This window comes from Cellulomonas sp. HD19AZ1 (assembly GCF_004535805.1).
Classification (GTDB): Bacteria; Actinomycetota; Actinomycetes; order Actinomycetales; family Cellulomonadaceae; genus Cellulomonas; species Cellulomonas iranensis.
The window spans coordinates 55630-113300 of the sequence record NZ_SPHX01000008.1 but is presented as its reverse complement, the minus strand read 5'-3'; the positions used below and the strand labels follow the sequence as shown (position 1 = coordinate 113300).

General features: G+C 77.5%; 49 protein-coding genes and 1 pseudogene (2 of these 50 only partly in view). 21 read left to right on the top strand and 29 right to left on the bottom strand.

What is annotated here, in order from left to right; translation table 11 throughout:
- Positions 1–849: the 3' portion of a PPK2 family polyphosphate kinase gene (locus tag E4A51_RS17415; protein WP_134852505.1), read on the top strand. Its footprint begins 204 nt before the window's first position; the window shows 849 of its 1053 coding nt (coding positions 205–1053); its start codon lies off the left edge, out of view; the stop codon is at positions 847–849.
- Between the two features lie 91 nt (positions 850–940).
- Here the strand turns inward: E4A51_RS17415 and E4A51_RS17410 are convergent, their stop codons facing one another.
- Positions 941–2515: a hypothetical protein gene (locus E4A51_RS17410; RefSeq protein ID WP_134852504.1), complete on the bottom strand. Its 1575-nt coding sequence runs from the start codon at positions 2513–2515 to the stop codon at positions 941–943.
- A gap of 85 nt (positions 2516–2600) precedes the next feature.
- Positions 2601–3965: a hypothetical protein gene (locus E4A51_RS17405; protein WP_134852503.1), complete on the bottom strand. Its 1365-nt coding sequence runs from the start codon at positions 3963–3965 to the stop codon at positions 2601–2603.
- 298 nt (positions 3966–4263) lie between these two features.
- Between E4A51_RS17405 and E4A51_RS17400 the strand changes: the two genes are divergently transcribed.
- Positions 4264–5154, top strand: a complete 891-nt coding sequence (locus tag E4A51_RS17400) for an alpha/beta fold hydrolase (RefSeq protein ID WP_134852502.1) — start codon at positions 4264–4266, stop codon at positions 5152–5154.
- A 94-nt stretch (positions 5155–5248) separates the two neighbouring features.
- On the opposite strand, the gene E4A51_RS17395 is transcribed toward E4A51_RS17400, so the two are convergent.
- The 9 genes from E4A51_RS17395 to E4A51_RS17355 all read right to left on the bottom strand — a co-directional run bounded on the left by E4A51_RS17395 (position 5249) and on the right by E4A51_RS17355 (position 15816).
- Positions 5249–5980 (bottom strand): ABC transporter permease, encoded by a 732-nt coding sequence (locus E4A51_RS17395; protein ID WP_134852501.1) that lies wholly within the window; start codon positions 5978–5980, stop codon positions 5249–5251.
- Complete coding sequence (locus E4A51_RS17390) at positions 5977–6720, bottom strand: ABC transporter ATP-binding protein (RefSeq protein WP_134852500.1); 744 nt, start codon at positions 6718–6720, stop codon at positions 5977–5979. The genes E4A51_RS17395 and E4A51_RS17390 overlap by 4 nt, the downstream gene beginning before the upstream one ends.
- A 449-nt stretch (positions 6721–7169) precedes the next feature.
- A complete protein-coding gene (locus E4A51_RS17385) occupies positions 7170–7763 on the bottom strand; it encodes a TetR family transcriptional regulator (protein WP_134852499.1) in 594 nt (197 codons plus the stop codon).
- A gap of 134 nt (positions 7764–7897) precedes the next feature.
- Entirely contained in the window at positions 7898–9406 is a 1509-nt protein-coding gene (araA, locus tag E4A51_RS17380) for an L-arabinose isomerase (protein ID WP_070320309.1), read from the bottom strand.
- Positions 9407–9431: 25 nt separating this feature from the next.
- Entirely contained in the window at positions 9432–10142 is a 711-nt protein-coding gene (locus E4A51_RS17375; RefSeq protein WP_134852498.1) for an L-ribulose-5-phosphate 4-epimerase, read from the bottom strand.
- Positions 10143–10244: 102 nt separating this feature from the next.
- Positions 10245–11840: a xylulokinase gene (locus tag E4A51_RS17370; RefSeq protein ID WP_134852497.1), complete on the bottom strand. Its 1596-nt coding sequence runs from the start codon at positions 11838–11840 to the stop codon at positions 10245–10247.
- 114 nt (positions 11841–11954) lie between these two features.
- Entirely contained in the window at positions 11955–13109 is a 1155-nt protein-coding gene (locus tag E4A51_RS17365; RefSeq protein ID WP_370297512.1) for a LacI family DNA-binding transcriptional regulator, read from the bottom strand.
- Between the two features lie 2 nt (positions 13110–13111).
- The gene (gene proC, locus E4A51_RS17360; RefSeq protein WP_134852496.1) at positions 13112–13945 is read right to left on the bottom strand and encodes a pyrroline-5-carboxylate reductase; all 834 of its coding nucleotides are present in this window, start codon (positions 13943–13945) and stop codon (positions 13112–13114) included.
- Positions 13946–14259: 314 nt separating this feature from the next.
- Positions 14260–15816 carry a methyltransferase gene (locus E4A51_RS17355; protein ID WP_134852495.1) on the bottom strand — a complete coding sequence of 519 codons (1557 nt, stop codon included), beginning with the start codon at positions 15814–15816 and terminating at the stop codon, positions 14260–14262.
- A gap of 345 nt (positions 15817–16161) precedes the next feature.
- Here E4A51_RS17355 and E4A51_RS17350 point away from each other — a divergent pair, with 345 nt between their 5' ends.
- Positions 16162–16437, top strand: coding sequence for a hypothetical protein (locus E4A51_RS17350; RefSeq protein ID WP_070320939.1), 276 nt, complete (start codon positions 16162–16164; stop codon positions 16435–16437).
- A 238-nt stretch (positions 16438–16675) separates the two neighbouring features.
- Here E4A51_RS17350 and E4A51_RS17345 read toward each other — a convergent pair whose 3' ends face one another.
- Positions 16676–17437 (bottom strand): endonuclease/exonuclease/phosphatase family protein, encoded by a 762-nt coding sequence (locus E4A51_RS17345; protein ID WP_134852494.1) that lies wholly within the window; start codon positions 17435–17437, stop codon positions 16676–16678.
- Positions 17438–17559: 122 nt separating this feature from the next.
- Between E4A51_RS17345 and E4A51_RS17340 the strand changes: the two genes are divergently transcribed.
- A complete protein-coding gene (locus tag E4A51_RS17340; protein ID WP_134852493.1) occupies positions 17560–18255 on the top strand; it encodes a lipocalin family protein in 696 nt (231 codons plus the stop codon).
- A gap of 79 nt (positions 18256–18334) precedes the next feature.
- Here the strand turns inward: E4A51_RS17340 and E4A51_RS17335 are convergent, their stop codons facing one another.
- Together E4A51_RS17335 and E4A51_RS17330 are read right to left on the bottom strand one after the other, a co-directional pair.
- A complete protein-coding gene (locus E4A51_RS17335; RefSeq protein ID WP_134852492.1) occupies positions 18335–20626 on the bottom strand; it encodes a sodium-translocating pyrophosphatase in 2292 nt (763 codons plus the stop codon).
- Between the two features lie 167 nt (positions 20627–20793).
- Positions 20794–21129, bottom strand: a complete 336-nt coding sequence (locus E4A51_RS17330) for an STAS domain-containing protein (protein ID WP_070320827.1) — start codon at positions 21127–21129, stop codon at positions 20794–20796.
- Positions 21130–21450: 321 nt separating this feature from the next.
- Here E4A51_RS17330 and E4A51_RS17325 point away from each other — a divergent pair, with 321 nt between their 5' ends.
- From E4A51_RS17325 to E4A51_RS17310, 4 genes are all read left to right on the top strand, one after another.
- Entirely contained in the window at positions 21451–22023 is a 573-nt protein-coding gene (locus tag E4A51_RS17325; protein ID WP_070320826.1) for a SigE family RNA polymerase sigma factor, read from the top strand.
- Entirely contained in the window at positions 22020–23093 is a 1074-nt protein-coding gene (locus E4A51_RS17320) for a hypothetical protein (protein ID WP_070320825.1), read from the top strand. Before E4A51_RS17325 ends, E4A51_RS17320 begins: the two co-directional genes overlap by 4 nt.
- A gap of 103 nt (positions 23094–23196) precedes the next feature.
- A complete protein-coding gene (locus E4A51_RS17315; RefSeq protein WP_134852491.1) occupies positions 23197–23781 on the top strand; it encodes a sigma-70 family RNA polymerase sigma factor in 585 nt (194 codons plus the stop codon).
- On the top strand, positions 23778–24983 hold the full coding sequence (locus E4A51_RS17310) for a hypothetical protein (protein WP_070320824.1): 1206 nt from the start codon (positions 23778–23780) through the stop codon (positions 24981–24983). Before E4A51_RS17315 ends, E4A51_RS17310 begins: the two co-directional genes overlap by 4 nt.
- Positions 24984–25008: 25 nt before the next feature.
- Here E4A51_RS17310 and E4A51_RS17305 read toward each other — a convergent pair whose 3' ends face one another.
- The 3 genes from E4A51_RS17305 to E4A51_RS17295 form a co-directional block, all read right to left on the bottom strand.
- Positions 25009–25701 (bottom strand): anaerobic ribonucleoside-triphosphate reductase activating protein, encoded by a 693-nt coding sequence (locus E4A51_RS17305; RefSeq protein ID WP_134852490.1) that lies wholly within the window; start codon positions 25699–25701, stop codon positions 25009–25011.
- Between the two features lie 229 nt (positions 25702–25930).
- Positions 25931–27673, bottom strand: coding sequence for an urea amidolyase family protein (locus E4A51_RS17300; RefSeq protein ID WP_134852489.1), 1743 nt, complete (start codon positions 27671–27673; stop codon positions 25931–25933).
- Positions 27670–28542 carry a LamB/YcsF family protein gene (locus tag E4A51_RS17295; protein WP_134852488.1) on the bottom strand — a complete coding sequence of 291 codons (873 nt, stop codon included), beginning with the start codon at positions 28540–28542 and terminating at the stop codon, positions 27670–27672. Before E4A51_RS17295 ends, E4A51_RS17300 begins: the two co-directional genes overlap by 4 nt.
- Before the next feature lie 90 nt (positions 28543–28632).
- On the opposite strand from E4A51_RS17295, the gene E4A51_RS17290 reads away from it, so the two are divergent.
- Both E4A51_RS17290 and E4A51_RS18830 read left to right on the top strand, forming a co-directional pair.
- Positions 28633–31248 (top strand): DEAD/DEAH box helicase, encoded by a 2616-nt coding sequence (locus E4A51_RS17290; RefSeq protein WP_134852487.1) that lies wholly within the window; start codon positions 28633–28635, stop codon positions 31246–31248.
- Positions 31249–31409: 161 nt separating this feature from the next.
- Complete coding sequence (locus E4A51_RS18830) at positions 31410–32237, top strand: hypothetical protein (RefSeq protein WP_167748953.1); 828 nt, start codon at positions 31410–31412, stop codon at positions 32235–32237.
- Between the two features lie 174 nt (positions 32238–32411).
- Here E4A51_RS18830 and E4A51_RS18890 read toward each other — a convergent pair.
- The 9 genes and pseudogenes from E4A51_RS18890 to E4A51_RS17245 form a co-directional block, all read right to left on the bottom strand.
- Positions 32412–32765, bottom strand: a pseudogene (locus E4A51_RS18890) (Rv3654c family TadE-like protein); the annotation flags it as partial.
- Positions 32762–33157, bottom strand: coding sequence for a TadE family type IV pilus minor pilin (locus E4A51_RS17280; protein ID WP_240696537.1), 396 nt, complete (start codon positions 33155–33157; stop codon positions 32762–32764). The gene E4A51_RS17280 and the pseudogene E4A51_RS18890, both read right to left, overlap by 4 nt.
- On the bottom strand, positions 33154–33333 hold the full coding sequence (locus E4A51_RS18820; protein ID WP_226238931.1) for a DUF4244 domain-containing protein: 180 nt from the start codon (positions 33331–33333) through the stop codon (positions 33154–33156). The genes E4A51_RS17280 and E4A51_RS18820 overlap by 4 nt, the downstream gene beginning before the upstream one ends.
- A gap of 390 nt (positions 33334–33723) precedes the next feature.
- Positions 33724–34407 carry a type II secretion system F family protein gene (locus E4A51_RS17270; protein ID WP_134852486.1) on the bottom strand — a complete coding sequence of 228 codons (684 nt, stop codon included), beginning with the start codon at positions 34405–34407 and terminating at the stop codon, positions 33724–33726.
- The gene (locus E4A51_RS17265; RefSeq protein WP_070321014.1) at positions 34404–35150 is read right to left on the bottom strand and encodes a type II secretion system F family protein; all 747 of its coding nucleotides are present in this window, start codon (positions 35148–35150) and stop codon (positions 34404–34406) included. Before E4A51_RS17265 ends, E4A51_RS17270 begins: the two co-directional genes overlap by 4 nt.
- Positions 35147–36322 (bottom strand): TadA family conjugal transfer-associated ATPase, encoded by a 1176-nt coding sequence (locus E4A51_RS17260; RefSeq protein ID WP_134852549.1) that lies wholly within the window; start codon positions 36320–36322, stop codon positions 35147–35149. Before E4A51_RS17260 ends, E4A51_RS17265 begins: the two co-directional genes overlap by 4 nt.
- A gap of 146 nt (positions 36323–36468) precedes the next feature.
- Positions 36469–37188, bottom strand: coding sequence for a septum site-determining protein Ssd (ssd, locus tag E4A51_RS17255; RefSeq protein ID WP_134852484.1), 720 nt, complete (start codon positions 37186–37188; stop codon positions 36469–36471).
- Between the two features lie 273 nt (positions 37189–37461).
- On the bottom strand, positions 37462–37689 hold the full coding sequence (locus E4A51_RS17250) for a hypothetical protein (RefSeq protein ID WP_134852483.1): 228 nt from the start codon (positions 37687–37689) through the stop codon (positions 37462–37464).
- A gap of 103 nt (positions 37690–37792) precedes the next feature.
- A complete protein-coding gene (locus E4A51_RS17245; RefSeq protein WP_134852482.1) occupies positions 37793–38917 on the bottom strand; it encodes a glycosyltransferase family 2 protein in 1125 nt (374 codons plus the stop codon).
- A 231-nt stretch (positions 38918–39148) separates the two neighbouring features.
- Between E4A51_RS17245 and E4A51_RS17240 the strand changes: the two genes are divergently transcribed.
- Together E4A51_RS17240 and E4A51_RS17235 are read left to right on the top strand one after the other, a co-directional pair.
- Entirely contained in the window at positions 39149–41767 is a 2619-nt protein-coding gene (locus tag E4A51_RS17240; protein ID WP_134852481.1) for a helix-turn-helix transcriptional regulator, read from the top strand.
- Positions 41768–41878: 111 nt separating this feature from the next.
- Entirely contained in the window at positions 41879–42745 is an 867-nt protein-coding gene (locus E4A51_RS17235; protein ID WP_134852480.1) for an HAD family phosphatase, read from the top strand.
- Between the two features lie 286 nt (positions 42746–43031).
- Here the strand turns inward: E4A51_RS17235 and E4A51_RS17230 are convergent, their stop codons facing one another.
- Positions 43032–43895: a Fic family protein gene (locus tag E4A51_RS17230; protein ID WP_134852479.1), complete on the bottom strand. Its 864-nt coding sequence runs from the start codon at positions 43893–43895 to the stop codon at positions 43032–43034.
- Entirely contained in the window at positions 43892–44371 is a 480-nt protein-coding gene (locus E4A51_RS17225; protein ID WP_070320650.1) for an NUDIX domain-containing protein, read from the bottom strand. Before E4A51_RS17225 ends, E4A51_RS17230 begins: the two co-directional genes overlap by 4 nt.
- Before the next feature lie 107 nt (positions 44372–44478).
- On the opposite strand from E4A51_RS17225, the gene E4A51_RS17220 reads away from it, so the two are divergent.
- From E4A51_RS17220 to E4A51_RS17190, 7 genes are all read left to right on the top strand, one after another.
- A complete protein-coding gene (locus tag E4A51_RS17220; RefSeq protein ID WP_134852478.1) occupies positions 44479–45933 on the top strand; it encodes an NAD-dependent malic enzyme in 1455 nt (484 codons plus the stop codon).
- A gap of 74 nt (positions 45934–46007) precedes the next feature.
- Positions 46008–46859: a formate/nitrite transporter family protein gene (locus E4A51_RS17215; protein ID WP_082740283.1), complete on the top strand. Its 852-nt coding sequence runs from the start codon at positions 46008–46010 to the stop codon at positions 46857–46859.
- A 214-nt stretch (positions 46860–47073) separates the two neighbouring features.
- Positions 47074–47940 (top strand): hypothetical protein, encoded by an 867-nt coding sequence (locus tag E4A51_RS17210; RefSeq protein ID WP_134852477.1) that lies wholly within the window; start codon positions 47074–47076, stop codon positions 47938–47940.
- 203 nt (positions 47941–48143) lie between these two features.
- Positions 48144–50108 carry an acetate--CoA ligase gene (gene acs / locus E4A51_RS17205; protein ID WP_134852548.1) on the top strand — a complete coding sequence of 655 codons (1965 nt, stop codon included), beginning with the start codon at positions 48144–48146 and terminating at the stop codon, positions 50106–50108.
- 199 nt (positions 50109–50307) lie between these two features.
- On the top strand, positions 50308–51474 hold the full coding sequence (locus E4A51_RS17200) for an esterase family protein (protein ID WP_134852476.1): 1167 nt from the start codon (positions 50308–50310) through the stop codon (positions 51472–51474).
- Positions 51475–51660: 186 nt separating this feature from the next.
- A complete protein-coding gene (locus E4A51_RS17195; protein WP_134852475.1) occupies positions 51661–53058 on the top strand; it encodes a cellulase family glycosylhydrolase in 1398 nt (465 codons plus the stop codon).
- A gap of 199 nt (positions 53059–53257) precedes the next feature.
- On the top strand, positions 53258–54244 hold the full coding sequence (locus E4A51_RS17190) for a hypothetical protein (protein WP_070320645.1): 987 nt from the start codon (positions 53258–53260) through the stop codon (positions 54242–54244).
- Positions 54245–54581: 337 nt separating this feature from the next.
- Here E4A51_RS17190 and E4A51_RS18815 read toward each other — a convergent pair whose 3' ends face one another.
- On the bottom strand, positions 54582–56144 hold the full coding sequence (locus E4A51_RS18815) for an NAD(P)-binding domain-containing protein (RefSeq protein WP_240696536.1): 1563 nt from the start codon (positions 56142–56144) through the stop codon (positions 54582–54584).
- A gap of 126 nt (positions 56145–56270) precedes the next feature.
- On the opposite strand from E4A51_RS18815, the gene mshD reads away from it, so the two are divergent.
- Together mshD and E4A51_RS17170 are read left to right on the top strand one after the other, a co-directional pair.
- Entirely contained in the window at positions 56271–57323 is a 1053-nt protein-coding gene (gene mshD, locus E4A51_RS17175; RefSeq protein ID WP_134852474.1) for a mycothiol synthase, read from the top strand.
- A gap of 46 nt (positions 57324–57369) precedes the next feature.
- Positions 57370–57671, top strand: the start of a protein-coding gene (locus tag E4A51_RS17170) for an RNA degradosome polyphosphate kinase (protein WP_046529093.1). The gene runs 1933 nt beyond the window's last position; only the first 302 of its 2235 coding nucleotides appear in the window; it begins with the start codon at positions 57370–57372; its stop codon lies off the right edge, out of view.

Sequence of the window (57671 nt, the reverse complement as noted above, 5' to 3'; positions counted from 1 at the left end):
CTGACCACGCGCCGCGACGCCGCGGTCGAGCTGCTGCGCGTCCGGCCCGGGACGCGCGTGGCCGACGTCGACGCACGGGCCACGCCCGGGTTCGACGGCTCGCGCAGCGCCGGCGAGCGCGCGCTCGCGGCGATCGGGCGGGACCTGTCCGACCTGCAGGAACGCCTGTACGCGCACGGACGCACCGGCGGCGACCGGTCCGTGCTGCTGGTCCTGCAGGGCCTCGACACCGCCGGCAAGGGCGGCATCGTGCGGCACGTGCTCGGCCTCGTCGACCCGCAGGGCGTCGCGCTGCGGTCCTTCGGCGTGCCGACGCCCGAGGAGCGCCGCCACCACTACCTGTGGCGCGTGCGACGCGCGCTGCCGCCCCCGGGCCGCATCGGCGTCTTCGACCGCTCGCACTACGAGGACGTGCTGGTCGCGCGCGTCGACGAGCTCGTGCCGCCCGACGTGTGGCGGGCCCGCTACGACGAGATCAACCGGTTCGAGGAACGCGTCGCCGCGGCGGGCACCACGATCGTCAAGGTCCTGCTGTGGGTGTCGCCCGACGAGCAGTACGCGCGCCTGCACGAGCGGCTGGAGCGCCCCGAGAAGCACTGGAAGTACGACCCGTCGGACGTCGACGCGCGCCTGCGCCGGCCCGCGTACGAGGCGGCGTACCAGGACGTGCTCGACCGCACGAGCACGGACGTCGCGCCCTGGTACGTCGTGCCCGCCGACCGCAAGTGGTACGCCCGCCTGGCCGTGAGCGCCCTGCTGCACCGCGCCCTGTCCGACCTCGACCTGGGCTGGCCGGCGGCCACCTACGACGTCGCGGCCGAGCGCGCGCGGCTCGAGGCCACGCGCTGACGCGCGGTCGTGCGTCGCCGCCCGGCGGACGGCGACGCACGACCCGGGCACCGGCCGGCGGGGTGGTCGCCCGCCCCGCCGACCGGCCCGCTCACGACGCGTCGGTCGCCCCCCGCTGGTGCGGCACCGCGAGGACGGTGCTGCACCGCACGGCGCGAACCACGTGGTGCGCGCGCGCCCGGGCGGCGTGGCGCCGCAGCGCGACGCCCGCCGTCAGCAGGAGCAGCGCGAGCGGGGCGAGCCACAGCTCGGCCCCCGTGCGCGCGAGCGACGCGCGCTCCGCCGGCGCGGCGACGGCCGGGAACGCCCGGGCGGTCGACGCGGCCGGGAGCGTGAGGGTCCGGCCGACGAGGGTCGTCGTGCCGGTGCCGTCAGCCGCCGGGCCGCCGGGTCCCTGCGGGCCCTGAGGACCGGTCGGACCAGTCGGACCGGTCGGGTCCGTGGGGCCGCTCGGACCGGTCGGGTCCGTCGGGTCCGTCGGGTCCGTCGGGTCCGTGGGGTCCACCGCACCCGGCACGGCCCGGGTCACGGTCGCGTCCCCGAGGACGCCGAGCGCGACGCCCGAGACGTCGACGGGCACGGTCACGGGCAGCGTGACGAGACCGCCGCCCGATCCCGGCGCCGGGGCCCCGGGCTCCACGGAGCCGGCACCGGGCGTGACCACCTGGGTCACGGTGCCGTCACCCAGCACGCCCAGCGCGACGCCGTCGACGGTGACGGGGGCCACGACGGGCGCGGCCACAGCGGCGTCGTCGTCGGACGCGACGCCCGGCGCGGGCGAGCCCGGCGCCGACGAGCCCGGCGCGCCGGCACCGGTGACCTCGGCGTCGCCGAGCGCACCGACGGCCACGCCGTCGACCCGCACGGGCGCCGTCACCGGCACGCTCACGAGCGCACCGTCCGAGCCCTCACCCGAGGCCCCACCCGGGACGGGCCCCGGTGCGGGCGACGGTGCGGGCGCAGGGCCCGTCACGACCGCGTCGCCGAGGACGCCGACCGCGAGGCCGGAGACGTCCACGGGCACGGTGACCGGGGCCGACACGAGCCCGCCGTCCGGCTCCGCCGACGCACCGGGCCCCTGCGCGGCAGGGCCGGCGGGCGCGGTGCCCGCCCCGGTGCTCGTGGCGTCACCACCGACCGCGACCGCGACGCCGGAGACGTCGACGGGCACGGTCACGGGCGCCTGCACCGCCGCGTCGTCGCCCGACCCGGCAGCGGGTGCGGGCTGCGGCTCGGCAGGGGCCGGCGCAGGGGCCGGCTGCGGCGCGGTCCCGGTGACGGTCCCGTCACCGAGCACGCCCACCGCGACGGACGACACGTCGACGGGCACCGTGACCGGCACCTCGACGACGGCGGGCGCGGCGGGGGCGGGCTCCTGCGGGGCCGGCGCCTGCGGTGCGGGCGCCGGAGCCGCCGGCGCGGGGGCGGGCTGCGTGACGTCGGCGTCGCCGAGGGCGCCGACGGCGACCCCCGTGACGTCGACGGGGACGGACACGGGGACGTCGAGCAGCGCGCCCTCCCCGGTCACGGACTCGGCGCCCAGCGTGATGCCGACGTCGAGGACGGCGCCGTCCGAGGGGGCGGCGTGGGCCGCGACGGCCCCGGCGGCCACGAGGCCGCCTGCGAGGAGCGCCGTGTGCAGCGCTCGACGGACGTAGGTGTGCATGGTCGTGCTCCTTGCCTGAGAACCGGAGCGCCCGCTCGGGGCGCGGATGGGCGTGTGCCGCACGCTCGGGTGCGGCGCGGTCCGGTCAGGCCGGGCTGTGCGGGACCTCGGGCGAGAGCCCCGCGGGGCACGCGTCGTGCTGGGCCACGAGGGTGGCGATCAGGTGGAGGGTCGCCGCGCCCACGACGCCCGCGAGGGTCGCGTCGGTCGTGGAGCGGGAGGTCGGGGCGGCGGCACCGGACGCACCGACCGGCGCGGCGGGCGGGACCGCCGGGGCGTCGGACGTGCCGGGCGTCGGCGTCGCGGGAGCCGAGGTCCTCGCCGCGTCGGCCCCCACCCCCGACGCGGCGAGGACGGGCGGCACGGCGCCGGAGGCGGACCGGGCGGCGGGGCCGGTGACGCGAGCACCGGGCGTGCGCGCCGTCGCGGCGTCGTCGCCGGCAGCGGCGCCGGTGACCACCGCGCCGGGCGCGGGCGACGCGGCGCGCGGTCCGACCGAGGGCGGCGCGTCCGGGTCGGACGGTCGCACCGCGGGCGGGTCGACCGCGGGCGGCGACCACGGCGGCAGCGGGACCACCGGTCCGAGCACGGGCGCGAGCGGCTCGAGCACGGGTGCGAGCGGCGTCAGGACCGGAGCCAGCGGCGTCAGCACCGGAGACAGGACAGGCGCGAGCGGGCGCGTCACGGGGACGAGCAGGTCCCCCACGGGCGCCAGCAGGTCGCCCACCGGAGAGAGCGGTGCACCGAAGGGCGCGAGGGCGTCACCGACCGGGGCGAGCGCGTCCGCGAGCGGGGTGAGCGCGTCCGCCACCGGGGCGAGCGCGTCGCCCACGGGGCCGGTCACGGCAGCCGCGGGCGCGAGCGCGTCCGACACGGGCGCGAGCGCGTCCGACACGGGCGCGAGCCCCTCGGTCACGGGTGCGAGCCCCTCGGTCACGGGCGCGGCCAGGTCGCCGACGGCCGACGTCACGCCCGCCAGGGCGTCGGCGACCGGCTCGGCCACGGGCGCCGCGGCGTCGGGTGCGGTGCTCACCGGAGCGTCCGGGAGCGGGCCGGTCGCGGGTGCCTCGGGCGACGCCGGAGCGGCGGGTGCCGGAGCGGGCGGCGGCGCGGGCGCCGGAACCGGCGCCACGGGCGGAGCGGGAGCGGGCGCCACGGGCGGAGCGGGAGCGGGCGCCGGTGCCGCCGGAGCGGGCGCGGGCGCGACCGCCTCGACGACCGGGGCGACGACGCCGCTGGTCACCGGGGCCACCACGGTGTCGACCACGGGGGTCACCACGCCGTCGGCCGCGTCGGCGACCGCGCCGAGCACGGAGCCGAGGCCCCCGGCGTCGGACGAGGCGGCCCGCGGCGCCGCGGCGTGCGCGTCGGCCGACGCGAGGACCGCGCCGGTCAGCACGAGGAGCGCGGCCCCGAGCACGGTCAGCAGCGCACGGGAGAGCCACGTCACGGCTCGTGATCCCTGCCCCTGGACCTGCACGTCCCCTGCACCCCCTGGCACGGCTCCGTCGCCGTGTCATCACGACGGTAGGTCGCAGTCACGGGAGCGGCAAGCCCTGTCTAGACCGTCGTCCAGGTGCCGGACCGACGACCTGGGACGACGCGCGCACACTTCACCCGCGCCGCCGGAGCCCCGGCACGCGTGCTCACGACGCCCGCCGCGCACCACCCGATGACTCCCGGCCGCGCGCGTGGTCCACTCCTCGCACGCGCTCGACGCGCACCCGACCGCACCCGCAGGAGCCGCCATGCCCACCGGACAGCCCACCGGCACCACCCCCACGACACGCTCGCTCGACGTGCCCGGCGCCGTGCTCGCGTACGACGTCCGCGAGGCCACCGGGACGGCGGTCGCGCGGCCGCTGCTGCTCATCGGCTCGCCGATGGGCGCCACCGGGTTCGGCACGCTGGCCTCGTGGTTCACCGACCGCACCGTCGTGACGTACGACCCGCGCGGCGTCGAGCGCAGCACGTCGGCACCCGGTGCGGAGCCCGCGACGCCCCGGACGCACGCGGACGACCTGCACCGGCTGGTCGCGGCGCTCGACGCGGGCCCGGTCGACGTGTTCGCGTCGAGCGGCGGGGCGGTCAACGCGCTCGCGTGGGTGGCCGCGCACCCGGCGGACGTCGCGACGCTCGTCGCGCACGAGCCGCCGCTGCCGTCGGTGCTGCCGGACGCGGCGGCCGCCACCGCCGCGATGCGCGCGGTGCACGAGACGTACCTGCGGGCCGGCTGGGGGCACGCGATGGCGGCGTTCGTGGCGCTGGTCTCGCACCAGGGCCCGGTGCCGGAGGACTGGGCGCACCGTCCCGCGCCCGACCCCGCCGCGTTCGGCATGCCGACGGACGACGACGGGTCGCGTGGCGACCCGCTGCTGGGCGTGAACATGCGCACGCTCCCGCCGTACGAGCTCGAGGTCGACGCGCTGCGCGCGGCCCCGACGCGCGTGGTCGTCGCCGTGGGCGAGGAGTCGGGCGAGAACCTCGCGGCGCGCGGCGCGCGCGCCGTCGCGGCGGCGCTGGGCGGCGACGTCGCCGTGCTGCCCGGCGACCACGGCGGGTTCCTGGGCGGCGAGTACGGGCAGACGGGTGCGCCGGACCGGTTCGGCCCGGCGCTGCGCACCCTGCTCGCCGGGTGACGCGGCGACGCGGGACGGGCCGGGCACGACGCGACGGGCCGGACCGGCGGGGCCGCGCCGGGCAGGGCGCGCGCCGGGCGGCGCCCCCGGTGGCTCAGTCCGTGCGCCGCCGCAGCGTCGCGACGCCCAGCACGAGCGCACCGACCGTGAACAGCGCCATCGCGCCCACCGCGCCACGCACGTCGGCCCACGCCGCGCCGCGTGCGATGTGCTGCATCGCGTCGACCGCGTACGTCAGCGGCAGCCCGCGCGAGACCCGCTCGAGCACCACGGGCATGGCCTCGCGCGGCATGAGCAGGCCGCACGTGACGAGCTGCGGCAGGATCACCGCGGGCATGAGCTGCACGGCCTGGAACTCGGTGCGGGCCAGCGCGGAGGCGGCCAGGCCGAGCGCGGAGCCCAGCACCGCGTTGAGCACGGCCACGGCGACCATGAGCGCGACGGGCCCCTCGACGTGCATGCCGCAGACCCACGTCGCGAACACGACCACCACGAGCGCCTGCACGGTCGCCAGCACGGCGAACGCGAGCGCGTAGCCGAGCACGAGGTCGGCACGCCCGAGCGGCATCGTCATGAGCCGCTCGAGCGTGCCGCTCGTGCGTTCGCGCAGCGTGGCGACGCTCGTGACCAGGAACATCACGAGCAGCGGGAAGAACCCGACGAGCACGGGCCCGAACCGGTCGAGCACGTCGGTGCCGTCGAACATCCACGCGACGAGCCCCAGCAGCACGCACGGCATGACCAGCACGAGCGCGACGGTGCGGCGGTCGTGCCGGAGCTGCGCGAGCACGCGCCGCGCGGTCGCGAGCGTGCGGGCGGTGCTCACGCCGCACCCGCCGCGTCGGCCGCGTCGACGAGCGCGAGGAACGCCCCTTCGGCGTCGTCGGCGCCGGTACGGGCGCGCAGCTCGGCGAGCGTGCCGTCGGCGAGGACCGCGCCGTCGCGCATCAGCACGAGCCGGTCGCAGCGGGCCGCCTCGTCCATGACGTGGCTCGAGACGAGCAGGCTGCAGCCGTCGTCCCGCAGCCGCGCGAACAGGTCCCACAGCGAGCGCCGCAGCACGGGGTCGAGACCCACGGTGGGCTCGTCGAGCACGAGCAGGTCCGGCGAGCCGAGCAGCGCGACCGCGAGCGACACGCGCGACCGCTCACCCCCGGAGAGCGTCGCGACGAGGTCGCGGGCGTGCGGGGCGAGGTCGACCTCGGCGAGCACGCGCTCGACGGAGCCGCGCGGCGCGCCCTGCAGCGTGGCGGCGTAGCGCAGGTTCTCGGTGACGGTGAGGTCGGCGTAGACGCTCGGCGCCTGCGTCATGTACCCCAGTCGGCGGCGCAGGTCCGGGCTGCCGGCGGGGAGCCCGAGGACGTCGAGCTCGCCGGTCACGTGGGTCTGGACGCCGACGACGGCTCGCATGAGCGTCGTCTTCCCGCTGCCGCTGGGGCCGAGCAGGCCGACGACCTGGCCGGCGGGCAGCGTCAGGTCGAGGCCGTCGACGACCACGCGCCCGCCCCGCACGACGCGCAGCCCGCGCGCCCGCACGGCGGGTGCCGCACCCTCGTTTTTCCCCATGTGAGGAATAGTGCACCCGGCGGCACGCCGCCGCAAGGGTCGCCGGGACCGGGGACGAGGCCAGGCTCGCGCGGGGACGCGGCGGCGAGGGGCGTCAGGGGACCGGATGGCTGAGCACGGCGTCGACGACGACGATCAGCAGCGACCCCGTCACCGACAGCAGGGCTCGTACCGTCCAGACCAGGGCCCGCGGTTGCGCACGCACGACGCCGCTCCTTCCGGGCACGTCTCCGTCGACGCGCCGTCAGGCCGAGACTAGGCCGACAGCGGGCGACCGGCACGTGAACCCCGGGTGAACCGGCACGTCACAGCTCCGCTCGCACCGTCGGCCCACACCCACGCACCCGCCCCGCAGGCCCTCGGTCCCGCCCGCACGCGCCCGGCGCGCCCCCGCACTCCCCGCGGTACCGGCCCGCCGTCGTCGGACGGCTCGACGCGCGTCCGCCGGCTCAGTCCGTGAGGTAGCGCTGCAGCGTCGGGCCCACGAGCGCGACGACGTCCGCGGCCGGCAGCGACGCGAGCGGCTCGACGCGCAGCAGGTGCCGCGCGACGAGCACGCCGACGGTCTGCGACGCGACGAGCGACACGCGCAGCGCCGCGTCCGGCCCGTCCAGCGCGCCCGCGACGCGCGCGAACACCTCGCGCGAGAGGAAGCCGGCGACGTCCCGCGGGCCCGCGTCGTCGGCCGTCAGACCGCTGAACGCGGCCCGGAACGGCGCCCCGCCGTCCTGGTCCCACACGCGCAGCGCCGCGGCCAGCAGGCGCTCCCCCAGGCCGTCGACGCCCGGCGTGACGACCCGCTCCACGAAGACCGCCGGCTCCACCCCCTGCGGCAGCACGCTCGCGACGAACAGCTCGCCCTTGTCCGTGAACCAGTGCCGCACCGAGCCGGGGTCGACGTCCGCCCGCCGGGCGATCGCGCGCACGCTCGTGCCCGCGTACCCGCGGGCGGCGAACTCGGTGCGCGCCGCCGCGAGGATCGCGCCGCGCGTGCCCTCCCCCGCGGGCCGCCGCCCGCGCGCCCGCGTCCGCGTCTCGTCCACGGGCCCACCCTAGGCAGCCGCGCGCGCAGGCGGCGCACGCGGCCGGGCACGACGGAGGGCGGGCACCCGGCCGCAGCCGGGCACCCGCCCTCCGTCGTCGTCCGCGCGTCAGCGCCTCAGGAGCCCTGCGTCGCTCAGAACCCCTGGGCCACCCGGTAGTACACCTGGTTCCACCGGACCTGGTCGGCGAACCCGCGACGCGTGGTCGCCTCGTCGATGACGAGCAGCTCGGTGCGCGCGAGCTCCGCGAAGATCTCCCACGCCTCGATGCCCACGGCCGTCGACAGCACCGTGTGGTGCGCGCCGCCCGCGGTCAGCCAGCACTCGGAGGACGTCGTGAAGTCCGGGCGGGGCTCCCACACGGCCCGCGCGACGGGCAGGTGCGGCAGGTCCGCCGTCGGGGGCACGACGTCGACGACGTTGGCCGTGAGGCGGAACCGCTCGCGCATGTCGGCGAGCGACACGACGACACCGACACCGGGGTCGGTGTCGAACACCATGCGGACCGGGTCCTCCTTGCCGCCGATGCCCAGCGGGTGGATCTCCACGCGCGGCTTCGACGTCGTGAGCGACGGGCAGATCTCGAGCATGTGCGCGCCCAGGATCTTCTCGGCGCCCGGCGTCAGGTCGTAGGTGTAGTCCTCCATGAGCGACGCGCCGCCGGGCAGCCCGGCGCCCATCACCTTGGCGACGCGCACCAGCACGGCCGTCTTCCAGTCGCCCTCGGCGCCGAACCCGTAGCCCTTGCCCATGAGCCGCTGCACGGCCAGGCCGGGCAGCTGGCGCAGCTCGCCCAGGTCCTCGAAGTTCGTCGTGAACGCCTTGGCGCCACGCTCGGTGAGGAACGCCTCGAGCGCGGCCTCCTGGCGCGCCGCGTAGCGCAGCGACTCGTGGCGCTCGCCGCCGGCCCGCAGCTCGGGGACGACGTCGTACAGCTCCTCGTACTCGGCCACGAGCGCGTCGACCGTCGCGTCGTCGACGGCCTCGACCGCGGCGACGAGGTCGTTGACGCCCCACGTGTTGACCGACACGCCCAGGCGGATCTCCGCCTCGGTCTTGTCGCCCTCGGTGACCGCGACGTTGCGCATGTTGTCGCCGAACCGCACGAGCACCAGGTCCTGCGCGGCCTGCCAGCCCGCGGCGGCGCGGACCCACGTGCCGATGCGCGCGGTCACGGCCGGGTTCGACACGTGACCCGAGACCGTGGTGCGGGCCAGGCCCAGGCGCGTCGCGATGTACGCGTACTCGCGGTCGCCGTGCGCGGCCTGGTTGAGGTTCATGAAGTCGAAGTCGATGGTGTCCCACGGCAGCTCGACGTTCGCCTGCGTGTGCAGGTGCAGCAGCGGCTTGCGCAGCAGGTCCAGGCCCGTGATCCACATCTTCGCGGGGCTGAACGTGTGCATCCACGTGACGACGCCGAGCACCTTGTCGTCGGCGTTCGCGTCGAGCATCGCGCGGCGGATCGCCTCGGAGTCCTTGAGGACGGGCTTCCAGACGACCTTCGCGGGCACGTCGCCCGACGCGTCCAGCGCCGCCGCGACCTCCTGCGACTGCTCGGCGACCTGGCGCAGCGTCTCCTCGCCGTACAGGTCCTGCGAGCCGGTGAAGAACCAGATCTCCTGGTCCGGGTAGGCCTTGCTCATCGGTGCATCTCCCTCGATCGCCAGGTCAGTGCTGGCCGTAGACGTTCTGGTAACGGGCGTACAGCGAGTCGATGTCGCTCTGCGCGATCGGCAGCGGCTCGCCGAGCTGCCGGCTGATGTGGACGGTCCGGGCGACCTCCTCGACCATGACCGCGGCCTTCACGGCGGCCTTGGCGTCCGTGCCGATCGTGAACGGGCCGTGGTTGCGCATGAGCACCGCGGGGCTGCGGGACTCGCGCAGCGTCTCGACGATGCCGCGGCCGATCGAGTCGTCGCCGATGAGCGCGAACGGGCCGATCGGGATGTCGCCGCCGAACTCGTCGGCCATCATCGTCAGCACGCACGGCACGGGCTCGGCGCGCGCCGCCCACGCCGTCGCGTACGTCGAGTGCGTGTGCACGACGCCGCCCACGTGGGGCATGTGCGTGTACACGTACGCGTGCGCGGCGGTGTCGGACGACGGCGCACGGTCGCCCTCGACGAGGTTCGCGTCGAGGTCGCACACGACCATCGACTCGGGGGTCAGCTCGTCGTACGTCACGCCCGACGGCTTGATGACGAGCAGGTCGCGCTCGCTCGGGCCGGCGGGGTCGACGACGACGCGCTGCGACACGTTGCCGGCGGTCCACACGACCAGGCCCCAGCGGGGCAGCTCGGCGTGCAGCGCGCTGACCTTCGCGCGCGCCGCGGCGACCTGCTCGCGGACGTCGGACGGGTAGGCGTCCAGGGAAGACATCGGGCCTCCAGCGTCGGTGCCCGGGGCGGGCACGGGTGGGTCCGGCGCGGACGGCGCCGGTGCGGCGGCCCGCGTCGACGGGCCGCCGCTCGGTCGGGTCGGTCAGATCGCCTCGGTCGCGGCGCGCTCGATCGCGAGCCCGGCCGTGTAGCGGTCGAGGTAGGTGGTGTAGCCCGCGACGTCGGCGGGGTCGGGCTCGACGACCTCGAGCTCGGCGTCCGCGAACACGCGCTGCGCGAGGTACGTGCCGAGGTCGACGCCGCCGCCGTGCACGAGGTACGCGGCGAGCACCGCGATGCCCCACGCGCCGCCCTCGCCGGCGGTCCGCCCCACGGCCACGGGCGCGCCGACGGCCGCGGCGAGCAGCCGCTGCGCGACGCCCGCGGTCCGGAACATGCCGCCGTGCGCGAACATCGCGTCGACGCCCACGCCCTCGGCCGCGAGGATCCGCATGCCCAGGCTCAGCGTGGCGAACGCGCCGTACACCTGCGTGCGCATGAGGTTCGCGAGCGACAGGTCGCTGCCGGGCGTCCGGACGATCAGCGGCCGCCCCTCCTCCAGGCCCGTGATCGGCTCGCCCGACAGGTAGTTGTACGACAGCAGGCCGCCGCCGTCGGCGGCGCCCTCGAGCGCCTCGCGCAGCAGCACGCCGAACACCTCGTCGGGCGTGGCCTGCGCGCCGAGCGCGGTCGCGAACCGGCCGAACACGCCGGCCCACTCGCCGAGCTCGCTCGCGCCGTTGTTGCAGTGCACCATCGCGACGAGGTCGCCCGCGGGAGTCGTCACGAGGTCGATCTCGTGGTGCACGGTCGCGAGCGGCTTCTCCAGCACGACCATCGCGAAGATCGACGTGCCGACGGACGTGTTGGCGGTGCGCCGCGCGACCGAGTTGGTCGCGACCATGCCGGTGCCCGCGTCGCCCTCGGGCGGGCACAGCGGGATCCCGGCCTGCAGCGTGCCCGTCGGGTCGAGCAGCGCGGCACCCTCGGCCGTGAGCGCACCGGCGTCCTGGCCGGCGACGAGCACCTGCGGGAACAGGTCGCGCAGACCGCCGGGCAGCCGGTCGCCCACGTGCGCGTCGAAGCGCGCGACGAGGTCGGCGTCGTAGTCGTGCGTCGCTGGGTCTACCGGGAACATGCCGGACGCGTCGCCGACGCCGAGCACCTTGCGGCCCGTCAGGCGCCAGTGCACGTAGCCCGCGAGGGTCGTGACGAAGCGGACGTCGGGCACGTGCGGCTCGGCGTCGAGGACGGCCTGGTGCAGGTGCGCGACCGACCACCGCAGCGGGATGTTGTAGCCCAGCAGGTCGGTGAGCTCGGCGGACGCGGCGCCCGTGGACGTGTTGCGCCACGTGCGGAACGGCACGAGCAGCTCGTCGGCGGCGTCGAACGCGAGGTAGCCGTGCATCATCGCGGAGACCCCGATCGCGCCGACCGTCGCGGGCCGCACGCCGTGCTGCCGCTCGGCGTCGTCGAGCAGCTCCGCGACCGCGGCGCGCAGGCCCTCCCACACGGCGTCGAGCGAGTACGTCCACGTGCGGTCGACGTACTGGTTCTCCCACGCGTGCCCGCCGGACGCGAGCGGCACGTGGTCCTCGCCGACCAGGACGGCCTTGATGCGCGTCGAGCCGAGCTCGATGCCGAGGGCCGTGCGGCCCTGCTCGATCGCGGTGCGCGCGTCCGTTCGCTGCTGCCCCATCGCGTGCTGCTCCCTCCCCGGTCGTCGTCGCCCGGGTGTCGTGGTCGGGTCGGCCGGCGTGCGTTCGGCCGACGTCATGTTAACGCTCACATGGCGGTGGTGCCAGCACCCGGGTCAGACGTCCCGCCCGGACCCGGACGACGCGCGGACCACGAGCTCGGGTGCGATCGACGCGACCTCGGGCACGCGCCCGCCCATCGCCTCGACCAGCGCCGCGACGGCCCGCCGGCCCAGCTCCGCGAAGTCCTGCCGCACCGTCGTCAGCGGCGGCGCGTAGAACTCCGCACCCGGCTCGTCGTCGAACCCCACCACCGCGACGTCCTCCGGCACACGGACGCCCGCCCCGGCGAACGCCGCGAGCAGACCCAGCGCGAGCTGGTCGTTCGCCGCGAACACCGCGTCCGGCAGCCCGTCACGCACCAGCGCGCGACCCACCGCGAACCCGTCCGCCGCGCGCCACCCGCCCACGCGGTGCTGCGGGACCGCGAGCCCCGCCGCCTCGTGCGCCTCCTGCCAGCCCCGCAGCCGGTCCCGCGCGTCGTACCACTCGAGCGGCCCCGCGACATGCACGACCGTCCGCCGGCCCGACGCCAGCAGGTGCTCGGTCGCGAGCCGCCCGCCCGCGACCTGGTCCACCGCGACCGTCGGCACCGCGACGCCCTCGCGCCCGGACGTCACCAGCACCACCGGCACGGGCGCCCGCACGTCCGCGACCGCGTCGATCGTTTCCGTGCTCGGGGCCACGACGACGACGCCGTCGACGCCCTGCGCGAGGAAGTGCTCGACCGCGTCGCCGACCTCGCGGCCGCTGAAGTCCCGCAGCGTCGCGACCGACACGTAGTGCCCCACGTCGCGCGCCGCACGCTCGATCGCGACCAGGGTGCTCGTCGGGCCGAACAGCACGGTCGCGGGCGTGATGACGCCGATCGTGCCGGTGCGCCGCGTCACGAGCGCGCGCGCCGCGAGGTTGGGCCGGTACCCGAGCGTCGCGATCGCGTCGAGCACGCGCTCACGCGTCGCCGGGCGCACGCTCGGGTGGTCGTTGAGCACGCGCGACACCGTCTGGTGGCTCACGCCCGCGAGCGCCGCGACGTCGTTCATCGCGGGCGGGCGACCCTCGCGGGACGTGCGGGCCCGCGAGGTCGGGGCCGTGCCGCCGACCGGGCCCGTGGACGCGGCGGCCGCGCGCGGCACCGGCACCGCGTGCTCCGCGGCGGTGCGTGCGGGGTCGGCGCAGCCCTCGGTGACGGGCGACGCGTCGTCGGCCACGGTCAGCCCGCGCCCAGCTCGCGCGAGCGGTCGGCCGCCGCACGCACCGCCGCGACGAGCCCCGCCCGGACCGCGTGCGCGTCGAGCGCCGCGACGCCCGCGACGGTCGTGCCGCCCGGCGACGACACGCGCTCGCGCAGCACCGCCGGGTGGTCGCCCGTCTGCGCGACCATCGCGGCCGCACCCTCGACGGTCGCGACCGCGAGCCGCGTCGCCAGGTCGCGCGGCAGCCCCAGCAGCACGCCCGCCTCGGCGAGCGCGTCGACCACGTAGAACGCGTACGCGGGGCCCGACCCGGACAGCGCCGTGACCGCGTCGAGGTGCTTCTCGGCGACCCGCTCGACCAGCCCCGTCGCCGCGAGCACGCGCTCGACGAGCACGAGGTGCCCCTCCTCCGCGGCGCGCCCGGGCGCGATCGCGCTCGCACCCTTGCCGATGAGCGCCGGGGTGTTCGGCATGACCCGGACCACGGGCGTCCCGGCGGGCAGCGCGTCCTCGTAGACGCGCAGCGGCACGCCCGCCGCGACGCTCGTGACGAGCGCGCCGCCGCGCAGCACGGGTGCGACCTGCTCGAGCACCGCGGGCACCACGTCGGGCTTGACGGCGACCAGCACGACGTCGGCGGCCGCGACGGCGTCCGGCAGCGTCGCGGTCCGCACGTCGTGCTCGTCGGCGAGCGCCGCGGCCTTCGCCGCGTCCTGGTCGACGACCGTCACGCGGTCGCCCGGCCAGCCGCCCTGCCGCAGCGCCGCGACGAGCGTCCCGCCCATCACGCCGCCGCCGAGCACCGCCACCGCGGGCGTCGCACCGGGGTCCTGCGTGGCCTGCGTCGTCATCGCGCCTCCGTCACCGCTCACGGCCGCTCCGCGACGGCCCTGGGTGAGCCTACGACCAGAGCCCGTGCGGCTCGCGGGGTTCCGCGCAGCGGTCCGGGGCGCCGCGGTCTCCGTGGCGGGGCGCCGCGGTCGCGGCGCGGCCCGGCGACGCCGTCCCGCACCCGTCGGCACCCCGACGCCGTGCGGCGTTCCGGCGTCCTGGCGGCCGCAACGCCGCACGGCCCGCCGAGACGGGGACGGGGAAGGCCCGCGCCGGCGTCAGGTGGCAGGCGTCAGGCGTCAGGCGTCAGGCGTCAGGCGTCAGGCGTCAGGCGTCAGGCGAGCGTGAGCAGGCCGTCGGCCAGCAGCCCGCGGACGCTCGGCAGGACGTCGGCGGCCACGTCGGCCGCGGGCACGTCGAGCAGCGCACCGAGCGCGCCGACGATCTGCCCGGCCGTGAGCTCGCCGTCGCACGCACCGACGAACGCCGCGAGCGCGGTCCCGGCCTGCACGGTCCGCCCGAACCCGCCGCCCTGCCGCAGCAGCACGACCCGCGGGTCCACGGCGCCCGGCTCGAGGTACCGCTCCTCGGTGACGTCGGGCGCGACCGTGAGGTACCGGGCCGCGAGGTCGTCGTCGGACAGCGCGGTGACGGCGTCGTGCGCCGCGAGCCCGGCCGCGAGCACCGGGCCGAGCGGCTGCCGCAGCGACCCGGTCTGCGACTCGAGCCGCCGCAGCGTCGGACGGCCCGTGGCCGGGCGGCGGAGCGTGACGATCCCGAAGCCGACCGACGCGACGTCGCGCGACGCGAGATCGTCGAGCCACGCGCCGTACCGTGCCGTCCACGCGGCCCGGTCGGCGGGCGTCGTGCCGCCGTCGCGGATCCACGTCTCGGCGTACTGCGCGGGGTCCTGCTCGTCGCGCTGCACGACCCACGCGTCCAGCCCGGACGCGTCGACCCACGCCCCGATCCGCTCGTGCCACTCCTCGCCGTCGCGGATCTCCCAGTTGGCGAGCATCTGCGCGACGCCACCGGGGGCGAGCACGGCGCCGACGCCCGTGACGAGGTCGCGCACGAGGTCATCGCCCGCGCGTCCGCCGTCCCGGTAGTCGTAGGCCGGCACGTCGGCACGCCGCGGCGTGATGACGAACGGCGGGTTGCTGACGACCAGGTCGAACGTGTCGTCGGTGACGGGCTCGAGCATCGACCCTGCGCGCAGCTCGACCCGGTCGGGCCCGAGGCCCGCGAGCGCGGTCGTGAACGCCGCGAACGCGAGCGCTCGCGTCGACAGGTCGGTCGCGACGACGTGCTCGGCGTGCCGGCTCGCGTGCAGCGCCTGCACGCCGCAGCCCGTGCCGAGGTCCAGCACGCGGCGGCGCGGGTCGCGCACGGTCGCCTGCGCGAGCGTGACCGACGCGCCGCCGACGCCCAGCACGTGGTCGGTGCGCAGCGCACCGCCGGTCGCGAGCTCGCCGAGGTCGGACACGACCCACCAGGCGGCCTCGCCCGCGCCGTCGCTGGCGGCGTAGGGGCGCAGGTCGACGCGCGCGCGGACCTCGTCGTCGGGTCCGCGCCCGGCGGCGTCGACGAGCCCCAGCAGCGCGGCGCCCTCGACGCCCACCCCGGGCAGGGCCGCGGCGAGCGCGCGCACCGGCACCGGGACGCCCAGCACGAAGCACCGCGTGAGCACCGCCGCGGGGTCGCCGCCCGTCGGTGCCGCCGGATCGGTCGCGCGCAGCGCGGGCAGCGCCTCGCCGCGGTCGAGGGCTCCCGCCGCGACGGGGCCGAGCAGGTCCTCGACGTGCTCGACGGTGTACGCCGCCGCCGTGAGGTCGGCGCGCAGAGCGGCGACGAGCTCGGGGACGACGACCGGGGCGGGCGGGGTGCTCACGCCCCCATCGTCGCAGCCGCGCCCGCGCCGCCGAGCACCCGTGCGCCGAGCGCGGTACTCGTGCGCCGAGCGCGGTACGCATCTGTACCGCACTCGACGGACGACCACCGCGCTCGGGGACGCGCGCGCTCGCGGCTCAGGCGCACGGACGCCGACGACGAGGTCGGCGCGAACCGGCGGGGGCACGGCAGGCCGGCGCACACGGACCGACGCCAGCAGACGGTTCAGGGGGACGGACGAGCGCAGGCGGACGAGCCCAGCCGACGGACGAGCGCAGGCGGACGGCGGCCCGAACCACCGCCGAGGCGCCGGGGTCCCGGCTACGGTGGGACGAGGGGTGTCGCCGTGGACATCGTGCAGACAGTGGCCGTGATCGCGCTCGCGACGGCGATCGTCGTCGGGGTCGTCGTGCGGGGCGTGCGTGCCCGCCGGCGCGGCGGTTCGGCGGCCGAGGGAGCCCGGATCGCGCTCGACGGCGCCGACCGGGTGCAAGGCGTCGTGCTGGCGCGACCCGACACCGGGCCCGTGCGGTACGGCGGCAACGGCCCGCAGGTCGAGCTCACGGTCGACCACCGCGACCCGCTCGACGACGCGGCACCGGGGGGTCGAGCGACCCCCTGACGCGCGGGGCGGCGGGTCGTGTCCCTCCTGCGTCCGGACCGTCGACCGCGGCCGAGTGCCCGGCCGAGTCGCCGTCGCGCCGGGCGGCGCTCACCCGTGCGGCTGCCGTCCGTCGCGGTGCCGCCCGCGCCGGGACGCGCGGGTGCCGTCGTCCCGCGCACGGCTGACGTCACCCAGCGCACCGACGAGGTCGTCAGGCGCGCCGACGGCGTCCCTCGGCGAGCCCGCGTGGCGTCGCTCAGCGCGTGGGTGCCTGCAGGTCGACGACGAGGGGACGGTGGTCGCTCGCGACACCCACGGCCGGGTCGTCGGGCACGCGCGCGCCCAGCACGGGGATCCGGTGGTCGACGAGGACGACGTCGATGCGCACGCGGGGCGCCGCGGCCGGGTAGGTCGCGTGCTCGGCCGACGCGACGACGGCCGCGTCGTGCAGCCCGCCGCGCGCGGCCCCGAGCGTCACCCACGACGGCCCGCCCGGACGCTCGTTGAGGTCCCCCGCCACGACGACCGGCGCGTCGTCGCGGCCGACGACGCGCCGCAGCACGAGCGCGACGTGGCGCGCGCGCTCGTCGGCGCGCAGGCCGAGGTGCACAACCACCACGCGGACCCCGTCGACGCGCGCGGTCGACGAGCCGCGGCGCGTGAGCCCGGGACGCCACGGCAGGCGCACCGCCGCGGCGTCGCGCACGGACCGGTGCGGCGCCACGAGCAGCGCGGTCGTCCGCGCCCCGCCCCCGCCGACCGCGACCCGCAGCCCGGTGCGCGCCGCGAACCGGCGCAGCCGCCACCGGCCGGTGAGCCCGCGCGGCGGCTCCTGCACGGCGAGCACGTCGGGGCGCGCGGAGCGGACCACGTCGACGAGCGCGTCCACCTGCTCGCGCAGGCCGCGCAGGTTGTACGTCATGACGCGCAGGGCGGCGGCCGGGGCGTCGGTCGCGGGCCCTGCCCGTCGGGTGTCGCGCTGCGCGCCGTCGTCGCGCGTCGTGCCGTGGGCGTCCACCGCGTCCTCCGTCCGTCCCCCCGGGCGTGCGGCGAGGGTACCCGAGCCCGTCGCCGCGGCCCCGCGCCCTGCACGCGGCACCGAGCCCGACGTAGGTTGGGCCGATCCACCGATCCGCGCGCGTGAGCGCACGACGAGAGGACGACGCCGTGCGACGTACGCCGACCCTGGCCGTCACGGCCGCCGCCGCCCTGCTGCTGACCGCCTGCACGGGCGGTGCGGACGACCCGACGCCGCCCGGCACGGCCGGACCGTCGGGCGGGTCCGCGGGCGAGGCCTCGAGCGCCCCCGACGCGGCCCCCGCCGAGCCGCTGCCGCCGGCCACCGCCGAGTGCCTCGCGGGCACGTGGCGCCTCGACCTGGCCGCGATGCAGGACGACCTCGCGCAGCTGTTCGCCGCCGCGGACGACGACGCCGTGGAGGTCACGGTGTCGGGCACGTCGACCTACGAGTTCGAGGCCGACGGGTCCTTCGCGGCGACGGTCGACTCGACGTCGGGCATGACGATGCGGTCCGACGAGACCGAGCTGACGTCGCGGTCGGAGTCGAGCGGCGACCTCACGGGTGCGTGGTCGCTCGACGGCGACCGGCTGACGATCTCGGACGTCGACAGCAGCGGGCTCGACGTGACGACGACGGCGGAGATGGACGGCGAGACCCTCGACGTGCCGCCGGGCGCGCCCGAGGACGCGATCGAGGCGCTGCCGCCGACGCTGTCGACGGCGACGTGCTCGGACGACACCCTGATGCTCGCGGCGGACCTCACGCAGGACGAGGGCGGCGACCCCGTGACGATCAGCTACACGCTGCGCCGCTGACCGCCCGGACCGACGCGACCGGACGCTGCCGGGCCCGCCCCCCTCGTGCGGGGGCGGGCCCGGACCGTCGCGACGAGGTTCAGCCGACGAGCTGCGTCTCGTGCTCGAGCCGGCCCTCGCGGTCCACCCGGGCGGCGCGCACGCGCGAGGCGATGACCGCGCCGAACGCGACGGCCGTCGCGACGACCGCGATGGAGAGCCGCACGACGTGGTTGGCGTCGTCGCCGACGGAGACGACGACCACGGCGGGCGCGATGAGCACCGACACGAGGTTCATGACCTTGATGAGCGGGTTGATCGCGGGCCCGGCGGTGTCCTTGAACGGGTCGCCGACGGTGTCGCCGATGACGGCCGCGGCGTGCGCGGGCGAACCCTTCCCGCCGTAGTTCCCGTCCTCGATGATCTTCTTGGCGTTGTCCCACGTGCCGCCCGAGTTCGCGAGGAACACGGCCATGAGCACGCCGGACCCGATCGCACCGGCGAGGAACCCGGCGAGCGGCCCCACGCCGAGCCCGAACCCGACGGCGATCGGCGCGAACGCGGCCAGCAGGCCGGGGGTCGCGAGCTCGCGCAGCGAGTCGCGCGTGCAGATGTCGACGACGCGGCCGTACTCGGGCCGCACCTCGCCGGTCATGATGCCGGGGTGCTCGCGGAACTGGCGCCGCACCTCGAACACGATCGCGCCCGCCGCGCGGGTCACGGCGTCGACCGCGAGGCCCGAGAACAGGAAGACGGTCGCGCCGCCGAGGATCACGCCGACGAGCGTGACGGGGCTGATGATGTCGTACGACAGCATGGCCGCCACGAGGTCGTCGCCGACCTCGCCGCGGATGTCGGCGAGCGCGTGCGTGACCGCGTCGGCGTACGACCCGAACAGCGCGGTCGCCGCGAGCACGGCCGTGGCGATCGCGATGCCCTTGGTGACGGCCTTGGTGGTGTTGCCGACCGCGTCGAGGTCGGTGAGGATCTGCGCGCCCTCGTCGCTGACGTCGCCCGACATCTCGGCGATGCCCTGCGCGTTGTCGCTCACGGGCCCGAACGTGTCCATCGCGACGATCACGCCGACCGTCGTCAGCAGGCCGCAGCCCGCGAGCGCGATGAGGAAGAGCGCGAGCGGCACGGACCCGCCCGCCAGCAGGAAGACGCCGCAGATCGCGGCCGCGATGATGCCCGCGGTGTAGACGGCGGACTCGAACCCCACGCCGATGCCCGACAGCACGACGGTGGCCGGCCCCGTGAGCGTGGTGCGCGCGACGTGCAGCGTCGGCTTGCTCGTGGTGCCGGTGAAGTAGCCGGTGACCCACAGGATGACGCCCGCGAGGACGACGCCGACGAGCACGGCGGCGGACGCGACGAGCCGCGGGTCGCCGCCGTGGGTCTCGAGCCCCGCGGTGCCGCCCGTGAGCGCCGCGAACGACGACGGCAGGTACGCGTAGGCGGCGACGGCGGCGAGCAGCACGCCGACGAGCGCCGAGACGTAGAACCCGCGGTTGATGGCCGTGAGCCCGGACTCCTCGCCGCGCACGCGCGTGATCGCGACGCCGAGCGCCGCGACGAGCGCGCCGACCGCGGTGACGACGAGCGGGAAGACCATGCCCTGCTCGCCGAACGCGGCGCGGCCCAGGATGAGCGCGGCGACGAGCGTCACGGCGTAGGACTCGAACAGGTCGGCGGCCATGCCCGCGCAGTCGCCGACGTTGTCGCCCACGTTGTCGGCGATCGTCGCGGCGTTGCGCGGGTCGTCCTCGGGGATGTTCTGCTCGACCTTGCCGACGAGGTCGGCGCCGACGTCGGCGGCCTTGGTGAAGATGCCGCCGCCGACGCGCATGAACATGGCGAGCAGCGCGGCGCCGAACCCGAAGCCCTCGAGGACGGCGGGCGCCTCGCCGCCGTACAGCAGCACGACGCCGGCGGCCCCGAGCAGGCCCAGCCCCACGACGGCCATGCCGACGACGCCGCCGGTGCGGAACGCGATGCGCGCCCCCTCGGCCCGGCCGCCCGGCCGGGACGCGGCTGCGGCGACGCGCAGGTTCGCGCGCGTCGCGAGCCACATGCCGAGGAACCCGATCGCGGCCGAGAACCCGGCGCCGACGAGGAAGAACAGGGACCGGCCGATCTTCACGCCGCTGTCGCCCGGCAGCAGGAACAGCAGCGCGCACACGATCGCGGCGAACAGCGCGAGGGTGCGGAACTGCCGGCTGAGGTACGCCGACGCCCCTTCCTGGACCGCCTGCGCGATCTGCTGCATCGAGACCGTGCCCTCGCCCGCGGCGAGCACCTGACGTCGGAGCACCGCGGCGACCACGAGGGCCGCCAGCGCGATCACGGCGATGACCGCGACGATCGTGATGCTCGTGGCACCGAGCTGCATGCATCCTCCTCGGGACGACGAGGTGCGACACCCCCTGCACGCACCCGCCCCGCGGCCCCGTTGCCGCCGGACCCGGCGAGTCTAGCCACGCGTGTGACGCACGTCTCACCAGGTCGTCGACGTGGCGGCGCGTCGCCGGGCCGCCCGGCGCGACGCGCCGGGGCGGGTCACGACGCGAGCGCCGCCGCGAGCGTGTCGCGGATCGTGAACACCTGCACGAGCCCGGTGATGCGGAACACCTTGAGCAGCCGCTCGGAGTCGACGACGAGCACGAGCCGCCCGCCGGCCGTGCGGACACGCTTGAGGGTCCCCACGAGCAGCCCCAGACCCGTCGAGTCCATGAAGGTGACCTCGGTCAGGTCGATCACCAGGTCGGTGCGCTGCTCCGCCACGAGCGCGGCCACGCGCTCGCGCAGACGATCGGCCGACGACACGTCGATCTCGCCCGCCACGTGCACGACCGTGCGGGCGCCCACGTCCTCGGCCGTCACCCGTACGTCCATCGACGTCCCCTCCCCGGTGACCCCTGCACGCAATTCAAGCATCCCGGACCCCGGCGGGGCGCCGTACCCGGGTGCGGCGCACCGTCGCGCACGCGGGGCGACGGGCGCGCGCCCGGCCCGCCGGGCGTCCTCGAGCCCGCCCGGCGGACCTCGGCACGCCGCTGGCCCTGGTGGCGACGGCACCCGTCCGGGTACGACTGGGGTGAGCGCCCCAACCTTTTGCCGAGGTCGTTCGTCTAGGTCAGTGAGGCGGCGTGCAGGGGGCGTCGCCTCGACCAACGTGAGAGAGGTCCGGCGAGCGCCTCGGACGACGGGAGACGAGTGACGGGCTGGCAGGACGCGCTGGACGAGCTGGTCAGGACGCGCGGACGCGCGCTCGCCGGCTACGCGTACCTGCTCACCGGCGACGTGCGCGAGGCGGAGGACCTCGTGCAGGACGCCCTCGTCCGGACCTTCACGCGCGGGCGCCCCGTGCGTGAGGTCGCGTCGGCCGAGGCCTACGTGCGCAGGACGATCCTCACGACGTACGTCGACGACTTCCGGCGTCGACGGCACTGGGCGACGATCCGGCACCTCGCGGTCGTCCCCGAGACGAGCCCCACCGACGGGCCGAACGCCGGGCCGGAACCCGTCGTCACGACCCGCCTCGCGGTGCAGCAGGCCCTCGGGCTGCTGCCGCCGCGCGAGCGCGCGTGCATCGTCCTGCGGCACTTCGAGGACATGACCGTCGCGCAGGTCGCCGACGCGTTGTCCCTCTCGGTCGGCACCGTCAAGCGGTACCTGTCCGACGCCACGCGCACGCTCGAGGAACGGCTCGGCCCCCTGGCCGGGCGCGACGACGACTCCGAGCACAGCGCCGACGACGTCCTCGTCACGCCCCGGAGGCCCCGATGAGCACACGACTGGACCTGGCGCTCCACGAGATCGCGGACGCCGCAGGCGACGCGACCGCGTTCGGCGACGACACCGCGGCCGGCACAGTCGCGACCGTGCGGCGCCTCACGGGCCGCGTGCGACGACGTCGTGCCGTGCGGGGCGCCGGGACGGCGGCGGTCGCCGCGAGCGCGGCGGGCGCGGTCGTCCTCGTCGGCCCGCAGCTGACGGTCGACCCGACGCCGGCCGTGGCGCCGGGAGCGTGCGGCACCTCGTTCACCGGCACGGGCGACGACGCCGGGGACGCCGGCTTCACGATCGGCGTGGACGCCGGCACCGTCCCCGTCCCGGCGGGCTCGACGTCGTTCGGGACGTGGCAGAGCAGGACGCTCGCGGTCGCCGTGGAGGTCGAGGTGCCGCTCCCCGAGGGCGCGACGCCGGACGGCACCGGCACGGTGCCGGTGGAGCAGCCCGCGTCGCCGGACCTCGTGCTGACACGGGACGACGTCGTCGTGGCCGAGACCGTGCTCGACCCGTCCCGCGCGGCCGCGGCGGGATCGGCGTGGGAGGCGTCGGGCGACGACGTCCCCGGGCTGCTGGTGTCCCAGGTGGTCGAGGACGGCGAGGTCTCGCTGCTCTGGACGAGCACCGTGGACGTCGTCGCGTGCGACACCGGCGGCGCGCTGCCGTCGGGCGACTACGAGGTGTGGGCCACGCACGCCGGGACCGACGGCGTCGAACGGGTCGTGGGGCCGTACGACCTCACGCTCGCTGCCGAGCAGCCCTCGGTGGCCTCGTCGCTGCCCGCCGACTTCCCCCCGGGCGTGCCGCTCGTCGGCGGGCGCCTGGTGTCCGCGACGCGCGACGGCGACCGGTGGACCGTCGAGGTCGCGACACCCGCGACCGACCGCGAGGTCGCCGCACTGAGGATGCTGTCCGCCGCCGCGCTGCGCACGGGTGGCGCGGCCGGCGAGGTGCTGAACGGGCCCGACGGCGGGATCGCCCTCGACGGCTGGTCGGTCCGCGTCACCCCGACGTCCACGTCGGACGGCGAGCCGTCCGTCGTGTACGTCCTGACGCCCACGGACTGACCCGGCGAGGTCCGCGGCGCGACGGGTACAACGATCCGGCCCGCCCGGGCGTCTCTTGCTGGTGACGGGCGCTACGGTCCCGTCACCACGACGGGAGGTCCGGGTGCCGGCGACGCAGGGGGCGACACGCGCGCCGGACGACGTCCCGCGCGAGGCGCCCGACGACGTGCTCGACAGGCTCGCCCGCGAGCGCGGTCGTGCGCTGTTCGGGTACGCCTACCTGCTGTGCGGCGACGCGCGCACCGCCGAGGACCTCGTGCAGGACGCGCTGGTCCGCACGTTCGCGCGGGTGCGCGGCGGGACCGACGTGGTCGGCGCCGAGCACTACGTGCGCACCGCCGTGCTGCGCGGGCACCTCGACGCCGTGCGGCGGCGCGCCCGCTGGGCCGCCGTGCGGCACCTGCTGCACGTCCCCGGCGACGACGAGTCGCGCGACCACGCCGACGCGGTCGGCACGGGATCGGCCGTGCACGCCGCGCTCGCGGCGCTGGCCCCGCAGGAGCGGGTCGCGGTGGTGCTGCGGCACGTCGAGGACCTCACGGTCCCCGAGGTCGCGCACCGCATGGGACTCGCCGACGGCACGGTCAAGCGGTACCTGTCGACGGCCTCCGCGAAGCTCGCCGACCGGTTGGGGCGGGACGTCGGCGAGGACGACGACGTGTCGGTCCGGACGAGGGGGGCGCGATGAGCGGGCACGACGACCTGTGGGACGCGGCGCGGGACGAGGCCGAGCGGCGCGGCGCGGCGTACGAGGTGCCGGTCGAGCGCGTGCGGGCGCGCGTGCGGCGACGCCGGGCCGCACGTGCGGGCGCGACGGGGACCCTCGCGCTGGCGACCGTCGGCGCGGTCGTCGTCGCCGTGCCGCAGCTGCTGGGCGCGCCGGGCGGCACGGCCGTGGGGTCGTCGGGCGACTGGCCCGCGGCGTTCGCGCGGTGCGGGCAGCCGGTGGACGACGTCGTCGCACCCCCGGGGCGCGTCGAGCAGACGCTGCTGCAGGCCCGCGACGTGGTCGGCCCGGACCGCACGTGGCTGGGGACGACGTCGACGCGTGTCGACGGTGCGGCGGCCCTCCCCGACGCCTTCGACGACGTCGAGGTCGTGCTCGTGCGCGACGGGGTCGTCGTCGGGGTGGACGGCGGGGACGGTCGCCTGGTCGTCAGCCCCGGCGAGACCGTCATCGAGAGGGAGCGCGACGGGACCGTCACCGGCACGACCGCCGTCTGGGGCTACGGCGCGCGGCTCGTGTCGTGCGACCAGTACCCCGACGGCGAGGGCGACCCCGAGGTCGTCGCCGGCGACTACGAGGTCGTCATGACGCAGACCGTGACCTGGACCGAGCCCGACGGGAGCACCGCGACGGGCCGCGCGTCGGTCACGGCCCCCGTGCGCGTGTCGGACGACGCCGCGCACGGGCAGGACTCCCCCGAGACGTGCGGCGCCCCGGCGTCCGACCTGGCGGCGACCGCCGGCCCGGAGGCCAACCCGTTCGCGGTCACGCTCGACGCGGACGTCCCGTCGACGTCCGCGCCCGGGTCGCCGCTGCGCTTCACGGTGACGGCGACCAACGAGGGCACGGCGGCCGTGACGGGTGCGACCGGGCACCTCGGCGTGCTGCTCACCCGCGACGGCCGCGTCGTCGGGACGCCGGCCCCGCGCGAGGACGTCGCGCTGGACGCGAGCCTGCCGGCCGGGGCGTCCCGCACGTTCGAGGCCGCGAGCGACCTGCGCGGGTGCGCGGCGTCCGACGCGGACGCCGGGGCGCCGCTGCCGCCCGGCGAGTACGAGGTGTGGGTCACGGCCGACCTGGTGCTCACCACGCCCCGCGGAGCCGACGGCGCTGCGTCGCGCGAGCACCTCGTCTACGGGCCGTGGCCCCTGCGGCTGGGGTGATGCGGGCGCGCCGGGGCAGTCAGGTTCAGCCGCGGTGCAGACGTGCCCGTGGGACGCGGGCGAGCGCGGCCGCGTACGGGTCGACGACGGGGCCGGGCCGGGCGTCGCGCAGCACGTGGTCCCGCACGCCCAGGTCCGCGAGGACGGCGACGAGCTCGGCGACGTCGTCCGGCGCGAGCACCGCCGGGTCGACCGTCGTGCGGACCTGCAGGTCGACGCCGCTGTCGAGCACCAGGCGCAGCGACGCGAACGCCTTGTCCGCGGCGGCCGCGCCCGCACCCGCGCGGGTGATCGCGCCGTACAGGTAGGCGGGCGCCTTGACGTCGAGCACCACGCGGTCGACGTGCGGCAGCAGGTCCGGCAGGCGCGCCGGGTACGCACCGGCGGTGTGCACCGCGACGAGCAGCCCGAGCGCGCGCACCTCGCGCGCGGCGGCCACGACCCCCGGCTGCCGGGTCGGCTCGCCACCCGTGAGGACCAGCCCGTCGAGCAGGCCGCGGCGACGGCGCAGCAGGTCGGTGACGTGCGACCACGGGACCGCGCCCGGGAGGGTCAGGTCGAGCAGCGCACCGCCGTGGCAGTACGTGCACCGCCACGGGCAGCCCTGCAGGTACGCCGTCGCGACGAGGCGGCCCGGCCAGTCGTCGGCCGACAGCGCCACGAGGTCCGCGACCTGCACGGAGGTCGCCCGGCTCTCCCACCCGGCCGGCGAGGTCACGCGCGGGGCTCCCCCGGTGCGCGGCGCGCGGCGGCCGGGTCGGTGCGTCGCCGCATCGCTGCTCCTCGCTCGTCGGGTGCTCGTCGGGTGGGTGTCGAGCACAGCACCTCGCGGCGGCCCGGCGCCACGTCGCCGACGCGCGCGGCGGCCGGCGGGAGCCTCCCGCGCCCAGGAGTCGTACTCGCCGGTCGGTGCGGCAGGGGCGAACGTCCCGGACGTGGTCCGCGCGTCAGGCCGACGCACCGCCGGGAGCACGCACGAGCCGCACCCGGTCACCCGGGCGCAGCTGCGCGGCCCGGGCCCGGCCGTCGGGCGTCAGCACCGCGACGACCGGGTAGCCGCCCGTCACCGGGTGGTCGGGGCCGAACAGCACGGGACGGCCGTCGTGCGGGACCTGCACGGCGCCCGCGACGAGCCCCTCCGAGGGCAGCTCGCCCGCCGCCGCGCGCGTGAGCGCCGGGCCCGTGAGCCGGACGGCCACGCGGTTGCTGTCGGGCGAGACCTCCCAGGCGGTCGACCACAGCCGGGCCCGGCCCGCGGCGTCGAGGTGCGTGAGGCGCGGGCCCTCGACGGCGGGCAGGTGGACCACGGCCGGCGGTGCGGGGTGCACCGCGTCGCGCGCGTGCGCGGCACCGCCCGGGGGGCCGGGGGGCGCGGGGAGGTCGGGCGGCGCCGGGGGCTCCGGCAGGCCGTCGTACGCCGTGCCGTACGCGAGGACGTCACCGGAGCGCAGCGGCGCCGGGCCGAGGCCCGACAGCACGTCCCGCGAGCGGGAGCCGAGCACGCCCGGCACGTCGACGCCGCCCCGCACGGCGAGCCACGACCGCAGGCCGCGTGCGGGCGCGTGCAGCGTGAGCGTCGCACCCCCCGGCGCCCGCACCGCGACCCCGACCGGCACGGGCGCACCGTCGAGGTCGGCGTCGTCGACCGCGCCCACCAGGGCGAACGCCGTCGCGGCACCGAACCGCACGACGAGCCCGCCGAGCACCGTCTCGAGCACGGCCGCGTCCCGCGCGTTGCCGACGAGGCGGTTCGCACGAGCGAGCGCGGCGGGGTCGGCGGCGCCCGAACGCGGCACGCCCACGGCCGCCAGGCCCGGTCGGCCCGCGTCCTGCACGAGCGTGAGCGGCCCCGCCGCGAGGACCGTGAGCGCGAGGGGCAGCGGCGGCACGTCGCGCACGGGGTCGTCGTCGCGGTCGGGGTCGCACGCCGGTCGCCCGGTCGCCGGGGCGGCGGCCGGCGGGGCGGCGACCGGCGGGGCGGACGGGGACGGGGCGGGCGGGTCCGCGGCCGCAGGCGCGCCGGCCGGCGGGCGCGGCGCCGCCGTGAGCGCCGCCGGGGCGGTGCGGACGAACCGCACGCGGTCGCCGGCGCGCAGCAGGGCGGCGTCCGCGGCGCCGCGGGACGGGTCGAAGAGGGCGAGGTCGGCGCGCCCGAGCAGCCGCCACCCGCCGGGCGTCGGCGCCGGGTAGACGGCCGTGAGGTCGCCCGCGACGGCCACCGAGCCCGCCGGGACCCGCGTGCGCGGGCGCGCGAGGCGCGGCACGTGCAGGACAGGGTCGAGGCCGGTGACGTACGCGAACCCCGGCATGAAGCCGCCGAACGCGACCCGGTACCCGTCGGGCCCGCCGGCGAGGTGCCGTGCGACCACCTCGTCGACCGTCAGCCCGAGCGTGCGCGCGACGTCGTCGAGGTCCGCGCCGTCGTACACGGTGGGCACCTCGACGGTGCGCGCGGGTGCACGCCCCGGGCCGGCGTCCTGAGCGTCGTGGGCGAGCGCCGCGACCTCGGCCGCCCACCGCGCACGGCTGCGCGGCTCGCCGCGGACCAGCACCGTGCGCGCCGCGGGCACCACGTCGACGACGCCGCGCGGCGGGTCCGCGCGCAGCCGGGCGTCGATCCCGTGCACGGCGGCGAGGTCGGCGACCTCGACGAGCACGGCGTCGTCGCCGTAGGGCTGGACGGTCGTCACGGGGTGGGCCCGTGCCGTGGTGGTCCGGGTGCGCGCCGACCGACCGCGCGCGCCGCGGCCGTGCGTGCTCCGCCCGCGGAGGGGCCGCCCGGCTCCGGAGCGCCCGGGGCGAACGGCCGGACGTCCACGCCGGCGTCGACGAGCGCCGCGCGGACGGCCGTCGCGAGCCCCACGGCGCCCCGGGTGTCGGAGTGCAGGCACAGCGAGTCGGGGCGCAGGCGCACGGGTGTGCCGTCGACGGCCGTCACGACGCCGTCGACCGCGAGCCGGACGGCGCGCTCGGCGGCGACCCGCGGGTCGGTGACGAGCGCACCGGGCTCGGTGCGCGGCACGAGCGTGCCGTCGGCGCGGTACCCGCGGTCGACGAACGCCTCGACGACGGTCCGCAGGCCCGCGTCGGCCGCGAGCGCGAGCACGCGTGAGCCCGGCAGGCCGAGCAGGGCCAGGTCGGGGTCGACCGCGAGGACCGCGTCCACGACAGCGCGCGCCTGGACCGCGTCGTGCACGACCGCGTTGTACAGCGCGCCGTGCGGCTTGACGTGCGTGACGCGCGCGCCGACGCTCGCGGCCACCGCGACCAGCGCCCCGAGCTGCGCGGTCACCTGCGCCCGCAGCACGTCGGGCGCGACGTCGACGTGGCGACGGCCGAACCCGGCGCGGTCGTCGTACGACGGGTGCGCGCCGACGGCCACGCCGCGCGCGAGCGCACCCGCGCACGTCGCCGCCATGGTCGCGGCGTCGCCACCGTGGTAGCCGGCGGCGACGTTCGCGCTGGTCACGAGGTCGAGGAGCGCCTCGTCGGCCGGGGGCTCGACGCGCCACGGCCCGTCCCCCTCGCCGAGGTCCGCGTTGAGGTCGATCGCCGCCATGACCCGATCCTCCCGCACGCGCACCCGACCCCGGGCGCCTCGGGGTCGGGCGCCCGCCGGCGCCCGACGAGCCGGTGGGAGGATGGGGGCGTGGGTCCCGGCGAGCTGCTCGACGTGCTGCTCGCCGGCGGCCGGCGGGCGGACCGGGCGACCCACGTGCGGGACCTGCCGGCACGGCCGGGTGCGCGCGCGGACTGGCCGGCGTGGGCCGACGCGGACGTCGTGCGGGGGTACCGCGCACTGGGCGTCGAGCGGCCGTGGGAGCACCAGGCGGACGCGGCCGACGCCGCGTGGTCGGGGCGCCACACGGTCCTCGCGACGTCGACCGGGTCGGGCAAGTCGCTCGCGTTCTGGCTGCCCGCGCTGTCCGCCGTGCGCCGGGGTGCCGCGGGAGCGCTGCTCGACCCGGGCCGCATCGAGTCGGTGCAGCGCCGCCCGACCGTGCTGTACCTCAGCCCGACGAAGGCGCTCGCGGCGGACCAGCTCGCGGCGCTCGAGCGGCTGCTCGCGGCGGCGGGCACGCGCGACGTGCGCGTCGCGACGTGCGACGGCGACACGTCGCGCGACGAGCGCCGCTGGGTGCGCGAGCACGCGGACGTGGTGCTGACGAACCCCGACTTCCTGCACTTCGCCCTGCTGCCCGCGCACGCGTCGTGGTCGCGCGTGCTGTCGTCGCTCGCGTTCGTGGTGGTCGACGAGTGCCACGCGTTCCGGGGCGTCTTCGGCGCGCACGTCGCGCTGGTGCTGCGGCGGCTGCGGCGGCTCGCGGCCGCGTACGGCGCGTCCCCCGTGGTCGTGATGGCCTCGGCGACGACGTCGGACCCCGCCGCGAGCGCGGCGCGACTGCTGGGCGTCGACGCCGACGACGTGCACGCGGTCACCACGGACGCGTCTCCCGCCGGCCGCAAGACGCTCGTGCTGTGGCAGCCGCCCGAGCTGCCCGGGGGCGACGGGCCGTGGGCGTCGCTGCTGCCGGACGAGGACCCGTGGGCGACCGTCGTGGTGGCTCCTCCCCCGCCCGACGTGCCCGAGGGACCGGGCGGCGCGGACGGGGCCGGCTCCGCCGACGGCCCGGCGGACCCGGGCGACCCGGACGGCCTCGCGGCTCGCGGCTCGGGCGTCGACGGTCCCGCTCCGCAGCCCGCCCCGCCGACCGAGGGATCGGGTCCCGTGGGCACGGGCGAGCGCCTCGTGGCCGTGCCGCAGGACCGCCCGCGACGCACGGCGACGGCCGAGGTCGCCGACCTGCTGGCCGACCTGGTGTCGGCCGGTGCGCGCGTGCTGGCGTTCACGCGGTCGCGCCGCGGCGCGGAGTCGGTGGCCGCCACGACGCGGGACCACCTGCGCGCGGTCGACCCGACGCTGCCGGCCCTCGTGTCGTCGTACCGGGGCGGCTACCTGCCGGAGGAGCGGCGCGCGCTGGAGGAGGCGATCCGCGCGGGTCACCTGCGCGCGCTCGCGACGACGAACGCGCTCGAGCTGGGCGTCGACATCTCGGGCCTGGACGCGGTGCTCATCGCGGGGTGGCCCGGCACACGCGTGTCGCTGTGGCAGCAGGCGGGGCGCGCCGGACGCGCCGGCGCGGAGGGGCTCGTGGTGCTCGTCGCGCGCGAGGACCCGCTCGACACGTTCCTCGTGCACCACCCCGAGGCCGCGCTCGACGCACCCGTCGAGGCGACGGTGTTCGACCCCGGCAACCCGTACGTGCTCGCGCCGCACCTGTGCGCGGCGGCGGCGGAACGGCCGCTGCGCAGCGAGGAGCTGGACCTGTTCGGGCCGCGGGCGCTCGCGGTGCTGGGTCAGCTCACCGAGCGCGGGATCCTGCGGCGCCGCTCGTCGGGCTGGTACTGGACGCACGCCGAGCCGGCGAGCCGTCTCACGGACCTGCGCGGTGCGGGCGGTCAGCCGGTGCGCGTGGTCGAGAGCGCGACGGGTCGGCTGCTCGGCACGGTGGACGCCGCGTCGGCGGACGCGACCGTGCACCCGGGCGCCGTGTACGTGCACCTGGGCGTCACGTACGTGGTCGACGAGCTGCACCTCGAGGACGGGGTCGCGCTCGCGACGCGGCGCGACGTCGACCACGGCACGTGGGCGCGGTGGGTCACGTCGACCAGCGTCGTCGAGGTCGAGCGCGAGGTCGCGTGGGGGCCCGTCACGTGGTCGTTCGGGCAGGTCGACGTGACGACGCAGGTGGTCGGCTACCAGCGTCGCCGGATCCCCGACCTGCAGGTGCTGTCGACGCACGACCTGGACCTGCCGGCGCGCACGCTGCGCACCGCCGCCGTGTGGTGGACGGCCCCGCCGGAGGTCCTGGAGCGGGCGGGGGTCACGCTCGAGGTCGCACCGGGCGCGCTGCACGCCGCCGAGCACGCGTCGATCGGGCTGCTGCCGCTGCTCGCGACGTGCGACCGGTGGGACCTGGGTGGCCTGTCGACGCTCGTGCACCCGGACACGGGGCACGCGACCGTCTTCGTGCACGACGGCCACCCGGGCGGCGCGGGGTTCGCCGAGCGCGGCTTCGACCTGGGGCCGGTGTGGCTGCGCGCGACGCGCGACGCGATCGCCGCGTGCCCGTGCGCGACCGGCTGCCCGGCCTGCGTGCAGTCGCCCAAGTGCGGCAACGGCAACGACCCGCTCGACAAGGCCGGGGCGCTGCGCCTGCTGTCCACCGTGCTCGCGCACGCCGCGGCGGCGCCGTCCACCTGACCGCGCGGTCACGCCGCACCGGTCCGTGGTGGCACGCGGCGCTCGCCGGATCGCCGTGACGTCGTGCCTCCGTGACGCGCTCGGCGCATCCGTCGGCTCGTCACACGGCCGCAGCTCTGCCTGCGGCCCGGCGGGCAATGCGTTGGTAGCGTGCCGACATCATGGCGCTGGTTCACCCTGACGCGCGGTCCTGGGCCGAGGCCCACTCGGCCGCCGGTTCGCTGCGGCTCGGCATGCTCGAGGCGATGGCCTGCCAGTCCTACCCCGACGTCGTCGCGACGTTCGGCGACGACGGCGCCGCGATCGCGGGGCTGATCGAGCACCGCGAGCCCGGCCCCGCGCGGCGCGCGCTCACCGGCGTCGGGGTCGTCCTCGTGATCGCCGCGCTGGTCGCGCCGATCGCCGGGGTCGCCGTGCTCGGTGCGGAGTCGGACCTCGTCGAGCGCATGCCGGCGGACCGGTCGGTGCCGATCGCCGCCGTGTGCTTCGCCCTCGCCGTGGTGGCGCTCCTCGTCACCGGCGTCGCCTGGGTGCGCAGCGGCGCAAGGTGGTCGGGCATGGTCTGCGGCGTCGGAGCGGTGTTCGCCGTGTGCGGGGTCTTCGCCTCGATCAGCATGCCGACCGTCTCCGGCCGCGACGGCTACGACCTCCCGACGACCCTGCAGGCGCCGGTGTGGACCACGCTCGCGCTCGGTCTCCTGCTGACAGTCGTGACCGTGCTGCGCTTCCGGGTGCGGGACCCCGAGCCGCGGGTCGCTCCCCCCACCCCGACGACGACCGGCGAGCGCTTCGCCGCCGAGCTGGCCGCGCGCAGCATCCCCGAGGCCGAGCGCGCCGCGATCCTGGCCGATCGCGACGCCGCCCTGCGCGTGCTCGCGGAGCGCGGTCTGCTCGACGAGACGACCCTGGGCCGCGCCCTCGCGGCGCCGTTGGGCACGCTCTTCGCCCTCGAGGTGCCGACGGAGGCCGGACCGGAGAGCACCGGCTGACGCCGACGCCGCGTGCGGGGAGCCCGACCGTTCAGCCGGCCCTCCCCGGCCGGTGTCCGCGCCGGCAGACCGGCTGGCCGGTCGCGCGCCCCGGGACGTAACCGCGAGCGCGCGCGAGGGTCGCCGCGCGCCCGACCGACCCGTGCGGCGACCGGCGGCGCGCGGCCCGGCGCGCGCGACACCGAGCACCCCGCCGACGGGTGCGTCGACGCGCACCCGCACGGTCACGTCGGCGTGCGTGCCGCGCACGCAGGACACCACCGAGGCGCCGTTGCGGCCCGCGACCTGCGCGGCGTGGCCGCACGGGTCGGCGCCGCCGTCGGCGACGTGCTGCGCACCGGCGAGGGCCGCCAGGTCGGCCGCCGCCTCGGCACGGGCACGCGCCGCGTGCGCGCCGCCGACGAGCCCGGTCGCCGCGACGAGCACGAGCGCGACCGCGACGACCCCGAGCACCAGCACGGCACCCGACCCGCGGTCGTGAGCCGCCCCGCCAGGCGCCTGCCCACGGGCGTGTCCCGGGGGTCTCACGGCTCGGTCCAGGCGGTCGCCGAGGCCGCGGCGCGCAGCCCGGTCCCCCACGTGCTGAACGGTGCGCTGACCGCGACGGTGACCCACCTGCCCTCGCGTTGCACGCGGACGTCGCCGCCGCGCGCACCGAGCACGCGGCGCGCCGCGTCGACGACCTCGCCGTCAGGCTCCCCCAGCGCCGCGACGCGTGCCGCGGTCCGCGCCGCGTCGAGGCACGTGAGCCGCACGACGGTCGCGGCACCGACCGCGAGCACGGCGACGAGCACGGCCGCCACGGCCACCATGCCCACCGCGAACTCGGCGGTGACGGCGCCGCGGTCGCGGACGCCGCGCCCCGCGGCCGGGGCCGCATCGCCGGGACGGCCCCCACGACCGCGACGCCCCGCGCTCATCCGCCCAGCGCCTGCGCGATCAGACCGGTGAGCAGCGCCTTGACCTGACCGCCCTTGAGCACCACCAGCAGCACGCCCGCGAACGCCACGGCCGCGAGCGTCGCGATCGCGTACTCCGCGGTCGCCATGCCCTCGTCCGTCGCGCGGCGCGCGCGGGCGACCACGCGAGCCCCCACGCTGGCTCCTGGTGTTCCGCCGCACGCGCCGTGCACGCTCGGTCGCCGGACGCGTCGACCCCGTCCTCGACCCAGTCCTCGTCCCAGCCCTCGCCCCCACCCTCGTCCCAGCGTTCGTCCCATCGGTCGGCTCCTTCTCGTCGTCCTCGTCGGACGCCCCGTCGGCGCCCGGCACGAGAGTCGCGGGACGCGCGTCACCCGCGGGGGGCGGCCACGCGGACCTGCCCGGCGCCGAGTCGACGCAGGGACTGGGGGCGGGTGGACGCCGCGACCGGGACGTCGCCGACCCGCACGCTCACCACCTCGCCGGGCGGACCGGCCACCGCGCCGGCGGCCCGACGATCCGCCGGGCCGCCGGGACGCCGAGCCACCCAGCCGACGGGCCGCACCTCACCGGCCGAGGAGGTCCCCCGCCAGCCCCAGCACGACCGGCACGAGACCGAGCAGCACGAACGCCGGGAGGAAGCACGCGCCGAGCGGCAGCGTCAGCCGCACGCCGAGCGCACCCGCGGCAGCGCGCGCCGCGGCGCGACGGTCGCGCCGCCGCCGGTCGGCCGCCGCGCGCAGCAGCGGCCCCGGGGACGACCCCGCGTCCCACCCGACGCGCAGGGCCGCGCCAACGGCGGCGACCGCCGCGGGCGCACCGGCCCACGCGACGTCCCACGGCGCGCCCATCCCGAGGGCCGTGCCAGCCCGGACGAGCGCGTCGCCGTCGGCGCCGCCCAGGTGGCGGCCCGTGCCGACGAGCGCGGCGGGCACTGCGGCTCCGCCGCGGACGGCGGCGGCGCACAGGTCGAGCACGAACGCGGGGTCGAGCGGCGCGGTCGTCAGGTCGGGAACCCGCAGGTCGCCACGGTGGCGACGCGCCCGGCGACGCCGCGCACGAGGGCTCCCGCCCCCCGGCCCGTCCCCGGCGCCGGTGCGTCCCCCGGTCCCCCCGGCGCCCGGGGCACGGGGTGCCCGCGCGACGCGCCACGGCAGCGCCCCCAGCAGCACCGCGAGCGCGACCACGACGCCGGCCGCCGCGGCCGGGCCCACGTCACCCGCCGTCGGTGCGACGAGCCCGGCCGTCACGGCACCACCGCGCGCCGCAGCAGCGCCCGCACCCACGCGTGCCCGGCGGCGGCGAGCACGAGACCCGCGGCGCCGAGCGCGCTGCCGACGCCGCCGCCCGTCAGCACCGCCCACGGCCGCGCGCCGATGGCGGCGCCCACGAGCAGCCCCAGCACGGGCAGGAGGACCAGCACACGGGCCGTGGCGCGCGGGCCCGCGAGCGCGGCCGCGAGGTCGGCGGACTGCTCGGCGTCGGCTGCGACGGCGTCCGCGAGGTCCGCGAGGACGTCGGCCAGCGGGGCACCGGTCTCGGCGGCGACGCGCGTGCCCGCGAGCACGGCACGGACGCGGGCACGGTGCGCGGCGTCGTCCCGCCCCCCGGCGCGGCGCGCGCCCACGCGGCCCGCGCCGCGCCCCACGGCCAGCAGGGCGGGTGCCGGTGGGGTGCCGTCGTCGGCCCCGGGGACGCCCAGCACGGAGCGCCACGCGTCGGGCGGCGGCACGCCCGCCCGCAGCTGCGACGCGACGGCGTGCAGCACGGTGGCGAGGTCCCCGGCAGCGCCGTCGCGCGCGGTCGCCGCGGGCCCGGTGCGGTCCTCGCGGGGCCGTCCGCCGGTGCGCGGTCGCCGCGTGCGCCCCACCGGCCCGGGCGGCAGCGGACGGCCGGGCCTGGGACGCCCCGGACCGCACGGCAGCCGACGCACCGGTGGTCCGCACGCCGCGACCACGGCCAGCGCGACGAGCGCCGCGACGAACGGCGTCACGGGCCGTCCCGCGGGACGTGACCGAGCCGCGCCGCGAGTCGCGACCACCCGTCGCCACGACGGATCCGCCCCGCCGCGTCGACGTCGAGCGCGGTGCGCACCTCGAGGCCGCCGTCGGTGTCGCGCCGCACGACGACGCCCACCTCGGCGAGGTACCGGCGTCCGGCGTCCGTGCCGTGCCGGACGCGGCGCACGTGCAGCACGGCGTCGACCGCGCTCGCGGCCTGGGCGGCCACGGCGGCGCGGTCGAGGCCCGCGAGCGCGGCGAGGGCCTCGAGCCGCGCAGGGACGTCGGCGGCGGTGTTGGCGTGCAGCGTCGCGCACCCGCCCTCGTGGCCCGTGTTGAGCGCCGCGAGCACCTCGCGGACCTCGGCGCCGCGGCACTCGCCGAGGACGATCCGGTCCGGTCGCATGCGCAGCGCCTGGCGCACGAGGTCGGCGAGGTGGACCCCGCCGGCGCCGTCGACGTTGGGGGCGCGCGCGGTGAGGCGCACCACGTGCGGGTGGTCGGCGACGAGCTCGCCCGCCTCCTCGACCAGCACGACGCGCTCGTCGTGCGGGACCGTGGACAGCAGCGCGGCGAGCAGCGTCGTCTTGCCGGCGCCCGTGGCGCCCGAGACCAGCAGGTTGGCGCGCGCGTCGACGAGGGCCCGCAGCAGCGGGACGAGCGGCGGCGCGACCGTGCCGGACGCCGCGAGGTCCGTGAGCGTGAACGCGCACGGCCGCACGACCCGCAGGCTCAGCGTGGTGCACGCGTCGGTGAGGGGCGGCAGCACGGCGTGCAGGCGCGTGCCGTCGGGCAGCCGGGCGTCGACGGTGGGCGCGGCGTCGTCGAGGCGGCGTCCGGCGGCCGCCGCGAGCCGCACCGCGAGCGCTCGCACGTCGGCGGGTGTGCCGAGGTCGACGTCGACGCGGCGCAGACGTCCTGCGCGCTCGACCCACACGTCGCGCGGGCCGTTGACGAGGACGTCGGTGACCGCGGGGTCGTCGAGCCAGCGCTGCAGCGGGCCTGCGCCGAGCAGCTCGTCGGCGACGGCGCGCACGCTCTCGGCGAGCGCGACCGGGCCGAGCAGGGTGCCGGTCGCGCGCAGCGCCGCATCGACGAGCCGCGTCAGGCCGTCGCCCACGGCCGCGCCCGGGGCGGGTGCGCCCTCGCGCAACGCGTCCCGCACGCGGGTGACGACCGCTGCCGGGACCGGACGCCGCGCGGGGGCGTCGCAGGGCACCTGCCCGGACCCCGGAGCCGCGGCCGACGCCGCGCCGCGCGGCTGACGGGACGGCCGCGCCGCGGGAACCACCGCCGCGCCGTCGTCCGGGCTCACCACCCGATGCCGCCGGCGGGCAGCCGGCGCGCGACCGCCTCCGCGGCGCGCGTGGCGGGTCCGCGTCCCCCGAGCCCGACCCGTTCAGCCCGCGCCGCCAGGCCGCGGTCGTCGCGGCCCGCGTGCCACACGTCGAGACCGGTGGCGTCGGCGAGGTCGGCGGCGGCCAGCCCGGCGGGACCGGCGCCGCGGACCACGAGACCGTGCGGCGCACCGGACGCGGCCAGGCGCGGGCGCAGCGCGAGCGCACCCGCGACGCACCGCAGGTCGGGGCGGGCCACCACGACGACCGCGTCGCACGCGGGCAGCGGCGCGTCGCCCTCGACGACGGCGCCGCGGCCGAGGTCGAGCACGAGCGCCCCGAGCGTGCGCGCGAGCGCGTGCAGCACGTCCACCCGGACCCCCGCGTCGACGGGCTCGGGGCGCGTCCGGTCGGCCGACAGCACCGCGCACGCGCCCCAGCGGGGCAGCAGCGCGAGGACGTCGGCGCCGGGGACGTCGCCGCCGGCGCCGCGCAGGTCGGGCCACCGCGCGCCGTCGGCGTCCTCGAGGCCGAGCACGACGTCGATGCCCGCGGCGGCGGGGTCGAGGTCGACGAGAGCCGTGGCGGTGCCGCGGGACAGCCGCCGCGCGAGCAGCGCCGCGAACGTCGAGGCACCGACGCCGCCGCCGGCGCCGACGACCCCGACCACGGTGGCGCTGCGTGCGTGCTCCATGCGTGCTCCTGCCGGTCGAGGCGGCCGCCGGTCGGCGGCTGGCCGTGCGATCGTCGCGCCCGGCGACCGCTGCCCCGGGGCGGCGCCGGCGCACCCGTGGACGTCCCGCTGCCCGCCGGGAACTGGGGTCGGCTCGCCGCGCAGGCGCCGCGCACGGTCCGCCCCGCGCCGGGAGCGACGCACGAGGTCCCGCAGCACGGGCCCGCCACCCCGCCGACGACGGACGACGAGCCCGTCCCGCAGGGCCCTCCTCGACCCCGGGGTGGCGGTCGCCTACGACCGCCCGGTGCGCCGCGTGGCACGCGCGTGCTGCGGCGCCTCCGACGCCGCGAGCCCCGCCGTCCCTCCACGGCGGTGCTCGAGGCGCAGGCGTGCGACCCGGGTGACGGTCAGCAGCGCGAGGCCCGCGACGAGCAGCGTCCACACCGCCACCCACCCCTGAAGGATCCCCGCGCCGGTCGCCGCGAGGGCACCGGTCGAGGTCGCGTTCAGCTCGTACATGTCTCCTCCTTCGGTTCACGGCCCGGACCTCCCGGGCGACGCGTCGTGCGACGCACGACGTCCTGGGCGTGCGGCCGCGGACGGCCGGCACGCGACGGCGCGGTCAGCCGGCGGCCGGCCTCGCCACGACGTGGTTCCATGCCGTGTCGCGCCGCGTGAGAGCGAGCGCGAGCGCGTGGACGAACGCGACCTGCAGCGCGATCGCGTACACCAGCTCGGGCAGCACCGTCACCGCGAGCAGGCGGCCGCGTGCGTCCGCCTCGGTGACGGTCACCACGCGCTCGACGACGAACACGCCGCCCACCGCGAGCCAGAACGGCTGCAGCGCGAACGTGCCGGCGACCGCCGAGACGGCGGTCAGGGCCAGGAGCACCGCGAGCGTCGCGGTGCCGAGCGCGATCATCACCTGCTGGCCGACGTAGCGCGCCGTGACCCGCGTCAGGCCGTACTCGCGCAGGTTGTCGAGCATGCCCTTGTACCAGCGCACACGCTGCCGGTGCAGGGCGCCCCACGTCGGCATGAGCTCGGTGCGGCAGCGCGCGGCCGCGGGAGCCGCGAGCCGCCAGCCGCGGGTCTTGAGCGCGAGCGTCAGCTCGGAGTCCTCGGTGATGGCGGACCGGTCGTACACGTCGCCGCGCACACCGGGCAGCGCACCGCCCCGCGCGCCCGCGACGTCCCGCAGGGCCGTCAGCCGGAACACCGACGCCGTGCCCGTGACCACCGCGACGCGGCGCGTCGTGAGGATCTGCCCGCGGTACCGGACGTACTCGTTGGCCTGGCAGCGCTGCAGGTAGCCGTGCGGCTCCTCGCCGGTGAAGATGCCGCTCACGGCGCCCAGCCCGGCGTCGGCGTCGAGCAGCGCGAGCGCGGTCTCGACGAAGTGCGGCGCGAGGCGCGTGTCCGCGTCGAGGACGAGCACGTAGCGGGTCCCGTCGCACGGGAGGTGCTCGAGCGCCTGGTTGAGCGCACCGGCCTTGCGGTGCGCGTTGCCGACGGTCGGCAGCACCTGCGCGCCGTGCGCGGCCGCGACGTCCTCGGTCGCGTCGGTGCAGCGGTCGGCGACGACCACGACGCGCCCCGGTGCGACCGTCTGCCGCTCGAGCGCGCGCAGCGTCCCGCCGATCGCGTCCTGCTCGTCGTGCGCGGGCACCAGCACGACGAGGTCGTCGCGCGTCGGCGTCCGTCCCACCCGCGGCGCGACGACCGCGCCCGCCCCCTGCTGCTCCATGTCCTGCTCCCGTCCGGCGGACCGCCCCGTGCGGTCGTGGCGCCGGTGACCAGGCAACGGCTGCGACGGGCGTGCACGGCCGCCGACGGCCCGGGCCGAGGGAGCCTGCGTCCCAGGACGAGCACCCCGTGGTCGGGGCGTGAGCACAGACACCGCCCGACCGGTGCACACGGCCACCGGCACGGCACGGTCCGTCGCGCGCGACGGCCGGGGCGTCACTACCGTGGACGGATGGACGTGCCGGCGCCGAGCACGCGGTTCCTCGACGTCGTCCTGCGGGCCGTCGCGGAGGGGACGACGACGACGCTCGTCGGCCTGCCCGGGTCGGGGCGCAGCACGCTGCTCGCGCGCGTCGCCGACGTCGTCGCCGACGGCGGGCGCGGCGTGGTGCGCGTGCCGGGCGCAGCGGGCACGGGCGCGCCGCTCGAGTCGCTCGTGCTCGCGGGGGTCGTGACGGCCCCGCCCGGCCGGGCGGGCGCGCTCGCGTCGGCGGTCGAGGAGGTCGGCCGCGCGCTGTCGGGCTCGCGCGCGCTGCTGGTCGTCGACGACGCGGACGACCTCGACGCGACGTCGGCCGCGGTGCTGGCCGCGGCGGCGCGACGCCACCGGGTCGTCGTGCTGGCCACGAGCCGCCCGCCGGCCAGGCGCGTGCTGCGCCTGCTGCCCCCGCCGCCAGGCGCCGACGCGACGGTGCTACGGGTCCCGGAGCTGCCGTTCGACGACGTGCACACGCTCGTCGCCGACGTGCTCGGCGGCGACGTCGACACCGACGTCGCCGCCCGCGTGTACGCGCTGTCGGGCGGGCTGCCCGGCCTCGCGCGGACCCTCGTGGTCGAGGCGCGGCGCGCCGGTGCGCTCGTGCGGCGCGGCGGGCGGTGGACCGCGCCCGTGGACCTGCGGACGCCGGCGCTCGCGGTCGTCGTCGAGCCCCTGCTGGCCCCCCTCGACGACGCGCAGCGCGACGCGCTCCAGGTGCTGGCCGCGGCCGGGCCCCCCGACGTGGCGACGGCCGCTCGGCTCGTGCCGTGGGAGCGGCTGGTGGCCCTCGAGGACCTCGGGCTGCTGCGGGTCCTGCCGCTCGGCGACGAGACCGCCGCCGCGCTGTTCCCGCCGCTGCTGGCCGAGCACGTCCGGCACACCGGCGGCGGGGTCCGCGACCTGCACGCGGGCGAGACGATCGCGCGCACGCTGGGCCCCGACGGCACGGGTGACGTCGCGGTCGGCGTCGCCGGTGCCGCCGACGGCCGCTCGACGGCCGGGGCCGCCGCCGTGCTCGGCCGCGTGCTGCGGCGGCACGCGGCGACGCGCGCGGCGGTCGCGCGCGTGGCGTGGGAGCGCGAACGGACGCCGGTGCGCACGCTGGCGTACCTCGACGCGCTGGTCGCGGCCGGTGCCCCGCGCGACGCGGTCGAGGCCGTGCTGACGGCGTCGCACGACGCGCCGCCCGGGGCCGGGCGCGCGGGGACGGTGCTCGTGCGCGCGTGGGAGTACGCCTACCGCGCGCTCGTCGTGCGCGAGCCGACCGCCGCGCTCGCGGTCGTGACGTCGGACGACGTGCCGGACGAGGACCAGCGGCTCACGCTCGCGGCGGCCCTCACGCGGCACGTCGAGCTCGTGCTCGGGCCGGCGGGCGGCGAGCCCGACGACGCGACGGGGGCCACGCGTGCACCGACGACCGAGCGCGACGACGCGCTGGGCCGCGCGGTCGAGGGCACGGGGCCCTTGCACGCCCAGCTCGGCGCGATGCAGGGGCTGGTGCGCGCGGAGGGTCTGCTCGCGCAGGGACGTGCGCAGGACGCGCTCGACGAGCTGGCCTCGACCGACACCGACCGGCTGCGGCCGCGCACCGACCACGTCGCGCTCACGTCGATGGCCCTGCTGTGCCGCGGCGACGTCCAGGGCGCGGTCGACCGGTCGTCAGGCCTGCTCGACGAGGCGCGCGGCACGTACGCCGAGACGGACGCCGAGATCGAGCCCCACGGCGAGGTGGTCGCGGCGGGCCTGTACCTGCAGGGCCGGCTGCGCACGCTGCGGCGGGTGCTCACCGACGTCTTCGCGGTCGGCGTGCCGTCGCCGCACCGCCCCTCGAGCCGGGCCGGCCTGCTCGGGACGGGCGCCCTGCTGTCGGCGCTCGAGGGCGCCGTGCCAACCGCCCGCTCGATGGTCGGGCAGCTCGCGGCGTCGCCCCTGCGGGCCGCGTTCTCGCCGCTCGCCCGGCCCGGGCCGCCGGCCGCCGCGCTCGCCGCGGTGACCGGGACCGGGCCGCGGGAGGCGACCACCGACGCGTGGGCGGGGCTCGACGACGCGCTCGCGCGCGGCGACGTCCTTGCCGCGGTCGTCGACGGCGCCGAGCTCGCGGGCGTGTGGTGCGACGCCGCGCGGGCGCGCGCCGTGGCCGAGCGCGCCGCCGCGGCGCAGGGCACGCTGCTGCCCGCGCTGGGCGAGTACCTGCGGGCCTGCGCCGACGGCTCGCCCGCCGCGCTGCTGACGGTCGCCGACGGGCTGCGCGAGCGGGACCTGGCGCTGCACGCGACCCGCGCGCACGTCGCCGCGGTCCGCGCGCTGCGGGCCGCGGGCGACACGGCCGCCGCGACGCGCGAGGCGGCGCACCTGCGCGCTCTCGTGGACGCGGCGGACGAGGATCTCGGGCTCGTCACGGGCGCGCTGTCCCCCGCGGCGCACCTCACGCCGCGCGAGCTGGAGATCGCGCGGCTGGTCGCGCGCGGGGCCACGAACCGGCAGATCGCCGACCGGCTCCTCGTGAGCGAGCGGACGGTCGACAACCACGTCTACCGGATCTTCCGCAAGCTCGGCGTCGACGCACGGGACCGCGTGGCCGCGCTGCTCTGACCCGCGCGCGCCCGATCCGCGCCGGGCGCCCGCCCTGCGGCGGGGAGGGCCCCGCGTCGGCGGCTCCCGCTACGCTCGCGCACGTCCGGTCCCCAAGCGTCGCGGAGCGTCATGGCCGTCCCCGTCGACCCCGTCCCCGTCGACCCCGTCGACCCGCTGCCCGTCGACCCCGTCGCGCGCGGCGGGCCGGCGCCGCGCGGGCGCGTCGCCGCGTTCTTCGACCTCGACAAGACGATCATCGCCACGTCGTCGGCGACCGCGTTCTCCAAGGGCTTCCTCGCGCAGGGCCTGCTGACGCGCCGCTCGGTCGTCGCGTCCGCGTACGCGCAGCTCGCGTACCTGCTGGGAGGTGCGGGCGAGACGTCGACCGAGCGGCTGCGCGCCGCGCTCGCGCGCACCGTCGCGGGCTGGGACGTCGCGCAGGTCTCGACGATCGTCCGCGAGACCCTGCACGAGTCGATCGACCCCACGGTGTACGCCGAGGCGCTCGACCTCATCGCGCGGCACCGGGCGGCGGGCCACGACGTCGTGGTCGTCTCGGCGTCGGGCGCCGAGGTGGTCGAGCCGATCGCGGCGCTGGTCGGCGCCGACACGGCGATCGCGACGCGCATGACCGTCGAGGACGGGCGGTACACCGGGGAGATCGAGTTCTACGCGTACGGCGAGCACAAGGCGACCGCGATCCGTGACCTCGCCGCCGCGCGCGGCTACGACCTCGCCGCGTGCTTCGCCTACTCGGACTCCGTGACCGACGCCCCCATGCTCGCCGCGGTCGGCCACGGCGCGGTCGTCAACCCCGACCGCGCGCTGCGGCGCCTCGCGCTCGCCGAGGGCTGGGCCGTGCTGACGTTCCGACGGCCCGTGCCGCTGCGCCGGCTCGACCGCCGCGTGGGCGTCACGTCGGGCGCCGTCCTCGCGGCGGGCGTCGCCGTGGTGCTCGCGGCGTGGTGGTGGCACCGGCGGCGCCGTCCCGCCTGACGGGCGTCGCGTCCCACGATCCGGGCCGCGGGCGCGGGGGTCCTGCACCGACGCGCGGGACCGTTGCCCCGCCGCGCGGACGGGGTGTAGGACGGGGGTCACAACTGAACGACCGCGAGAGCACCCACGCGCAGGATGGCCCCCCTCTGGGCCGGTCGACCGGGCTCGTCCCGGAGCGACCGCGACGTTGCACGCATGATCACTCTCCGGTCGTCGGTACGGCGACGGCGCTCCCTGGGGGCGCCGTCGTCGTGCGGGGGCGTGCACGACGACGCACGTCCGGCCGTCAGCGGCCTCGCCCCGCACCCGCGTGCCGCCCCGCGAGCACCTCGTCCGCGACGCCGCGCGCGAGCAGCGCGCCACGGCGGACCGCGTCGGCGTGCGCGACGAGCCACGCCGCGACCCCCGCGACGTCGCCCGCCGCGTAGCGCGCCGCCGCGGCGACGTACGCGGGCGGCGCGTCGCGCCACACCTCCTCGGGCAGCACGGTGCCCGTCGGGTCGAGGCCCGTGCGCGTCGCCAGCAGCCGCGCGAGGGCCCGCGCGACCACGCCGTTGGCAGCAGCGAACGGCCGCACCGCGAGCAGCTCGGCGTGCACGACCGCCGACACCACGAGGCCCGGCGCCCGCGAGGCGTCGGCGTCCCGCAGGACCGCGGCGACCCGGTCGCTCGCGAGGGCCGGAGCCGGCGCCTCCCCCAGGCCGCGCAGGTCGCCCGGCGCCCCGGTCCGCGGCCGCCCGAGGTCGTCGTCGGCCACGACGCCCGCGGCCGCCGCCGCGTGCAGCCGCGCGACCAGCTGCGGCAGCGGCACCACGGCGCCGCCGGGGCGCGCGCCCAGGTCGGGCAGGTGCCGCTCGACGAGCGCCTGCGCGCGCAGCGCCCCCGCCGCGACCGCCTCGACCCCGCCGCCGGGTGCGGACGTCCCGGTCGCCCACGCACGCAGCGCCTCGACCCCGACGGGCGCGCCGTCCAGCGCCGCCGACGCCGCGGCGGCCCGCAGCCCGGCCTCGGCGCGCACCTCGCGCCAGCGCCGCCGGAACGCCTCGTGCCAGCGCAGCTCCTCGCACGCGGCGCGCGCGGCGTCGACCGCGTCACGCACGCCGGGGAGCGCGGCCAGGTCGGCGAGCGGGTCGGGCGCGGCGCCGCTCACGCCGTGAACGTCGCCTCGCCGCGCTCGGGCAGCGCGGCGTCGAGGCGCGCGCGCATCGACGCGGACATCGGGGGCAGGTCGTCGAGGTCGTACCAGGCGGCGTCGGTGTTCTCGCCGTCGGCCGGTGCGGGCACGCCCGACTCCCACCGGCACCGGAACGTCAGGTCGAGGTACACCGACCGGTCGCCGTTGTCGTACACGACGGGCCCGACGACGCCCACGTGCGCGAGCCGCTGCGCGGTCGCCACGACGTCGGCCTCCTCGAGGACCTCGCGCACCGCCGCGACCGCGGGCTCCTCGGCCGGGTCGACGATGCCCGTGACGGGCGTCCACTCGCCGGTGTCGGCGCGGCGCACCAGCAGCACCTGCGTACGCGCGTCGTGCTCGCGCAGCACGACGGCGGTCACGCCGGGCAGCCAGAGCTGGTCGTGCCCCACGCGCTCGCGCAGGGCCAGGACGAAGGGCGGGGTGGGCACGCGCCGATGCTACGGCCCCCGCCGCCGGGCCCGACGGGCCGGCGGGGCGGTGCGACGCGCGCACCGGCCCCCGGGCGCGCCACGGCGCGCGCGTCCACAATGTCGGCATGGTCTCCGCGCCCTCCGTGTCGTCGTCCATCACCGCCCGCCTCGAGGTGCAGGCCCGTCCCACGGCGGTGTCGGACCTCACGACCGCGATCGAGCGTGCGGGCGGCATCGTCACGGCGCTCGACGTCACCGCGTCGTTCACCGAGACCATGACGGTCGACGTCACGTGCGCGACCCGTGACGCCGACCACGCGGCCGACGTCGTGCGCGCGCTGGAGGGACTCGACGGCGTCACGGTGCAGCGCGTGTCCGACCGCACGTTCCTCATGCACCTGGGCGGCAAGCTGTCGATCGAGTCGAAGGTGCCGCTGCGCAACCGCGACGACCTGTCGATGGCGTACACGCCCGGGGTCGCACGCGTGTGCCAGGCCATCGCCGAGCACCCCGAGGACGCGCGCCGCCTCACGATCAAGCGCAACACCATCGCGGTGGTCACCGACGGCACGGCCGTGCTGGGCCTCGGTGACATCGGCCCGCTCGCGGCGCTGCCCGTCATGGAGGGCAAGGCCGTGCTGTTCAAGCGGTTCGCCGACATCGACGCGTTCCCGATCTGCCTCGACACGACCGACGTCGACCGCATCGTCGACACGGTCGTCGCGATCGCGCCCGCGTTCGCCGGCATCAACCTCGAGGACATCTCGGCGCCGCGCTGCTTCGAGGTCGAGCGCCGGCTGCGCGAGCGGCTCGACGTCCCGGTGTTCCACGACGACCAGCACGGCACGGCGATCGTCGTGGTCGCGGCGCTGCGCAACGCGCTGCGCGTGGTCGGCAAGCGGCTCGCGGACGTGCGCGTCGTGATGTCCGGGGCCGGTGCGGCCGGCACGGCGGTGCTCAAGCTGCTGCTCGCCGCGGGCGCGCGGGACGTCGTCGTCGCGGACGTCGACGGCGTGATCCACCGCGACCGGCCCGGGCTGAGCCCGTCGCTGCGGTGGACCGCCGAGGCCACGAACCACCGGGGCGTCACGGGCACGCTGCGCGACGCGGTCGTCGGGGCCGACGTGTTCGTCGGGCTGTCGGCGCCCGACGTGCTGACCGGGGACGACGTCGCGCGCATGGCGCCCGACGCGATCGTGTTCGCGCTCGCCAACCCGCGGCCCGAGGTCGATCCCGACGACGCCGCGCAGCACGCCGCCGTCGTCGGGACCGGGCGGTCGGACTTCGCCAACCAGATCAACAACGTGCTCGCGTTCCCGGGCGTGTTCCGTGGCCTGCTCGACGCGCAGTCGCACCGCATCACCGACGCGATGCTGCTGGCGGCGGCGGAGGCGCTCGCGTCGACGGTGCGGCCCGACGAGCTCAACCCGACGTACATCGTGCCGAGCGTGTTCCACCCCGACGTGACGTCGGTGGTCGCGGCGGCCGTGCGCCGCGCGGCCGAGGCCGACGGCGCGGGCCGCGAGCCGCGCGCCGCGACCGGGGAGATCGCGGCGGTGCGCCTGCGCGAGCACGACTGACCCCCGCGCGTCCACCCGGACCGCCGGAACTTTCGTCCCACGTCCGGGCTCCGACCACGCACGACGATGGACGCGTGCTGAGCATCCCCGAGGCCGTCGCCGCGCACGGCGACGGCGCCGTCCACAAGGTCGAGCTGACCCGCACCCCCGGGCTCTTCCTCGTCCGCACCATGCTCGCCGGCGCCTACATCGGCATCGGCGTGCTCATCATGGTGACCGCCGGCGGTCCGCTGACGGTCGCCGGGTCGCCGTGGGCGCCGCTCGTCAACGGGGCGGTGTTCGGCATCGCGCTCATGGTCGTGCTGGTGGCCGGCGGCGAGCTCGCGACGAGCGCCATGATGATCCTCACGCAGGGCGCGATGCTCGGCCGGGTCGGCTGGGGGCGCGCGGGGCTCACGCTGCTCGCGTGCCTGGCCGGCAACCTGCTGGGTGCGATGGCGTTCGCTGGGCTGCTGCACGTGTCGGGCGTGCTGGCACCGGGCACCGCCGGCGGCGAGGCGATCGCGCGGATGATCGCGCACAAGGCCGAGGCCTCGACGCTGCAGCTCGTGGTCCGCGGCGTGCTGTGCAACGTCATGGTGTGCCTCGCGGTGTGGTGCTGGGCCCGCCTGACCAGCGAGATCGCGCGGATCGCGGCCGTGTTCGCGTGCGTGCTGGTGTTCATCACGTCCGGCTTCGAGCACGTCGTGGCCAACATGACGACGTTCTCGCTCGGGCTGTACGGCGGCCTGCCGCACGCGACCGTCGCCGAGTTCGCCCGGAACGTGCTCGCGGTCGGGCTGGGCAACACGATCGGCGGCGGGCTGCTCGTGGGCGCCGCGTACGCGTACGGCGTCCGGCGCGTGGTCGCCACCGAGACGCTCGTCGTGCCGGACGACGCCGCGCACGCGCCGCGGCCCGAGGCCGCGGGGGCCGCGACCCGCTGACCGTCGGCGCCGGCCGACCATCGGGGTCGGCCGGCCATCGGCTCCGGCCGACCGTCGGGTCCGCTGCCGTCGGGTCCGGCCGACCCGCCGACCGCGGGCGGGCCCGGTGCGTGTCGCCGACGCGCCGCGCGCGACGGGCGGCGTGGCGCGCACGCGCGCAATAGCGTGGCCGCAGGCGCCGCGCGTCACGCGGCCGCGACCCGAGGAGCACGCCGTGAGCACCTCCGACCCGAAGCGCCCGGACGACGACGCCGACACCGACACGGGGCGGCACGCGGTCGCGCGACCCACCCCCGCACCGCCCGAGCCCGCCGCCGACGCACCCGACCCCGTGGTCGCGCCCGGCACCTCGCGCCCGGCCGCCGCGGACCCGTCAGCCACGCCCGCGCCGGCAGCCGCGCCGCCGAGCGCTCCGCCGTCCGGCCACGCCCCCGCGCGCACGTCGGTCGGGGACCGCACGGCGCCCACGCAGGTGGCGGCCGGGTCGTCACCGGCCGGCGACGACCCGGGCACCGGCACGGCACCCCCCACGGGCGCGCCCGTCCCGTCCCCGCCCCGGGCCGAGCGTGACGACGACGAGCTGTTCCCGGACCCGAACGCGCCACGCACGCCGCACGCGGGCACCCACGTGCTCGGGGTGCTCGTGGGCCTCGTGCTCGCCCCGCTCGCGCTCGCGCTGACCCTGGTCGGGCAGAGCCGGATCCTCGTCGTCCAGGCCGACCGCTGGGACGCGTCCCTCGAGCTGCTGGGCATCGCGCTCGTGACGGCCGGCGTGCTGCTGCTCGCCGCCCTGCTCGTGCTCGGGCTGTGGACGGCCGCGGTGCCGCTCACGGCCGGCCTCGTGCTCGGCGTCCTGGGCGGCGTCTACCTGTACGCACCGGGGGTCGCGCGCACGGCGTCGCTCGACGTCGTCGGCGCCGACACGTGGCGCCTCACGGTCACGCAGGTGACCGTCGCCGGCACCTCGGGCACCGCGATCGTGGCCGGGGCGCTGCTGCTCACGGCGGGCGTGGTCGTCGCGCTCGCCCGGCGCCACGGGGTCCGGCTCGGCGTGTTCCGCGAGCGCAACCGCGCGCACTGAGACGTCCCCCGCGGGGCCCTCCGGACGCGTTCCGGTGCGGACCTGTCCGGACCGGGGCTAATGTCCCTTCACGAGGACCACCCAGGTCAGCACCACCGCCGCACCGACGCCGCTGCGCAGGAGACACCGTGACCGAACAGTCTGACGCCCCGACGACACCCGAGACCCCCGAGGCGCCGCACGATCCGCAGGCCACGCAGGGCCTGGAGAACCTGCTCACCGAGGACCGCCGGTTCCCGCCGTCGAGCGAGTTCGCCGCGCAGGCCAACGCGGGCGCCGACCTGTACGCGTGGGCCAACGCGGACCGTCCGGGCTTCTGGGCCGACCAGGCGCGGGACCTGCTGACGTGGTCGACGCCGTTCACGCAGACCCTCGACTGGTCGGACGCGCCGTTCGCGCGCTGGTTCGCCGACGGGCGCCTGAACGCCGCGTACAACGCGGTCGACCGGCACGTCGAGGCGGGCCGCGGCGACCGGGTCGCGCTGCACTTCGAGGGCGAGGGCGGCGACACCCGCACGCTCACGTACGCGGACCTGCAGCGCGAGGTGTCGAAGGCCGCGAACGCCATGGCGGCGCTCGGGGTCGGCACGGGCGACCGCGTCGCGATCTACCTGCCGCTGATCCCCGAGGCCGTGGTGACGATGCTCGCGTGCGCGCGCCTCGGCGCACCGCACTCGGTGGTGTTCGGCGGGTTCTCGGCCGAGGCGCTGAGCAGCCGCATCCTCGACGCCGAGGCGACGCTCGTCGTCACGGCCGACGGCGGCTTCCGGCGCGGCAACCCGTCGGCGCTCAAGCCCGCGGTCGACGAGGCGCTCGCGAAGGGTGCGCCGAGCGTGCGGCACGTGCTCGTCGTGCGACGCACGGGCCAGCCCGTCGAGTGGACGCCGGGCCGCGACGTCTGGTGGCACGAGGCGGTCGACGTCGCGTCGCCGCAGCACGAGCCCGTCGAGGTCGACGCCGAGCACCCGCTGTTCATCCTCTACACGTCGGGCACCACCGGGAAGCCCAAGGGCATCTTCCACACGACCGGCGGCTACCTCACGCAGGCCGCGTACACGCACCTCAACGTCTTCGACCTCAAGCCCGAGACCGACGTGTACTGGTGCACGGCCGACGTCGGCTGGATCACCGGGCACACGTACGTCGTCTACGGGCCGCTGGTGAACGGCGCGACCCAGGTGATCTACGAGGGCACGCCCGACACCCCGCACCGCGGCCGCTGGTGGGAGATCGTCCAGAAGTACGGCGTGACGATCCTGTACACCGCGCCCACCGCGATCCGTACGTGCATGAAGTGGGGCGAGGACATCCCCGCCGGGTTCGACCTGTCGAGCCTGCGCGTGCTCGGCTCGGTGGGCGAGCCCATCAACCCCGAGGCGTGGATGTGGTACCGCCGCGTCATCGGCGGCGACCGCACGCCGATCGTCGACACGTGGTGGCAGACCGAGACGGGCGCGATCATGATCAGCCCGCTGCCGGGGGTCACGGCCACGAAGCCCGGCTCGGCGCAGGTCGCGCTGCCCGGCATCGCGGCGGACGTGGTCGACGACGACGCGAAGCCCGTCCCCAACGGCGCCGGCGGCTACCTCGTCGTCACCGAGCCGTGGCCGTCGATGCTGCGCGGCATCTGGGGCGACCCCGAGCGGTACCGCGACACCTACTGGTCCCGGTTCCGCGACCTGTACTTCGCGGGCGACGGCGCCAAGAAGGACGCCGACGGGGACATCTGGCTGCTCGGCCGCGTGGACGACGTCATGAACGTGTCGGGTCACCGCCTGTCGACCACCGAGATCGAGTCGGCGCTCGTCGCGCACCCGTGGGTCGCCGAGGCGGCCGTGGTCGGCGCGACCGACGAGACCACGGGGCAGGCGGTCGTCGCGTTCGTCATCCTGCGGGGCGACGCCGCCGAGGCCGCGTCGTCCGACGCCGCGACCGTGCAGGAGACGCTGCGCACGCACGTCGCCAAGGAGATCGGGCCGATCGCCAAGCCGCGCCAGATCCTCGTGGTCCCCGAGCTGCCCAAGACGCGGTCCGGCAAGATCATGCGGCGCCTGCTGCGCGACGTCGCCGAGCACCGGCAGGTCGGCGACGCGACGACGCTCGCGGACTCGTCGGTCATGGACCTCATCTCGGCGGGGCTCGCCCGCCCGGCCGCGTCGGCGGACTGACCCCTCCGTCCCGCCCGGGCCCGGCCACGACCGCGCACGGCTGACACGGCACGCGACCCGCGGCGCTCCGGCGCCGCGGGTCGCGGCACCGTCCGCGGGTCATGCCCCGCGGGCCTGCGCGCCCCGCGCACGGGTCGCTCACAGGACCCGCCCAGGCGGAGTGCAGGCGCCCCGCAGCGGGGTGCGCGAGGCTGGTGGGGTGAGCACTCTCCCCACGACCCCGATCGACGTCTCGTCGTTGCCCCGCCCCGACGTCATCCCCCGCGCGGTCATGCGGCAGCTCCTGGGCGGCGGCGACTGGCTGTCGTCGTGGTGGAGCGTCGTGGGCGCGGGCGTGCTGGTCGTCGCGCTCGTGGTGCTCGCGGTGGTGCGACGCCGCCGCCGTCGCCGCGGGTGGCCGTGGGTCGCGGTCTCCGCGTTCGTCACCGTGCTGGGGCTGGGCCTCACCGCCAACGTCATCGCGGGGTACGTGCCCAACGTGCTCGCGCTGCGCGTCTCGCTCGCGTCGTGGGGCTTCGGCGAGGCGCCCGGGCTCAAGCACGGCACCGCGCAGGAACGCGGCGGCGGCTCCGGGCAGGGCGCGTCGACGGCGACGCACGTGCCCGCGCCGGCCGACCTGCGCATGCCGACCGACTCGCTCACCTGGGTCTACACCCCGCCGGGCTACGACCCCGCCGGCACCAGGCGCTACCCGGTGGTCTACCTCGTGCACGGCAGCCCGGGCGCGTCGGGCGACTGGTTCGCGGCGGGCAACGTCGCGCAGGCGATGGACGTGCTCATCCGCGCCGGCCGGGTGCAGCCCATGATCGTCGTCGCGCCGGACGTCAACGGCACGGGCCCGTCGCCCCGCGACACCGAGTGCCTCGACTCCACGACGGGCGGCTCGCAGGTCGACACCTACCTCACGGACGTGCTCGTCCCGTGGGTCGACGCGCACTACCGGACGGTCGCCGACCGGTCGGGGCGCGCGTTCGGCGGGTTCTCGTCCGGCGGGTACTGCGCGCTCGACCACGGCCTGCGGCACGCCGACCAGTTCGCCGCGATCCTCGCGATGGGCCCCTACGCCGACCCGGGCGAGGGCGGGCACGCCATGCTCGCGACGCAGGCCGAGTGGGACGCGCACGACGTCATGAAGTACGCCCCGACGATCGCGCTGCCGTCGCCGCTGACGCTGTTCCTCTCGGTGCCCGCGGACGAGAACAGCATGAGCGTGCGGCACGCGGCCCAGGTCGCGACGACGCTCGCGGGCCGCGGCGTGGACGTCGTGTGGCGCGAGGAGCCCGGCCAGACGCACACCTGGACGATGGCGCGCGCGACCCTGCCGTACGCGCTCGTGACGGCGTCGGAGCACCTCGCGGCGTCCTGACGGGGCAGCCTCGCCGCTGCGCTCGGACCGGCCGGTCGAAGCGCTTGCTTCCGCGGGGTCGACGAAACGCTTCACCGATGGAGGGCTCCCGAGCGCGCTGGTTGTCTGACGGCGCACCCCGCACCGTGCGGCCCCCGGGCCCGCGGCCGGGTGCTCCCTGACACCCTTCGCGGAACGAGGACGTCCATGAAGAGCACCTCCCTGCGTGCGGCCGCCGCGTGCGGCGCCGCGCTGCTGGCCGTCGGCGGGCTCACGGCCGCCGCCACGACCGCCTCCGCCGCCGACCCCGTCGGCCTGCACGTCTCCGGCACGCAGCTCGTCGAGCGCGACGGCACGCCGTTCGTCGCGCGCGGCGTCAGCCACGCCCACACCTGGTACACGTCGCAGACACCCACCGCGATCCCCGCGATCCGCGCCGCCGGCGCGAACGCGCTGCGCGTCGTGCTGTCCGGCGGACGCTGGACGGCGAACAGCGCCGCCGACGTCGCGGACGTCATCGAGCTGTGCCGCGACAACCAGCTCGTGTGCATGCTCGAGAACCACGACACCACCGGGTACGGCGAGCAGGCCGGCGCCGTGAGCCTCGACGCCGCCGCCGACTACTTCGTGTCCCTCAAGCCCGTGCTCGAGGGCACCGAGGACTTCGTCCAGATCAACATCGGCAACGAGCCGACGGGCAACAACGAGCCCCAGGTCACGGGCTGGACCACCGCCACGTCGGCCGCGATCGCGAAGGTCCGCGCCGCTGGCCTGCGGCACAACATCGTGGTCGACGCACCCAACTGGGGGCAGGACTGGAAGGGCGTCATGCGGGACACGGCCGCGACCGTCGCCGCGGCCGACCCCGAGGGCAACACGCTGTTCTCCGTGCACATGTACGGCGTCTACGCGCAGGCGTCGACCATCACCGCCTACCTCGACGCGTTCGAGGACGCCGGGCTGCCCCTGGTGATCGGCGAGTTCGGCCACGACCACTCGGACGGCGACCCCGACGAGGCGACGATCATGCGCGAGGCCGTCGAGCGCGGCATCGGCTACTACGGCTGGTCGTGGTCCGGCAACAGCGGCGGCGTCGAGTACCTCGACATGGTGCGGAACTTCGACCCCGCGCAGAAGACCGACTGGGGCCGGCTGATCTTCGACGGGCCGAACGGCATCCGCTCGACCGCCCGCACCGCGACGTTCTTCTCGGGAGCGACGCCCACGCCGACCCCGACACCCACGCCGACTCCGACGCCCACCCCCACCGCGACACCCACCCCGACGCCGACGCCGACCGCCACGCCGGGCGGTGCGTGCAGCGCGGTGCTCACGGTCGGCAGCGCGTGGCCCGGCGGCTTCCAGGGCTCGGTGACGGTCACGGCCGGCACGCGTGCGCTGACCGGCTGGACCACGTCGTTCACGCTGCCGGGCGGCGCGGCCGTCGCGCAGGGCTGGAGCGGCACGTTCAGCAGCACGGGCGGCCTGCAGACCGTCGCGAACGCCGCGTGGAACGGCGCGCTCGGCGCCGGCCAGTCGACGACCTACGGGTTCATCGGCTCGGGCACCGCCCCCACCGGCACGATCCCGGTCACCTGCCGCTGACCCCTGCTCCCGCCGGCCCCGCCCGACGCCCGGGCGGGGCCGGCGGGGCGTGACCACCCCCGGCCGGCGTGCGCCTAGTGCCGGGGTCCGGAGTGCCGGAGTGAGCCGAGCCGACCACAGGACCGGTCGTCGAGCTCGCTCGGTCCACGGGCGACGACGGTGCCGGTCACCGCGGCAGGTCGGCGGGCAGCCTGACGTCATGACCGACGTCAGCGCGCACGACGGCGCCGCGGCTCCGGCCGACGGCGCACGACGAGGGCGCCGCCCGGGTCGCGGCTGGCAACGCGTGACGTGGGGCCTGCACCGCCCTTCGGGTCTCGACCCGCTGCTGGCGTGGAAGGTCGTGCTGCCGTCGACGGCGGTCGTCTCTCACCTGACGGCCGCCGCCCTCCACGGCTGGTGGACGCCGACGATGGCGCCGCAGCTGCCGCTCCTCGTGGACCAACCGGCCACCACCCACCGCACGCGTCGGCCCGGCGTCCGGGTCACCCGCACCCATGGTCCGGTGCCTGCGACGGACGTCCGGGGCGTGCGGGTCGCCGACCCTGCCCACACCCTGCTGGCGTGCGCGCGCGACCTGGCCCTGCTCGACCTCGTCGTCCTGGTCGACTCGGCGCTGCGCTCGAGCTGCACGGTCGAGGACGTCCGCGCCGTCTGCACACCGCGACGGCGCGGCGTCGTCGCGCTCCGCGAGGCCCTCATGTTGGCCGATCCACGCGCCGAGTCACCCTGGGAGAGCGTGCTTCGCCTCATGCACGTGGCGTTCGACGTCCAGGTCGTGCCCCAGCACACGGTCCACGACGACGCCGGTCGGTTCGTCGCGCGTGCAGACCTGTGGCTCGAGGGCACGACGACGATCCACGAGTACGACGGCGCGGTGCACCGCACGGCTGACCAGCACCGCGCAGACCTGCGCCGCGACCGCGCCCTCGTCGGCGCCGGCTGGACCCGTCGGGGGTTCACGGCGTCCGACCTGTGCGACCGACCCGCCGAGGTGCTGCACGACCTCGACCGGGCACTCGGACGACCTCACGTCCCCGAACGGCTCCGGCGGTGGGCGGCCCTGCTGGACCAGTCGACCTTCACCGCACGCGGGCGCGCTCGGCTCCTACGCCGCCTGGCCCCGCCCCAGCCGGCGCGGGTCAGGTCCCTCGCGGCCCGCCCGACCCCCGACGACGCCGTCTGACGGACGCGCACCCACCGACAGACGCACGTCGCCCGACGGGCGTGCACCCCCTCCGGGCACCCACCCACCCACGGACGAGCACCCACCCACGGACGAGCACCCACCCACGCAACGCTCGCTGGCGCACAGATCACCCCCGCACAGACGCCCACTGGTCACTTCGGGGACACGGTCACGTCTCTCCCATCACCGATCTGACCAGTGGTCGACGATCGACCGCCTCCGGTGACCACTGGTCACTTCGAGGGCACCGCAGCATCGGAACTTCCTCCGAGGTGACCAGTGGTCGACCGGGCCGACGACAAGGTGACCAGTGGTCAGGGGGTGGAGTGCGTGCTCACCAGCGCAGGTGACGGCGCAGGCGGCGGGCCGCCTCGCGGCCCGCGCGGTTCGCTCCCACCGTCGACGCGCTCGGCCCGTAGCCGACGAGCTGCACGCGCGGCTCCGCGACGACCTCGGTGCCGTCCATCGCGATGCCCCCGCCCGGGCCGCGCAGCCCGAGCGGTGCGAGGTGGTCGAGCGAGGCACGGAAGCCGGTGGCCCAGAGCACCGTGCGGGCGGGGACGAACGACGGGCCGTCCACCCAGGCCTCGAGATCGGGGTCCACGGCGGGGTGGGGCACCACAAGCGCACGACGACGCTCGCGGCCGGGCTCGCCGTCGCGACGCGACCCGCCGTCGCCGTCGCTGTCGCCACGACGCGACCCCGGGTCGCCGTCGCCACGCGCTCCCCGGTCACCGTCACCACGCGCCCCTGGGTCGCCGTCTCCACGCGTCCCCGGGTCACCGTCGCCACGCGCGCCCCGGTAGAGGTCGCCACGCGCGCCCCGGTCACCGTCACCACGCGCCCCCGGGTCACCGTCGCCACGCACCCCCCGGTCGCCGTCGACCCGACCGTCGGGACCCTCGTCACCGTCGGGCGTGGCCGCCGCACGCCACGCACCGGTCGCGGCACCCTCGTCCCACACGACGCCGTCGGCGACCATCCGCGAGAACGCCGGGCGCGCGCGCAGCACCCCGGACGCGATGCCCGCGCGGTAGGCGGGGGTCAGCGGCAGGTCCGTCACGGACACGACCGACTCGGGGGGCAGCCCGGCCCGCACGCGCTCCTCGACGCGCGCCACGGCCTCGCGCCCCAGCTCGGGCGTGAACTCGGCGTCCACCCACCGCGGCGGGCGGCGCGTGACCCACGTCGTCGTGGTGACCTCGACGACCTGCAGCAGCAGCTGCACGGCCGACGTCCCGCCGCCCACGACGACGACGTGCCCGTCGGCGAGCTCCTCCGCGGTGCGGAAGTCGCGCGCGTGCAGCTGCCGCCCGCGGAAGTCCGATCGGCCGGGGTAGCTCGGCCAGAACGGGCGGTTCCACGTGCCCGACGCGTTGACGACGCCGCGCGCGGACCAGACGACCCGCGCGTCGGGGTGGTCGACGTGCTGCGTCTCGACCGCGTAGCGCGGCTCGCCGTCCACGTCGTCGCCGCGGGTCACGCGCGTCACGCGCACGGGGCGCTGCACGTTGAGGCCGAACGCCTCCTCGTACTGCGCGAAGTAGTACGGCACGGCGTCGGCGGCGGGCTCGGCGGCGTCGACGACCGCGAGCGGCATGCCCGGCAGGTCGTGCACGTGGTGCGCGTCGGCCATGGTCAGCGAGCGCCACCGGTGCTGCCACGCACCACCGGCGCGCGGGTTCTCGTCGAGCACGACGAACGTGCCGCGCGCCCGCTCCCAGCCGCGCGTGCCGACCGGCACGAGCCCCGTGCGGTGCAGGTGGTACGCGGCCGACAGCCCGGCCTGCCCGGCGCCGACGACGACCACGTCGACGTCGACCGTGCGGGGCCCGTCGGCCCGCCGCCGTGCACGGCGGCCCCCCGGGGCTGCGGTGGCGACGGCGGGGCTGCTCATGGCGCGTCCACGCTACCCGGTGCACCTGGACGCCCGCTCGGGTGCACGGCCCGCGGGACCGCGCGGCCCGCACCTGTCACCCCGACGGGCCACCGCGCGCGCACCCGTCCGTGATGGGATGGGCGCATGGCGTCCGACGGCACCGAGGTCCCGACGTTGGTCACGGCCGTCTCCGGCCCGCTCACGCCGGCGCAGGCCGACGAGGTGCGCGCGCTCGCGCAGGCGGCGGCCCAGCACGACGGCGTGCCCCCGCTGTCCGAGCAGCCGCTGCTGTGGCTCACCGAGGACGAGGCGCGCGTCGTGCACCTGCTGGCCCGGCGGGCGCCGGGCACGGGCGACGACGCGCCGGGGCCGCTGCTGGGCTACGCGCAGCTCGACGTGGGCAGCTCGACGACGGTGCGCGCCGAGCTCGTGGTGCACCCGGCGCACCGCCGTCGCGGCGTCGCACGCGCGCTGCTGGCCCGCGCGACCGCCGAGGCCGCCGCCGTGCCGGACCGGCGGCTGCACGTGTGGGCGCACGGCGACCTGCCGGCCGCGCGTGCGACCGCCGCGCGCGCGGGCCTCGTGGTGGTGCGCGAGCTGTGGCGCATGGCGACGGACCTGCGCGCGCACCCGCCGACGACGCCGACGCTGCCCGCGGGCGTCGACGTGCGGACGTTCGTGCCGGGGCAGGACGAGGAGGCGTGGCGGCGGGTGAACGCGCGCGCGTTCGCGCACCACCCCGAGCAGGGCCGCATGACGTCGGCGGACCTGCGGGCGCGCGAGGCGGAGCCGTGGTTCGACCCCGCGGGGTTCCTGCTCGCCGAGCGCGACGGTCAGCTGCTGGGCTCGGTGTGGACCAAGGTGCACCCCGCGGGCGAGGCGCCGGACGGTGCGCCCGACGAGGAGGTCGGCGAGATCTACGTCGTCGGCGTCGACCCCGACGCGCAGGGCCTGGGCATGGGGCGCGCGCTGACGGCGCTCGGGCTCGCGCACCTCGCGGACCGCGGGCTGCGGACGGTGATCCTCTACACGGGTGCGGAGAACACCGTCGCGATCCACACCTACCGGCGTGCGGGCTTCGAGCGCACCGCCGTCGACGTGATGTTCGGACCCGACCCCGGCAGCCCGCCGCGCGGCGTCCCCGCGGTCGCCGAGGAGGCCGCCGCGCAGCGCGACGGGCGGGCGACGACGAGGTGAACGGCGAGCAGACGCCGAGTTCACCGGACGGTGCCACGATGAGCACATGACCGACGCCCCCGCGATGGACCCCGCGCTGGCAGAGCGCATCGCCGAGCACGTGGAGACCCCCGACGAGGCGCCGCAGCCCGTCGACGAGGCCCTGCCGGACGACCGGTTCCTCGACCGCGAGCTGTCGTGGCTCGCGTTCAACCAGCGCGTGCTCGAGCTCGCGGAGGACGCGGACCTGCCGCTGCTGGAGCGCGTGCGGTTCCTGGCGATCTTCGCGTCGAACCTCGACGAGTTCTTCATGGTGCGCGTCGCGGGCCTCAAGCGGCGCATCGCGACGGGCATCGCGGTCACGGCGGC

Excerpts from the sequence above, each read along its gene's own strand:
- E4A51_RS17400 (WP_134852502.1), top strand. The coding sequence starts at position 4,264 with ATGCCCACCGGACAGCCCACCGGCACCACCCCCACGACACGCTCGCTC.
- araA (WP_070320309.1), bottom strand. The coding sequence starts at position 9,406 with ATGAGCAAGGCCTACCCGGACCAGGAGATCTGGTTCTTCACCGGCTCG.
- ssd (WP_134852484.1), bottom strand. The coding sequence starts at position 37,188 with ATGGAGCACGCACGCAGCGCCACCGTGGTCGGGGTCGTCGGCGCCGGC.
- E4A51_RS17330 (WP_070320827.1), bottom strand. The coding sequence starts at position 21,129 with ATGGACGTACGGGTGACGGCCGAGGACGTGGGCGCCCGCACGGTCGTG.
- E4A51_RS17235 (WP_134852480.1), top strand. The coding sequence starts at position 41,879 with ATGGCCGTCCCCGTCGACCCCGTCCCCGTCGACCCCGTCGACCCGCTG.
- E4A51_RS17220 (WP_134852478.1), top strand. The coding sequence starts at position 44,479 with ATGGTCTCCGCGCCCTCCGTGTCGTCGTCCATCACCGCCCGCCTCGAG.
- E4A51_RS17190 (WP_070320645.1), top strand. The coding sequence starts at position 53,258 with ATGACCGACGTCAGCGCGCACGACGGCGCCGCGGCTCCGGCCGACGGC.
- E4A51_RS17250 (WP_134852483.1), bottom strand. The coding sequence starts at position 37,689 with ATGTACGAGCTGAACGCGACCTCGACCGGTGCCCTCGCGGCGACCGGC.
- mshD (WP_134852474.1), top strand. The coding sequence starts at position 56,271 with ATGGCGTCCGACGGCACCGAGGTCCCGACGTTGGTCACGGCCGTCTCC.
- E4A51_RS17375 (WP_134852498.1), bottom strand. The coding sequence starts at position 10,142 with ATGTCTTCCCTGGACGCCTACCCGTCCGACGTCCGCGAGCAGGTCGCC.
- E4A51_RS17245 (WP_134852482.1), bottom strand. The coding sequence starts at position 38,917 with ATGGAGCAGCAGGGGGCGGGCGCGGTCGTCGCGCCGCGGGTGGGACGG.
- E4A51_RS17195 (WP_134852475.1), top strand. The coding sequence starts at position 51,661 with ATGAAGAGCACCTCCCTGCGTGCGGCCGCCGCGTGCGGCGCCGCGCTG.
- E4A51_RS17295 (WP_134852488.1), bottom strand. The coding sequence starts at position 28,542 with ATGGCGGCGATCGACCTCAACGCGGACCTCGGCGAGGGGGACGGGCCG.
- E4A51_RS18830 (WP_167748953.1), top strand. The coding sequence starts at position 31,410 with ATGGCGCTGGTTCACCCTGACGCGCGGTCCTGGGCCGAGGCCCACTCG.
- E4A51_RS17320 (WP_070320825.1), top strand. The coding sequence starts at position 22,020 with ATGAGCACACGACTGGACCTGGCGCTCCACGAGATCGCGGACGCCGCA.
- E4A51_RS17240 (WP_134852481.1), top strand. The coding sequence starts at position 39,149 with ATGGACGTGCCGGCGCCGAGCACGCGGTTCCTCGACGTCGTCCTGCGG.
- proC (WP_134852496.1), bottom strand. The coding sequence starts at position 13,945 with ATGACGACGCAGGCCACGCAGGACCCCGGTGCGACGCCCGCGGTGGCG.
- E4A51_RS17335 (WP_134852492.1), bottom strand. The coding sequence starts at position 20,626 with ATGCAGCTCGGTGCCACGAGCATCACGATCGTCGCGGTCATCGCCGTG.
- E4A51_RS17390 (WP_134852500.1), bottom strand. The coding sequence starts at position 6,720 with ATGGGGAAAAACGAGGGTGCGGCACCCGCCGTGCGGGCGCGCGGGCTG.
- E4A51_RS17280 (WP_240696537.1), bottom strand. The coding sequence starts at position 33,157 with ATGAGCGCGGGGCGTCGCGGTCGTGGGGGCCGTCCCGGCGATGCGGCC.
- E4A51_RS17410 (WP_134852504.1), bottom strand. The coding sequence starts at position 2,515 with ATGCACACCTACGTCCGTCGAGCGCTGCACACGGCGCTCCTCGCAGGC.
- E4A51_RS17310 (WP_070320824.1), top strand. The coding sequence starts at position 23,778 with ATGAGCGGGCACGACGACCTGTGGGACGCGGCGCGGGACGAGGCCGAG.
- E4A51_RS17370 (WP_134852497.1), bottom strand. The coding sequence starts at position 11,840 with ATGGGGCAGCAGCGAACGGACGCGCGCACCGCGATCGAGCAGGGCCGC.
- E4A51_RS18815 (WP_240696536.1), bottom strand. The coding sequence starts at position 56,144 with ATGAGCAGCCCCGCCGTCGCCACCGCAGCCCCGGGGGGCCGCCGTGCA.